A 57222-nucleotide genomic window follows, 5' to 3' on the forward strand; every position below is an offset into this window, starting at 1 on the left:
CCTGGGCCGCGTTCCAGACATCGGCGAACCGGTCGGGCGTGACCTGGAGATGGAGCTGGACCGAGGTGCAGGCGGCCTCGGGCGCGATGGACGACTGGCTCCCCGTGGCGCCCACGGGCAAGGCGGTCAAGCGGCACCTCGACCAGTTCTTCAAGCGTCGGGGGCAACTCGCTGTACATCGCCTACGCCCCCGGAGCCGCCGGGCCGCTGTACGCGTGCGGGGCGCTGGGCATGTTCCTGGGCGATCTGCTGGTGGGGCGGCTGATACCGCCCGGCCCCCGCCGCCGGCTGGTGATTCCGCTGCGGCTGCTGCTGGCGGCCCCGTACCTCTTCTTCTTCCTGGAGCCGGGGGTGCCGCTATCGGCCGTGGCGGTGACCGTCTCGTCGGCGGGCTTCGCCGCGGGGCTGATCCTTCAGGAGCGGCTGATGGCCCATACGCCCGACGGGCTCGCGGGGCAGGCCCTCGGGCTGCACTCGACCGGGATGGCCGCGTCGCAGGGACTCTGTGCCGTCGTCGCGGGCGGGGTGGCCCAACTGGTCGCCCCGGCGACGGCGATGACCGGGATGGCGGTGGCTTCGGTGGTCGTGACCCTGACCCTGGCGGCGCTGAGCAGGAACCTGACGCCGGGCCCGGCCTCGGAACCGGGGGCGGCGCCGGAACCGAAAACGGCCCCGGCCCCGGCGTCGACTTCGGCCCCGGTCTCGGACGCGCCCGCGCCGGACGGGGTGCCGCCCGCTCCCCCCGCTAGGACCTGAGCTGGGAGATCCGTACCAGGACATGGCCCGACGACAGCAGGGTGTCCTCGTCCCCGAGGTACCGCTGAAGGGTCTCCTCGGTCACCGGCTCGCCGGGCGCCGCCTCCGGCCAGGGGCGGGAGGCGATGATCAGATGGACATGGCCCCGGCCGTCGGCGGCGGTCAGCCACTCCGGCGGGACGGGGCACTGGGCGCTGAGATGCGGCATGTTGAGCACGGCCTGGCCGCCCTCGACGAGCAGCCGGATCGGCGAATTGACCGAGGTGGGGGTGGCGTCGGAGAGATCACCGATCCGCAGGCCGCATTCCTCGACCATTCCGACCAGGGCGGCCTCGCCCTCCTCGGCGCTGCCGGTGCCGTCCCCGAGGGAATAGACCAGCAGATAGGGCATGTCGTGTCCGGCTTCGGGGTCGCCGGTCCAGGCCAGTACGGAAAGCGTGCCCAAATGGGCGCGGACCACGGAATTCTTCGCGGGCGTGGGGATGTTGGCAGTCGTCATGGCTCGGCACCCTAGTGCCCCGACCGGCCCCGTCACCTTCGCGATTCACCTGCTCGGCGGAGCCTGAAGCCGCCACTCGACGGCCGATTTCCCGAGGTCACCATGGAATTCGGTGACATACGCGGACTCCGGCACATCGAACAGCAGCCAGCCCCGCTCGGCCTCACCCGCCGCAAGAATGTTCCATTCCACCGGGGAGCCGGTGGTGATTTCCCCACCGGTCACGGCGGGGTGGCGACCGCCTTTCGTATCGGTCACCCAGGTTTTGGTCCTGCGGGCGTCATAGCGATGTCCGCCGACATTGAGCAGGGCGACCGAGACACCGATCCGGCGCTTGCCGTCCGGGGGCCCGGCGACCGCCGCCGTTCCGTCCTTGCCGGGTACGGCGACGGCCGGATCGACATAGGCCCGGACCGACATCCGCAGATGCTCGCCGGAGGCCCGGCCGCCGAGATCGACGGCGTCACCGAGCGCGGCGACCGCCGCTCCGCCGCCCTTGGTGTCCTGGGCCGGGCGGGCGACGGCGGGTGGGTGGACGGGTTCACCGGCCGTACGGTCCGGCGCGAGCGCCTGGCAGCCCGCCAGCGCCGCGCCGCCCAGGGCGCAAACCGACAGCAGTACCAGCGGCCGTACATTCCGTCGCATCATCGGTCCCCTCGTCAAGCCCGTCGCGTTGTCCGTCAGCCCGTTGCCCGTTGCCCGTAAGGCCGCTTTCCGTATGATCACGCGCTTGCGCCCGGGATACCGCCGTACGGACCCTCCACGGGGGTCGTGTCGCGTCACGTGCACCCCAACGAGCCATCGCGCGCTCCCCCGGCGTGCGCGGTCAGCGCGCCGCCGGGGTGTGCGCCCCACCCCTCCTTCTCGCCCCGTTTCACGCGCTGTTCCGGCGCCGGTGCGCGGAGGCGGAGCCCCCGGGCACCGGCTCACAACGCGCGCCTCGAAAAACCGTTCCTGCGCTACTCCGCGTAGGTAGGCGCACAGTGACTTCGACGGGTGAGCCACCGTTTGCTGTCGTATGGCAAGGACATCCTCGACTCCCCGATGGCAGCGCGTCCCGACCATTCCGGCCCCTCACGCGTACCCGGAGCAGCCCGCCCACCCGGCGGCACCGACGACCGGCGCGACCCCCATCTACGAAGAACTGCTCCGCGAATGGTCCGCGGCCAACCGCACCCTCCCGGGCGGCCCGGACCTGGAGTGGGCCCGTACGACCCGATTCCCGCCCCCGCACCCGGACCCCCTGCGCTCCTCCTGGCTCCGGCCCACGTCCCACCGGGCGTGACGTTCCGCCGCCGCCCGGCGGGCTCCCGGCCGCGCCCGCGTACGGTCAGGGCCGGCCGGTGACCGCCCGGATCTCCCGTTCGATGAGTTCACGGAACGGCACGTCGTCGTGGTTGGCGAGGATGACACCGACCCAGCCGGAATCCGGATAGACGTTCCAGCTCGCGACGCTCCCCGGGTTGGCCCCGGCGCGCCCCTTCAGCCACGCGCCGCCGACCAGGCCGACCGGCATCGTGTAACTCCCGAACGCGGCGTCGGCGGGCACCGGGGCGGGTCCGGTCCGGGCGGCGAAGCCACCCCCCTGCGGCGGCTTCGGGCGCTGCGGCGCGGTGGCCAGCTCGGCGTACGGCCGGGACAGTACGGTCCCCTCCTCGGTCAGGGCGCGGGCGAACCGGACCAGGTCCGGCGCGGTCGCGAAGCCGCCGTCGCCCGGCTGGTCGACAAAGCTCCGGCCGGGGTTCTTGCCCGGGTGGAACGGGTCGGGGCTGCCCTTGTCCAGATTCCGTACGGCGTCCACCCGGGTGCCGTCCGCCTGCCGCATATAGGAGTGCGCGATGTGCTCGTCGGTCAGCCACTGCGGCCGGGTGTAGAACCCCGTACCGGTCATACCGCACCGCGCGAAGATGTTCTCCTGGACGTAGTCCCAGTACGTCATACCGGTCACGGCCTCGACGATCTGCGCGGGGACGACCACCTCGACACCGGCGTGATGGGTGGGCGTCCCGGGCGCGGCCACCGCCTTCGCCCGCCGGGCCCACTGCCCGTAGAACTCCCGTACCTCCTCCCGGCTCCCGAAGATCCGCGCCAGATCCTCGGGCGGGCTCTCCAGACCGGACGTACCGGTGAGCAGATGGTGGATGGTCACCTTGTCGGCGATCTCCGGGGGAAAACCCGTCAGATACCGGCCGACGGTCTCCCAGAGCCGTACCTCGCCCCGCTCCACCAGCTGTAACAGGGCGACCGGCCCGAACGGCTTCCCCGCCGACGACAGATTGAACGCGACGCCCTCGTGGTTGCGGATCCCCCGCTCTTGGTCGGCCATCCCGTAACTGCGCGACAGCACGGTCCGCCCCCGGTATGACAAAAGCACCACCCCGGAGAACTTGTCCTCCGCCGCGAGCCGAGCCACATACCGGTCGTACGCCCCACCGGGCCGGGCGCCGTCCGGAATCGCCTCACCCTCGGCCCGGGCGGCCCCGCCGCCACCCATGACGACCCCTACGGCCCCCACCCCACCCCACCCGAGCGCCCGCCGCCGCCCGACACCACGTACGGAATCCCTGTCCATGCCCATGCCTCTCACTTCGCCCAACCGGCCGCCGAAGTACGGCCGTCGATGCCTCCACTGAAGACGGTGGCCCGTGACATGGGCGTGAGCGACCGACCCCGACCGCACCGGCTCACTGCGGCAGCGGGCTGATTCCGGGCTCGAAGTGGGCCCTGACATAGATCCGGGTCAATCCCGGCGCGAAGGCGTAGGAGAAGAACTCCGCGCAGGTCTGTAGGTGTTCGGCCTCGACCGACTCGGGCGGATCGTCCCGGCAGCCGCCCGTCAGAGACCGCGAGCCTCGGATCGTCTCCGGGTCGAGGAGGCCGATCCGGTCGAAGGTGTCGGGGCGTGTGTAGGCATCGAGCGGGGCGTCGTTGTCGAGGATCCGATGCCCCGGGGGAACCAGCCGGGCCACGTACTTCCGGGCCTCGGCGTCCGGCAGGGAGAAGGCGAGAATCCCCTCGTCCCAACGCGTCCCGACGCGATATCCGGCTCGGAGATCGGTAGCCCCCTCGGGAATACGAACCACGATCTTGCTGCTCAGCCACTTCGGAGTAATGGCGCTCTGCCAACAGCACTCCTGCTCCTCGGCCGCCGCCTCGTCGAGGGCGTGATCCATCCACCAGAACAGGAGTCCGACCACGGCGGACGCCACCCCGAGACACCACGCGGAGACGATCAGCAGAGTCCGGGGTATCGCGGGGTCGATCGGGTTCGTGGGTTCGGTCGGCACGCGAAAGCCTCCGGTCGGGCGGCGGGTTCGGGGCTTCACCGCGGCAGTTACGGCGAGACCGCTTGTCGCGAGCAAGGACGCTTCCAGGTTCGCCGACACGGAGCGAACTCAGGCCATTCATGGCGGGAATTCATGCCCTGTCCCCCGGGCCGGATCGTGTCCGGACCCGGGGACGGGACCGGATCTCAGTTCTTCCTGGCCGGGGCGTGGTCCGTCGGGGCGGGGGTCGGGGCCTGGGACGGGGGTGGGATCTTGCCGTGGGTGGGGCGGAGGTGGTGGAGGACTCCGCGGGTCACCCGGTGGGCCGTGTACGTCGCGCCGTGGATGAAACGCATCGACGGGCCGAACGCCGGGGCGCTCAGCAGGCCCGTGAAGAAGAGGCCGGGGCAGGACGAGCCGAAGTGCGCGGTCAGGTCGGGGGATCCGCCGGTGCCGAGGGTCGTCAGGCGGGTGCGGAGGGCGGGGTCGAGGAGTGGGAGGCGGTCGAGTTCGGGGACGAAGCCGGTGGCCGCGATCACATGGTCGGCGGTGAGGGTGGCCGGGCCGGTGGCGGCGTCGAGGGTGAGGCGGACGCGGCCCTCGTGGAGGGTGGCGCCCCGGAGTCGGTGGGCGAGGAGCTGGGGGACCGTGTCCTCGTACCGTTCGCGCAGCCACCAGGCGCCCGCCGGGCCGAGGGCGGTCCGGATGATGTGTTCCCGGCGGGGGGCGGGCAGCCGCCGTACGGCCCAGGGCGCGTCGGCGTAGATCCGGCCGCGCCAGCCGGAGCCGAGGGCCGTGACGGGGGTGCGGAGCCGCTTGAGGAGGGGGCGGTCCAGGTCGAGGGGGACGGTGTTCCAGCGGATGCCGGGGGCACGGGCGACGAGGGTGGGGCGGGCGCCGGACTCCGCGAGCAGGGTCGCGGTCTCCAGGGCGGCCTGTCCGGCGCCGACGACGGTGACGTCGAGGTCGCGGAAGCGGCCGAGATCGTGGTGGGCGGTGCTGTGGGTGACGTACTCCTTCGGCAGCCGGGCCAGCGGGCCGGGGATCCGGGCGAACGGCAGTACTCCGACGGCGACGACGACGGTACGGGTCCGGACCGTGTCGCCGTCGAAGGTGGTGACGGTGAAGCCGTCGGCCGCGGCGGCGACCCGGGTGACGGTCCGTTCGTCGAGCTCCGGTACGGCGTGCCGGGCGAACCAGAGGCCGTAGTCGGCGAAGGAGCCGATGGGGATGGGGTGGCCGTGTTCGGTGCGGAAGCCCGCTTCGGCGCCGTAGCGGGCGAGGGTCCGGGCCGCCGCCGGGTCGGACAGGTTGGACGCCCACGGCTCCGACTTGAGGAACATTCCGCCGGGCATGTGGTCGCGCCAGGACTCCATGGCCCGGCCGAAGATCTTCGTCCGGGCGCCGGCCGCGCTGAGGTGCGCGGCGGCGGAGAGCCCGTAGGGCCCGGCACCGATGACTACCACGTCGTACATGTAGTTCCTTTACTTCCTTCGCGGAGGCGGGGAGATAGAGAGACGAGAGATCGGGGATGGGTCAGGGGAGGACGGCGCGGGCGCGGCGGGCCCCTTTGGCCAGGCCGCGGCCGAGCCAGGCGCCCGTCATGGCCAGGAACGGGCGGGGGTCGTCCCCGGCGAACCAGGCGGTCTCGAACCCGGCCGGGTCCGGGGCCCGCCGGATGCCCGGCCCGGCCCGGCGGCCCGGGCCCAGGGCGGCGGTCGCGGCGGCCGCCGCCGACAGCAGCGCGTAGTTCTCGGCGACGAACACCCGGCCCGGCCGTTCGGTCCGGGGCGCCAGCTGCTGGCCGGTCAGATCGCGGTAGAGGGCCCGGACCACATCGGTGCCGTCCGGGTCGGTGAAGAGCCGGAACTGCGCGCCGGGCCGGGGGTTGGCGTCCAGCAGGCGGTACGCCCCGTCGGCCCGGTCGCGCCGGAAGTCGAGGTCGATGACGCCCCGGTAGCCCACCGCGTCGACGAGTCGGCGGGCCGCCGCCGCCACCCGTTCGTTGGGCCACCAGCGGCCCTTCGCGGTCAGTCCGGCGCGCGGCGGCCAGGAGAGTTCCTTGCGGCCGGTGCCCCCGGCGAGCAGTCGGCCGTCCCCGGTGGCGAAGCAGCCGTGGAAGAACCAGTCCGCGTCGGGCGCGTCCGGCAGATACCGCTGGAGCAGCAGTCCCACGCCGCCGGGCGCGCCCCTCGCGTACCGCTCGCCCCTGGCGTACAGCTCGCGGACCGCCGCCGCCGAGCCGACCAGGGTCGTACTGCGCAGTCCCGACGCCGGGGGCAGCAGCCACGGCCGGCTCCATTTGGCGACCAGTGGCACGCCGAGGGTCCGTACGGCCGCCGCCGCTTCGGCCGCGCTCGCGGGGACGACGGTCGGCGGCTGCGGTACGCCCGCCTGTTCGCAGACCGCCGCCAGCGCCGATTTGTCGGCGAGCGATCCGGGCACCCCGGCGTCCTGCCGGGGGAAGAGATAGCGGTCGGCGAGCCGGTCGGCGTACCGGGCGGTGAGGATCGCGCCGAGGTCGTCCATCGGGACGAGCACGGCGGGGGCGCCGATCAGGTCCGAGACCCGGAGCAGGAGTTCGGTGAAGCCCGTGCCGTCCCGGCCGACCGCCCCGCGGCCGACGGGGTGCGCGCGGTGGAGGTGGCGGGAGCGGACCACCGGGCTGGCGGCCGACTCGACCACCGCGTGGACCTCGATCCCGGCCCGCCCCAGGGATCTGACGGCGCCGAGGGTGCCGTGGTGAAAGGGGTTGCGGTCGAGGCGCAGTACGAGTGCGGGGACCCCGGCGTCGAAGGGTGGCATGGACGTTACAACTTTCACCTGGATGGTCGTGCGTATCGCGGGTCTGTTCGCGAATGGCCTACCGGGGGTCGCCCGAGCCGCCCATTCGTAGGACTTTCTTCCTACGGCCGGGCAGGTCGGACACGGCCGGTTTATCCGACAGGGCGTCAGTCCGACGGGCCGCCAGTTCACGCCCCGCGCAAGGAGGAGCCATGGTCCGAAGGCACCGACTCACCGGGACCACCGTCGGAACGGTGGCCGCGAGTCTGCTGGTCTCCACCGGCGCCGCCGCGGCGGCGATGGGCGCGGCCCGCGCGGACGGGTCGGCGGGCGACGGGGAGCGGGCGGGCGGTTCCGTCGCCGTCGGCGCCTATGTCGACTACGGCCCGTCGGGTCCGGGCCGGATCGCCGAACTGTCGCGCTGGCTCGGCGGTACGGACCTGCGGGTCGGCCATACGTATCTCCCCGGCGACCGGTGGGCCGGGATCGAGGGGCAGGTCGATTTTCTGGCGGACTGGGCGCGCTGGCGGCTCGCCCGGAGCGACCGGATGTTCGTCCTCAATGTGCCGATGCTGGAGCGGAACGAGGCCCGGGTCCCCGACTACGAGGTACGGCGGCTGCTGCGGGCGGGCGCGCGCGGGCAGTACGACGAACACTTCAGGGCCCTGGCCCGGCGCCTGGTGGAGCTGGGCGTCCCGGACACGGTCCTGGTTCTCGGCTGGGAGATGAACGGCACCACCTACACCCACCGCTGCGGGCCGGACCCGGCAGCGTGGAAGGCGTACTGGAACCGGATCGTGGCGGCGATGCGCTCCGTCGACGGGCAGGCGTTCCGGTTCGACTTCGCGCCGAACCGGGGGAAGGACGCGGTGCCGTGGACCGCCTGCTACCCGGGGGACGACACGGTCGACATCATCGGCATGGACTCGTACGACCAGGCACCCGGCCGGACCTTCGAGGAGCAGGCGTCGGCGGAGTACGGGCTCCGGGCGCAGGTCGCGTTCGCGCGGGAGCACGGCAAGGAGATCTCTTACCCGGAGTGGGGGCTGTTCCGCAACGGGGACAACCCGGAGTACATGCGGGGCATGCTCGACTGGATCGACGAGCACCGGCCGCTCTATCAGACCATCACGGACTACTGTCCGCACGGCGTCTGGCAGTGTGATGACAACCCCAAATCGTCGAGTGTGTTCCGTGCCCGGCTGTCCGGCCAGGGGCCCGTGGTCCCGCCGGTGCCTTCCGTTCCTCCGGTGCCGTCCGTACCGCCCGTGCCACCTGTGCCGTCGGCCCCGCCGGAGCCGCCCGCTCCGCCGGTGCCCGCGGAGACCGCGACACCGGTACCGACCCCGGTACCGACGGCGACCCCGGCGCCGACCCCGGTACCCACACAGACCCCGCCGCCGGTAACACAACCCGAAGAACCGGCCCCGAAGCCGTCTCCGGTGCCGCAGATCGCCCCGCCCGTCCGGTTCAACATGGTCGAGTGGTGCGTCCCGGCACCGCTGAAGCAGTGGGCCGGGCCGTGGGCGCCGAACGGCAAGTTCTGTGTGAAGGTGCCGTGGCCCGTCGGCTGGGGCGCGCCCCGGCACACCGGCGGTGGCGGTACGGGGGCGGCGGAACGCCCCGCGCCCTAACCGGCATCGCCCCGGTCCACGGCCGCCGCCCGCCAGTCCTTCAGCCGGTCGCGCCATTCGCGCGCGGCCGGGAACCGTTCGGCGACCGTACGGGCGGTACGGTCCCGGAGCCCGGCCTGGGCCGTCCGGAGCCGTAGCAGCGGTTCCAGCGCGGCCGGGGCCATCAGCAGCCGCCGGTTGGTGACCGCCTCCGGGCGCCACTGGTTCTTGTACGGCTCCGCCCCGCGCAGCAGGCTGACCACCCGGCGGCCGGTCCCGGCGGCGAAACCGGTCTCGTGCCGCAGCAGCATCGTGGCGACGTCGACCCGGCGTTCCCGGAGCCCGGGGTCGGCCCCGTAGAGATAGCCGCCGGTCATCCGCTCGGACGCCAGGGTCAGGCTGACCGCGACGACCTCCCCGGCCAGCCGGTACTCCGTCAGGGCGGCGTCGCCGTCCCGGACCATCCGGCGGGCCGCGCGGACTAGGTGTTCCTCGAACCGGGGCCGGAGGTGTTCCACGGTCACACCCCGGCCGCGCCACTGGAGTTCATGGAGCCGCAGCAGCCGCCCGACCGCTTCCGGCACCTCGTCGGGCCCGGCGGGCACGGCCTCGATCCCCAGCGCGTCGATCTTCCGCAGCTTGGCCCGGACCCGCTGGGCGCGGGGCGTCGGCAGCCGTTCGACCAGGTCGGTGAGGGGGGCGGCGGGCAACTCCAGACAGACGGAGTCGGTGAGGGCGCCCCGGGCCCCGGTCCACCGCTCGTACAGCCGCTCGGCGGCGGCCCCGGGTCTGACCTCGCGCAGTTCGACCACGGCGTGCCGGGCGGCCCGGCGCAGCCCCCGCTCCAGCGCGTCGTACACGGCGTCGACACCCTCGGGGCCGGTGTCCGGGTCCCTGTCCGGGCCGGTGGCCGGGTCCGTGTCGGCCACGAGGACGTCGGTGTAGTCGGAGATCCCGCCGCCGAGCCCGACGAGCAGCGGCATCGGCCGGTGGACCAGCGTCAGCGGCGCGGCGGCCACCAGCCGTCCGGCGCGGCGGACGAGGACGATCCGCAGCGGCCCGCCGCCGTACGACCGCCACCAGGACTCCAGCCAGGCATGGCTCTGGAAGGGGGTGGCGGTGGAGCAGCGCCGCCGGAGGTCGTCCCACTCGTCCCGCAGCCCGGCGAACTCCCGCCCGTCCCGGCAGAGGGTGACGGTGAACCCCTCCGGAGTACCGGTACCGGCGGTACGCCCCGGACCGGCCGGGCCGGAGGCCGGGGTCCCGCTCTCCGGCCCGGTGCCTTCCGCGTCGCCCGCCCGGATCTGCCCGGCGGCCCCCCGGCGCGCCACGCCCGCCGGACCCGCCGGGCGAGCGGTCCGGCAGCATCCGGCCGCCGGTCCCGGGCCGGGCCCGGAGCGCGGCAGACAGCACTCGTCGGCGGGGCCGGACCCGGGGCCGTCCGACGGGGCGCGAAGGCCCGTCCAGTCCCCCGTCCCCCACCGGATACCGCTCGGGGCACGCCACGGCGGACCGGCCGGGCCCGGGGTCGTACGGGCCGGGCCGGGGCCGCCGGTGGCTTCGGGCATCAGACGCGCTCCAGCCCGGCGGCGGTCGCCGAGGGCGCCGCCGCGCCCTCGGTCGCGGGCCCGGGTACCGTCGCGGCGACCGGCGCCGGCACGATCACGGGAGCCGCGGTGTCGCCGGCGCCGGGGTCCGCGCGCCGGGCCCGGGGACGTACCAGCAGGACCAGACCGCCGAGCAGACCACCGGCGGCCCCGCCGACCGCGGCACCGACCCGGATCGACGGGGAGACCGTCTCGGCGGGCGGGATGGCCCGGGAGAAGCTCAGCAGCCGTACGCCGGTGTTCTCGGCGACCTGATTGCTGCTCACGAAGACGGCGTCGGAGACGGCGTTGGCGATGTCGGCGGCCTCGCCGCGCCGGTCGGACGTACCGGTGATCGCGATCATCGGCGAGTCCGGGGAGGTCTCCGTACGGACCCGGTCGCGCAGTTCGGCGGCGGGCATCCCGGCGGCCACCCGGGCGTAGGCGATCGTGGAGTCGCTGGTGGCGACCCGTCCGTACGCCTGGGCGAAGCCGATGGCCGCGCCCGGCTGGGCGTCCTTGCCCTCGGCGACCGCGACGATGTAGCTGGTGGCCGCGTACTGGGGGGTGGCCAGCGCGCCGTACGCGCCACCGGCCAGCGCGCCGGTGACGGCGAGGGCGGGCAGCGGCCACCAGACGGGGAGCCTTCGACCGGTCGGCTTCGTACGGGCCGCCGCGCGCCGCTCGCGCCGCGACGGGCGGGACGGCTTCTCCGGCCCGTCCCGACCCGGCTCGTCCCGATCCAGCTCGTTTCGACCGGGCTCGTCGGGCCGTTCGGACGTCCCGTCCTTCGCCGCCTTTCCGTCCTTCACCGGCTTTCCGGGCTCCTCGGCCTTCCCGGATCGCTCCGGCTTCCCGTCCCCCTTGTCCGGCTGCTCGGACCGGGGCTCCCGGGGCTCTTGGGACTTCCTCATCGCTGGACTCTCCCGATCGGATCGTGTTGGTGGGACTGCTGTCGCGGACGGTGCTCGTGCGAACGGCCTGAATCGGCACCGGCATCGGCACCGGCATCGGCACCGGTGTCGGCGCCGAGCAGACGGTCGTAGAGGGCGGCGACGCGTTCGGCGGTCCGCCGGATGTCGTAACGGCCGACGCCCGGCGCCGGTACGCGCCCCGGCGGCGGGCCCGCCTTCGCGTCCCGTACGGCCGCGATCAGTCCGGCGTCGTCCGTACCGACCCGGCGCGCGCCCGGCACCTCGGCGGGCGGCAGATCGGCGACGGCGGGACAGGCCCGGTACACCACCGGCAGCCCGGCGGCCAGCGCCTCCACCACCGCCAGCCCGAACGCCTCGTCCCGGGACGGAGAGACGAACAGATCGAGCGCCCCGAGCACCCCGGGCACGGTGAGCCCCGGCGCCTCGCCCGCGAAGACCCCGCAGTCGCCCGGCAGCCGGACCCGGTCCGCCACGCCCAGTCCGGCGGCGAGCCGTACCAGCCGGGCGCGTTCGGGCCCCTCGCCCGCGATCAGGGCGACCGTGCCGGGGACGGCGGCGACCGCCCGGATCAGCGAGTCGAAGCGCTTGCCGGGGACGAGCCGGCCGACGCCGCCGATCACGTACGCCTCCGGGGCGATCCCGAGCCGGGCCCGTACCGCCGCCCGGGCCGCCGGGTCGGACCGGAACAGCGCCGCGTCGATCCCGTTGGGGACCGTCTCGATCCGCGACGGCGGTACGCCCCACTCCGCGAGCCGGACCGCGACGGTCTCCGAGACCGCGACCGTGGCGCCGCCGAGGCGTTCCGCACCGAGGTAGAGCGCGCGGACGCCCCGGGTGAGGGCGCGGCCCTCGATCGCGTCGGCGCCCAGGGAGTGCTCGGTGGCGACGACCGCGCGGACCCCGGCCGCCCGGGCCGCGAGCCTGCCGTAGACACAGGCCCGGTAGAGATGGGTGTGGACGAGGTCGTAGCCGCCCCGGCGGATCAGCCGGACCAGCCGGGGCAGCGCGGCCACGTCGCGGTTGCCGCGCATCCGGAGGTCCGTGACGCGGACCCCGTCGGCCCGGAGACCGGCCGCGACCGGGCCCGGTTCGGTGAGGGTCACCACGTCGCAGGCGTACGGCAGATGGCGGAGCAGCAGCCGCAGCTGCTGCTCGGCGCCGCCGGTGCCGAGGCCCGTGATGATCTGGAGCACCCGGGGCCGCGCGGCGCTCACCGCAGCCCCGTCCGGTGGCCGATCCGCTTGGCCCAGAGCCGGGCCGAGCGGTCGGCCTGGCTGATGTGCGTACGGGCCAGGGCGTACGGGCCGCCGAGCCCGGCGGGCGGGCGGATGGCGCAGCCGTACGCGTACCCGGCGGCCCGGACCGCCGCCGCGACCCGGCCGTCGACCGTGCCGTACGGATAGCAGAAGCCCTCGGGGGCGCGGCCGGTCAGCTCGGACAGCCAGGCCCGGCTGCGGGTGGTCTCGTCGCGCAGCGCCTGACCGTCGAGCCGGGTCAGGTCGACGTGGTAGAGCCCGTGGGAGGCGATCTCGGTACCGGCGGCGGCGGCGGTACGGATATCGGCCTCGTCGACCAGGGGGCGGCGCGGGCCGTCCGGGTCCCAGGCGTTGTCGCCGCCGAGTCTGCCGGGCAGGACGAAGAGGGTCGCGGTGCAGCCGTGGCGGCGGAGCACGGGGAGCGCGGCGGCGGCGAAGTCGGCGTAGCCGTCGTCGAAGGTGAGACCGACGAGGCCCCGGCCGCGGCCCTCCGCGCGGGCCCGCAGCAGGGTCGCGACGGACACCCCGGTCAGGCCCCGGGCCGCCAGCCACCGGAGCTGGAGGTCGAGCCGGTCGGGTGCGACGGTGATGCCGTACGGGTCATGGGCCGGGTCGGCGACCGAGTGGTACATCAGGATCCACGGCGGCCCGGCGGCGGGCCGTTCGGGTCCGGCGTCCCGGCGCGGGGACTGCGTCCTGGTCCCGTCCGGGTGCGACGGCCGGGTGCCGTGCGCGCAGGCCCCCGCGCCCCTGAGGGCCCGCCCGTTGGGCCCCTTCGCAGGCGCGGACGGGGGGCACGGGGGTTCCGCCCGGAGCCGGAGGGACGCGGGGAGGAACCGTACGACCCGCCACGGGCGGCCCGCCGCCCGGTGGCGGGCCTGCTCGGCGGACGGGACCGGGCGGGCGGCGATCGTCTGGTGGCGCGACGGCGGCGCCGTGTCAGCTGACATGTCGGGCGATCCTCTGTCGGGTGAGAGCCAGCAGATGGACGACTTCGGGGGCTCGGACCGCGAGCCCGGTGACGGCGAAGACGGCGGGGACGAGCAGACAGCCCACGGCCAGGCTCGGCAGCGCCGAGTCGATCGTGCCCGCGGCGAGGCGTCCGGCGGCGGCGGCGCACCCGGCGGCGAGCGCGAGCCGCCCGAGTGCCGGAGTGATCGCCCGGACCCGGATGGCGACGACCCGGGAACCGAGGCCGCGCAGCAGGAGCAGGGCGGTGGTGCTGATACCGGCCGCGTTGGCCGCGGCGATGCCGTAGACACCCCACGGGCCGACGGCCGACGCGCCGACGGCCACGGTCACCGCCAGCCCGGCGGCCATCGCGGCGGCCGGATACCAGGTGGGCCGCCCGGCGGAGAAGAACGGGCGGCACAACGCGCCGACCAGGGTGTGGCCGAGGAGCCCGGCCGCGTACACCCGCATCACGGTCGCGGTCGCCTCGGTGTCCCCGGCGTCGAAGGCGCCCCGCTGGAAGAGGACCTCGATGATCTGGGGGGCGTAGCCGAGGATCAGGGCCGTACCGAGCAGGACGACGAGGCCCGCGAGCGCGAGATCGTTCTCCACCCGGCGGCGGGCCCGGTCCCGGTCGCCCTCGGCCATGGCCTGCGCGACGGCCGGAAAGGTGACGGTGCAGAACATCAGCGACAGCACCATCGGCATCTGGGCGACCTTCTGGGCGTAGTTGAGATGCGAGATGGCGCCGCTGGGGAGGGACGAGGCGAGAAAACGCTCCACCAGGACCTGGGACTGGCGGCTGACGGCGAACAGGACGACGGGCGCCAGCAGGGCCAGCCCGAGCCGGACGCGGTCGGGGGTCTCGGGGCGCGGCCGGTCGTCATGGGCGCCGGGCCCCGTGGGCTCGCCTTCCGGCCGCGGGTCGTCCGGGGCCGCTCGCGCGGTCACCCGCGCCCCCGGGGGCTCCGCCGGGACGCCCTTGCGGGGGTGGGGGAACGACGGGCGGGGGGACGCGGCGCGGCGGGGGGTGACGCGGCGGGCGAAGGACGGGAGCTGGACCAGGATCATCAGCGCGCCGCCGAGCGCGACCCCGGCCGCCGCCGCGCGGACCCCCCACAGCGAGTGCAGGGCGAGGGTGGCCGCGATGATCCCCGCGTTGTACGCGACGTAGACCCCGGCGGGCGGTACGAAGCTGCCGTGGGCCCGCAGCGCCGCGCTGAAGTACCCGGCGACGCCGAACGTCAGCACCGTCAGGGCCGTCAGCCGGGTGCAGTCGACCGCCAGCTGCGGATCGGCGAACCCGGGGGCGAGCGCGGCGACGAACTGCGGGGCGAAGGCCACCAGGAGCAGGGTCGCGGCGGCGAGTACGGCGAACAGCCGGGGGAAGGTGTGGCGGACGAGTTCGCGTACCGGATCCTCCGGGCCCGGTACGGGGAGCGCCCCCGCGCCCGGACCGGCGGCCGTACGCCGGGCCAGGGCATGGCTGAACGCGGGTACGAGCAGCAGCGCCATCGCGTCCTCGATCAGCAGGGTCGCCGCCATCTCGGGCACGGTCCAGGAGATGAGGAAGGCGTCGCTCTCGACGCTCGCGCCGTAGATCCGGGCGATCGTCTGGTCGCGGACCAGGCCCAGCAGCGCGCCCGCCAGGGTCAGTCCGGCGGTGACGGCGGCGGCCCTGGCGAGGGCGTTGCCGAGCCGGGAGGGCTCGGTCCGGGCGGTGGACGTACCGTCGCGGGTATCCACGCCCGTCATCCGGCCGTCCCGGCCGCGGACGCCCCGGCGGGCGACGGCGGTACGGAGCACGCCGCCCCGGACGCCGCCGTACGGTCGCCCCCGCCCGGCTGCGGCACCCGCGCGCCGCCAGGACCGGTGCCCGGACCCGCCGCTCCCCCGCCGCCACCCGTGACCGCCGGTTCCGGCTCGCCCAGCGGGGCCAGCGCCCACCGGGCCGCCAGGCCGAACACGATGCCGGTGAGGACCGTGGAGGGGCCGCCGATGTCCGCGTAGAGGAAGTCCACCGTCTGCCAGAGCGTCAGCGCCACCGCCGCCAGGCCGCAGTCCAGCGCGCCGCGCCGGGCCACCAGCCGGCGGACGCCGCCGACCAGCAGGGCGGCCCAGCTGCCTGCGAAGGCCGTCGCCCCGATCAGGCCCTGCTCGCTCAGGACGAGGAGGTACATGTTGTGCGGGGAGAGCAGCGGCTGGCGCAGGAACTCCCGGCCCGCGCCCGCCGTGTCGCTGCCCGACGAGAGACCGATCCCGGCGTGGGAGTCGCGGTGGTCGGGGAAGCCCTTGAGGCCGACGCCGGTGAGCGGGCGCTCCCGCCACATGCTCCCGGCCGCCGCCCACATGGTGTACCGGTCGGTGACCGAGCGGTCCGGGGTGTCCGTGACGCGGGTGATGCTGTCGAGCCGGTCGCCGATCATCGCGGAGCCGACCCCGAGGCCGCCGACCAGGACGACGGTCGCGGCGGCGGTGACCGCGAGCACGGTCAGGGCCCGCCGCACCCCGGCGAGCAGCAGCATCGCCAGCGCCGCGACGGCGGTGGCGATCCACGCGCCGCGGCTGAAGGAGAGCCCGAGGGGGACGACGAGGAGGACCGCGGCGCCCGCGGCGGCCGGGCGGAGCCGGACCGGGGCGCCCGGGGGCGTCCGCAGGGCGAGGGCGGCGGCGGCGAGGAGCCCGTAGGCGACCACCGTGGCCATGCCCATGACGTCGGTGGGGCCGAAGGTGCCGACGGCCCGGACGTCCTCGCCCATATAGGAGGCGCCGGTGCCGGTGGCGTACTGGTGGACCCCGATCGCGCCCTGGACCAGGGCCAGGACGACCAGCGCGCCGGTGACCGCGCGGAAGTCGCGGGCGTCGCGGACCAGCAGGACGACGGCGGCCGGGACGAGGACGAAGACCTGGAGGTAGCGGACGAAGCCGGGCAGCGCGGCGGTCGGGTCGACGGCGGTGACGGTGGCGACGGCGATCGCCGCGGCGGGCGCGCCGACGACGAACGCGGCGGTACGGCTCAGGGGCCTGGCCCTAGTCCGCAGCACCCGGGCCAGACAGCAGACGACCAGGACACCGGAGGCGATGTCGGCGGGTCCGACGCCCCCGCCGCCGGAGGCGCCCGAGGGCAGCGGAACGGCGAGCAGGAGGACCGTCACGATCAGTGGCAGCAGCTCCCACGGAATCGGCCTCGGGCCCGGGGTCGGTCCGTCGGCGCGGCGCGGTCGGGGCAGGGCCCACGGGGCGGCCATGATCAGCTGCCTCCGAGCCGGAACAGGGAGACGGCGGTCCGCGCCATGATGCAGAGGTCCTGCCAGGGCGACCAGGTCTCGATGTAGTGGTTGTCGAAGCGGGCCCGCTCCTCGATGGAGGTGTCGCCGCGCAGTCCGTGGATCTGGGCGAGGCCGGTGAGTCCGACGGGCATCCGGTGGCGGGCCGCGTAGCCGGGATACAGATGGCTGAACCGGCCGACGTAGTAGGGGCGCTCGGGCCGCGGCCCGACCAGGCTCATATCGCCGCGGACCACGTTCCACAGCTGCGGGAGTTCGTCGAGGGACGTCCGGCGGAGCAGACTGCCGGTGGCGTTCAGCCGGTGGTCGAAGGCGATGTTCCAGCAGGTGGCGGACTCGTGTTCGTCGGCGGGCGCGAGGGTACGGAACTTCAGCAGGGTGAAGGGCCGGCCGTCGAGGCCGATCCGCTCCTGACGGAAGATCACCCCGGGGCCGCCGGTGAGGCGTACGGCGAGGGCGCAGGCGGCGAGCACGGGCGCGGCGGCCAGCAGCGCCAGACCGGCGAGGACGGTGTCGATGACGCGTTTCACGGCCCGGGCCACGGGCCGGTGGAGCCCGCCGCGCAGGGGCTGGACGGCGAAGCCCCACAGATGGTCGGGTCCGGCGGCGCGGCGCCACAGGTTGCCCCCGGCGGCGCCGCCGTCGATCAGCCACTGCCGGACGCCGTGGGCGGCGAGCAGGGCGACGAGGGCGGAGGATTCGTGGTCGGCGCCGGGCTGCTCGGTGAAGACGGCGTCGCGGACGGCGTTCTGGACGACGGCCCGGCGGACGTCCTCGGCGGTGGTCAGCAGCGGCAGGGCGGGGCCGCCGGTCCGTTCGGGGTGGTCGCCGCCGAACGCCGGGACGGGCACTCCGCCGGGCGCCGGGACGGGCGCGAGGGGCTGCCCGGCGGGCTGCGCGGCGCCGACCAGGCCGACCGGCCGCATCCCGTAGCCGGGGTGTTCGGCGAGGGCGGCGGTGACCCGGGGGGCGAACGGGCCGGTGCCGACGACGAGTACGGAGCGGGGGCGGCGTGCCCCGGCCCGGCGGCGGGCCTCGTACAGCAGGGCGCGGGCGGTACAGCACAGCACGGCCTGGACGGCGGCGGCGAGCAGCAGCGCGCCCCAGCCGAGGGCGCGTTCGGGGGCGTAGGAGGCGGCGGTCTCGTTGAGGACCAGCCACTGGAGGAGGGCGAGCAGGGCCAGGTTCGGGAGTTCGGCGAGGGCGGACGGGGAGAGCCGGGGCCGGTACAGGCCGCGGCAGGCGTGGACGGCGGGCTGGAGCAGTACGGCCGCGGCGACCCCGGCCGCGGGCCACGGCGGCGACGGCGCCAGCAGCGGGGTCAGGGCGAGGGCGGCGGCGTCGGCGGCGAACAGGCCCGCCCCGGGGCCGAGTCCGGTTCCGGTACGCCGCCGGACGGCCCGGCTCGCCGCGCGGTGCCGGTGCCGGGCGGCGCGGCGCGGCGGGCGCAGGGCCGCGGTGACCGCCGTGGGCACCGCGGGCGCCGGGACGGCCCGGTGGTGGTGGGGTGCGGGGGCGCTCTCCGTCGTCATCGCCTGGTGCGCTTCCTCGTCGAAGTGGGGGGCGAGTTGAGCAGGTCCTGGTAGAGGCCGGTGACGGCGGCGGCCGTCCGGCGGACGTCGCCGGTCGCCCGGGTGTGGTCCCGGGCCTCCCGGCCGAGGCGGTCCCGCAGCCCCGGATCCGCCAGCAGGGCGCCGAGCGCGGCGGCGAGGGCCCGGGGATCCTCCGGCGGTACGAGGGCGTGGGCGTCGTGGCCGGGCGGCAGGCTCTCCCGGGCGCCGCTGACATCGGTCACCACCACGGGCCGGCCGCAGGCCATGGCCTCCAGCGGGGCGAGGGCCATGCCCTCCCAGCGGGACGGGAGGACGACGACGTCGGCGGCGCGCAGCCAGGGCCGGATGTCGCGGATGGCGCCCGCGAAGCGGACCCCGGGCGGGGCGAGCCGGGTGAGCGCGGCCCGGTCGGGGCCGTCGCCGACGAGGACGAGCCGGGCCTCGGGGGCGGCGGCCCTGACCTCGGGCCAGGCGGCCAGCAGGACGTCCTGGCCCTTCTGGCGGCAGAGCCGGCCGACGCAGAGGACGACGGGCGCGCCGTCGGGGACGCCGGTGAGTTCGGGCAGTCCGGCACGCTGCCGCCGCCGGTCCCGGCCCGCCGTACCGCCGTTCGTACCGTCGCCGTGGCCGGTGTTCCTACTGTCGTCGTGGCCGGTGTCCGTACCGTCGCCGTGGCCGGTGTTCCTACTGTCGCCGTGGCCGGTGGGCGGCTCGCCCGGGCCGAAGTGGCCGAGGTCGACGCCGTTGCGGATGACGGCCCAGCGGGCGGCGATCCCGGCGTTCTCCCCGGCCCGCCGCTCGGTCTCGCTGACACAGAGCGTCCGGGTCGACCAGCGGGTGCCGTACCGCTCCCAGACCCGGGACAGTTCGGCGGCCCTGCCCTCGACGGCGTCGAACGACCAGGCGTGCGGCTGGAAGACGGTCGGCACCCGGCCGCGGACCGCGAGCCGGGCGACGAGCCCCGCCTTGGCGCTGTGGGCGTGGACGAGGTCGGGGCGGCTGCGGCGGATCAGCCGGGCGGCGGTCCACAGCTCCCGGGGCAGACCGGGCCCGGGGGCCCGGGCGGCGGGCCAGTCGTGGACCCGGGCCCCGGCCTCGGCGGCGCGCTCGGCGAGTTCGCCGCCCGGCGGGCAGGCGACCTCGGCCCGCAGCCCGTCGGCGATCTGCGCCCGGACGAGGTCGGTGACCACGCGGGCGACTCCCCCTTCCACCGGCTGCACCAGATGGAGGACGGTCAGTGGGCTCGGCTCGGTCCGGGTTCTGTACGGCACGTGCGGCTCTCTTGGTACGAGGGGTGGATCAGGCTCGGGGCGAGCAGCACCGCGGGGGACGTCAGCGGCGGGTGTCTGCCTGTACGAAGAGAACGCCGAGGGAGTATCCGAGGTTTTCGGTCTCGAAGCGGAAACTCAAACTGGTGACCCCGGACACCAGTGCGGCACCGATGTCGAAGACATCGGAGTCGTAGCCGAGGGTGTTCTTATGGGCGGGTTGTCTGACGATCGCGGTTCCGGGCCCCGTGATGGTGGAGTTCATCAGGTCCCCGGCCGGGTTGTCGGTGTTTTCGAGTTCGAAGGTCTTTCCGGTATTCGTACGAATGCGGGCCCGGTCGCCGGTCACCCCGCGGTCCCCGTCGTATCCCGCGATACCCGCGATTCCCTTCGCCCCGGCCGGTACCCGGAGCCCGTCGAGGGTGATCTCGTACGAGGGGTGTTCGGCGTTCAGGGTCTGGAAGCCGTCCCAGAGGGAGAGGTGGCGGAGCGGCTCCGCCGGGTCCTCGTAGGCGACGGCGAGGGTCCAGCCGCCCCAGGCGCCGGTCTTCGAGTGGCCCATGGCGACATTGATCTGGGCCACGGTCCACAGTCCGGCCCCGGACTGCCGGACCAGCGGGGTGATGTCGGCGGACGCCTGGAAGGCGTCGGCGCCGTCGGCGTCCCGGTGCGCGATGGTGGTGTCGGCGAGGACCTCTTTGTAGCGCCCGCCGGGTTCGGCGACGAGCACCCGGCCGTTGTCCTCCGGCGGCTTCTGCTCGCCGACCCGCAGGTTGCCGCCCCAGTACAGCCGGGCGTAGCTGACCTCGGCACCGGCCGGGAGCGCCAGCCGGGCCCGGCTGGAGTTGTACGTGTTGGGGTCGTCGTCCTCGTCCGTGTAGAACATCTCGTAGTCGCCGTTGACCCCCCGGCCGCCGCCCTGGGCGGTGGCGCAGGGCGCCGCCCCGGTGGTCTCGGGGGTCCGGCAGGTGATGGCCGCGTTGGCGGTCCGGACGATCCCCCCGTGCTGGACGGCGTGGTAGCGCTGGACGAAGGGGATCCGGGGCGACTCGGGCTGGTCCGAGACCCCGGCGGCGCCCACCCCCTGGGCGGCGAGCCCGAGCAGGGCCGCGGCCGTCAGCAGGAGTACGGCCCCGCGGGCGCCACGGCCCGCGACAACCGGCGCGTTCGACATGGGGTGCCTCTCCCACTCGGTCAACCCGACAAAAACAGGAATTGGCACTTTGGCAGATGAACCGTCGGTAATCACGCCGGACGCGCCTGTATTACCGGCTCGGCAACGTACGGACCACCCGAAAGAGACTTTCGAGTGATCAGGCGCATCCTTTTCCGGGGCCGCTCGTTATGACGCTTTCGGTTTCCCGGCCGGGAACGGGCGATAACCCCCGGGCCCGGGTCTCGTTGTCCAGGGCGGAGGCGGCGAACTCCGCCGCCGGAGAAAGGGATGCGAAAAGATGAAGTATGCGAGGGTGGCCGCGCTCGTCGTCGGTTCGGTGGCCGCGGTCGGCGCGGCGGGGCCCGCGATGGCCGCGACCGCGACTCCGTCGGCCATGCCCCCGATGAGCCTCAACGGCGGTCTCAACCAGATCGTGAGCGAGACGCCGCTGCTCAACGGCGGCAGCGGGAACGCGGTCAGGGACGTCGCGGACACGGCGATGCAGCTCAACAGCTTTAAGGGCCAGGCGCCCGAGAAGGTGCTGCAGACGGCGGCCGGGGCCACGCCGATGCTGGGCGGGATCAGCCTCGGCAACTGACGGCCGACCGCTCGCCGGGGCGCTGTCCCGGGGCCGTACGGGCGGCTCCGGGGCGGCGCCCCGGTCCGTCCCGGCCCGGTGGTACGGGGCGAACGGAAAAGTAAAAAAGGGTGGTGCCCCCGGCGGGAAGCCGGGGGCACCACCCGTATCGCCGACGCGGTACGTCAGCCGTTGATGCAGGTGTTGCCGAAGGCCGGGTTGAGCAGCCCGATGACGTTGATCGAGTTGCCGCAGACGTTGACCGGCACGTGGACCGGGACCTGCACCACGTTCCCGGACAGGACGCCCGGGGAGTTCGCGGCGGCGCCGTTCGCGTTGCTGCTGGCGAACGCGCTACCAGCGGCGGCACCGGCGGCGAGACCGGCGGTGGCGAGCACCACGGCGGCCTTCTTGGCAGTCTTCATGGGATATAGGTCCTTCTGTTCGAATTTCTGCGTTATGCCCCGCGTGAAGGGCTCACACAGATCGAAACGGCCGATGCCCGGCGGAGACACGGGCGACACCTCGGGGGACCCCCGTTCGGCCCAACGGAGCCGGGGACCGGCGGAGTTCCGCGTCAGCGCCCCGGCACCGGGTGAGCCGTTGGGGTGAACCGGGAGAACCAAACTTCGGGGGGCCCTGTTGTCAGAGCGCTCCGGTAGTGGGCATCCACGACACAGAAGGACGGAACATGCTCAAGAAGGTTATGGCGACTGCGGCGGTCTCCCTCTCCGTGGTCGGCGCGGGCGCCACGCAGGCTATGGCCATCGGCGATCACGAGGGCACCACCTCGGTCAGCGGCAACAACGCGTCGCAGAGCTACGGCAACTCCGAGACCTACGGCGACATGAGCCCCCAGCTCGGCCTGGTCCAGGGTTCCCTCAACAAGCCCTGTGTCGGTCTGCCGCTCAAGGCCAACGCCGGTTCTCTCGTGGGCATTCTGGTGCCGGTCGCCGTCCAGGACATCCCGATCCTGTCGGCCCCGCAGAACCAGCAGTGCACCGAGAACTCGACGCAGGCCAAGGGCGACGAGCCGCTGTCGCACATCCTCAGCAACATCCCGGTCCTCTCGGGCAACGGCGTGGCCAACAGCTGACGCCCGCCCCCGACGCGGCACGGAAACCCCCGGCATCCTCGCGGTGCCGGGGGTTTCCCCCTTTTTCCCCACCCACCGACCCCGACCGCCCATGGGTGCACGGATGCTTTCCGCAAGCCGGATTCCCGGACTCCGGCCCGAAATCCCATCCGGAATCCGGTCGCGGTCGCCCGGATTCCGGACGTATGCCCTCCGGCCGCTCCACCCCGATTCCGCCCCCTTCCGCCTCCGCGCCTTCCGGGGCGTACGGGATCCCGGCGACCGGACCCCCGAGCCGCGCGGAATCGATTCATCGAAAACTCTCCGCCGAATGCCTCATCCTTTCGACGGAAATCACTCGGCGGAGCTTCACCCGGCAAACGGGTGAAACGATGGCCGCCCGCCCCCGTCGCGGTGCTTGAATATCCGCGCGGACCGTGGAATCGGATCCGTGCCGGATGTCTGTCTCCAGCCGGCGGCGCATTGCGTCGTGGGGCAGTCGTGCTTCCAGTTGGCCTGGCACATCCGGAGAAGCGCCACGCTCCGCCGCCGTCGGAGGAGGGCCGCCCCGGCGATCCTCCTCCGATTAATCCGGGCGTCGACCATTCGGCCGCCCTCAGGCTTTCGGGTGAAGGCGCGGAACCAAACGGATCGAGGGCAGTTGATCAGTCTGCTCCACGATCGATCGTCATAGCGAAAAGGGAACATCAAGTGATCAAGAAGATTCTGGCTACCGCTGCGGTCACCGCTTCGATGGTGGGCGCCGGCGCCACGATGGCCGCTCCGGCCATGGCCATCGGCAACGACTCGGGCACCACGTCCTTCAGCGGCAACGGCGCCTCGCAGACCTACGGCAACTCCGCCACCCACGGTGACATGAGCCCGCAGATGGCGCTCGTCCAGGGGTCGCTGAACAAGCCCTGCATCGGCCTGCCGGCGAAGGTCAACGCCGGTTCCCTGATCGGTGTCATCCCGATCGCCGTCCAGGACGTCCCGATCCTGTCGGCCCCGCAGAACCAGCAGTGCACCGAGAACTCGACGCAGGCCAAGGGCGACGAGCCGCTGTCGCACATCCTCAGCAACATCCCGGTCCTCTCGGGCAACGGCGCCGGCAACAACTGAGCCGACCGACCCGCGAGTGGTGCCCCCGAGCGCTCGGCGCCCGGGGGCATCCCCCTTTTCCGGGTCCGGACCCTCGCATACGAGTGACTTTTCCCCCGGCCGCTATAGCCGAGGTTTCCGGACGGGAACGCAATCGTTACAAGATCTGCGGGGGCGCCATGGAACAGGGAACTGTCGGCGCGGCGCACGAGAGTCGTGCCCGCGTTCGGCACCACCGCTGAAAGGATCGACACAATGAAGCACAAGAAGGCTGCCGCCGCCGTCGCCGGTATTCTGCTGGCGCTCAGCTCCGCGGCTCCGGCCATGGCCGACTCGAACGCCAATGGCGCTGCCGCCAACTCCCCCGGCGTCCTGTCCGGCAATGTGATCCAGGTTCCGGTACACGTTCCCATCAATGTCTGCGGTAACACCGTGAACATCATCGCGCTGCTGAACCCGACCGCGGGCAACATCTGCGCCAACGGCTGACACCCGCGCCGGCCGATCGCCGTACCGCCTTCTCCGGGGTTACCCGGGTGGCGTGCGGTGTCGCTCAGTGTCGTTCGGTGTGTATGCCACAGGAAGGGCTCCCGGGCTTCCCGCCCGGGAGCCCTTCCTGGCGCCGGGGAGACGGTCGCGACGTGGGCTAAAACACTCGGCGATCTTCGACCGGCCACCGTAAGCTCCGCTCATGCAGGTGATCCAGTCGACGAAGCTCGCCAATGTCTGTTACGAGATCCGCGGTCCGGTGCTGGAGGAGGCGATGCGGCTGGAGGCAGCCGGTCATCGCATCCTCAAGCTCAACACCGGCAACCCCGCGGCATTCGGTTTCGATTGCCCGCCGGAGATTCTGGAGGACATCCTCCGCAATCTCGGTGACGCACACGGGTACGGCGACGCGAAGGGTCTGCTCTCGGCGCGGCGCGCGGTGATGCAGCACTACCAGACCAAGGGCGTCCCGCTCGATGTCGAAGACATCTATCTGGGCAACGGGGTCTCCGAGCTGATCCAGATGTCGATGCAGGCCCTGCTCGACGACGGCGACGAGGTCCTGGTCCCGGCGCCGGACTATCCCCTCTGGACCGCCTCGGTCTCGCTGGCCGGGGGCACCGCGGTGCACTACCGCTGTGACGAGCAGTCCGACTGGATGCCCGACCTGGCGGATCTGGAGCGGAAGATCACCGACCGCACCAAGGCCATCGTGATCATCAACCCGAACAATCCGACCGGCGCGGTCTACGACGACGAGATGCTCCGGTCGCTGACCGAGATCGCCCGCCGCCACCGGCTGGTCGTCTGCTCCGACGAGATCTACGACAAGATCCTCTACGACGGCGCTACCCACACCCCGACCGCCGCGATCGCCCCGGACCTGATGGTCCTCACCTTCAACGGGCTCTCCAAGAACTACCGGGTCGCCGGATACCGCTCCGGCTGGCTGGCGGTCTGCGGCCCGAAGACACACGCGTCCTCGTATATCGAGGGTCTGACGATCCTGGCCAATATGCGGCTCTGCGCGAATATGCCGTCACAGCACGCGGTGGCCACGGCGCTCGGCGGCCGGCAGTCGATCGAGGACCTCGTCCTGCCCGGCGGCCGGATCCTGGAGCAGCGAGACGCCGCCTACGAGGCGCTGACCCGGATCCCCGGAGTGAGCTGTGTCAAGCCGAAGGGGGCGCTCTATCTCTTCCCCCGGCTCGACCCGGACGTCTACAAGATCAAGGACGACCGGCAGATGGTGCTCGATCTGCTGCGGGCCGAGAAGATCATGGTGGTGCACGGGACCGGCTTCAACTGGCCGGAACCCGACCACTTCCGGATCGTGACGCTGCCCGCCGTCAACGACCTCACCGACGCGGTGACCAGGATCGGCTCCTTCCTGGACGGCTATGGGCAGCACTGACCCCGTTCCGGCAGCTCGGAGCCCTTTTTCCGACTTCGGCGAACTTTAGACTGAATCCAAGGTAGGATGGTCTCCTGACAGTGAGCAGGAGGCCATCTTCATGTACGAGCCGATCCGCACCAGGTCTGTCCACTCGATGGCCGAAAATCCCGCGTACCCTCATCGATCGCGCGAGGAGGAGCTGGACATCCAGCTCGCCGGCCATCTCTCCGCACTGCTGGCCGTCACCGACGAGCTGGCCCTGGACTCCGCCGCCGACCGGATCGCGACCGAGGTCGCCCGGCTGCGCGGGGCACCGCCCGCCCGGCACACCGCCCTGAGCGGTACCGACCCGGCGGCGCTGCACCGCAGGGCGCACACCCTGGCGGGGCGCGCCCTGGTCGTGGCCGCGTCCCGGGCGGACACCACGGTGGCGATCCTGGCCGCCGAGCGGATGGACGCGCATGCCGCGGCCATCGACGAACTGCGCCTGGCCGTCGCCTGAGGCGTACGGCCCGGAATCCCGGGAACCGCAGGGAACCGAGACCCCGTCCCCCGTCGTGGGGGCGGGGTCCCGGCAATTGTCCACAGGCACCGGCGCGGCCCCCGGACGGCCGGTAGGGTCGGGGAAATTCTGCGGGTGTACGTGTCAGGAAGGCTGCGGCCGGGGGAGCACGCATGGCATGGGACGAGTGGGAGCAGATCAAGGCGGACGTGGCGGGGCGGAACGCGCCCGGGATGCAGCTGAACGGGGTGCCGCCGGACGACAGCGGCCCGGCGACGAGCCTGGTCACGGGCGGGGTGCAGTCCAGTCGGCAGGCATGGCTGGCGGCCGGGGAGGGCATCGGCTCCTTACGGAAGAACATCGGCACCGCGTCCGGCAAGGCGGAGACCGGGCAGACCGGTCTCGGTGACACCACCGGCTGTTTGACGGCCGCGGCCCAGCAGGAGGTCCATGCCTCCTGGAAGAAGTACACCGAGGAGGTCGGCCGCCGCTGCGGCAGCCTCCAGGGGATTCTGGAGCAGGTCGGCCGGGATCTGCTGCTGACCGATGAAGCCGTGAAGGCCGAAGTCGACAGGGTGCGGGCGGAGTTCGCGGACCGCGACGACGCCGGCGCACCGACGGGCCGGTGACGGCACCATGGACCTGAAGACCCTGAGGGCCCTGAAGCCCGCCGCGTTCGAGGGCGCCGCCGACGGCTACCGCGCCCTCGCGGATATGGCCCAGTCGGCGAAGGACCAGATCGAGAGCGGCGTGATCGCCGGAATGCGCAAGGCCGGCCTGAAGGGCGAGGCCCTGGACGCGGCGCTCGGCGAGATCCGGGAGCTGGGCAAGAACTTCCAGTACACCCAGGTCGAATGCGGTGTGATCAGTACGGCCCTCCATGGCTTCGCCTTCGACCTGGCCGCCGCCAAACAGAAGCTGGACGCGGCGCTCGCGGACGCCGAGGCCCGGAAGTTCTCGGTGAACGACGACGGGACGGTCACCTATCCGGCGGGCCCGGACAAGGTCGACGGCAAGATCCCCGAAGCGGGCTCGGTCCGGGGTCCCGAGGTCGACCACCCGGTGTCCTACGGAATCGGCCGCCAGGCCGCCTATATCGACCCCAATCCTTACGCGGGCCCCGCCTATGACATCGCGGTGCAGATCAGCAGGGCGCTGGCGGAGGCCACCGCCGCCGACGGGAAGTGGGCCCCGAAGCTGCGGGCGCTGAAGGCGGACGACGATCTGACCGTCTCGGCCCGGGACTGGACGGACACCACGGCCGACACCGGCGGGGTCCGGGAGGCGGCCGGGACGTATCTGGCGACGATCGAGGGCGCGCCGAAGGACGCCTCTCCGGCCCGGAACGCGGAGTGGTGGCGCGGTCTGACGGACGAGGAGCGGAACGCGCTGATCTCGATGAACCCGGCGGGTATCGGCGCGCTGGACGGCCTTCCGTCCGATGTCCGGGACGAGGCGAACCGTACGGTGCTGGCCCAGAAGCAGGGCGAGTACCGGTTGTCGCTGAGCCAGATCCCGCCCGCGCCGGAGAACAAGTACACCTGGATCAACGGGGGCCGCCTCCCGGTGAAGGTGCGGACGGACGAATACCAGGACTGGTACAAGAAATACGGTGAGGATCACGAGCGGCTGACCAAGGCCCTCAAGGGGATGGACCGGATCGGCGAGCGCTTCGACGACACGGGGACGCAGGGGCTGCCGCAGGCGTATCTGCTGGGCTTCAGCGCCGAAGGCGACGGGCGGGCGATCATCGCCAATGGAAATCCCGATACGGCCGACCATACGGCGGTCTACGTCCCCGGTACCGGGGCGAGCCTGGAGAAGGCCGGGGGCGACATCAGCCGGATGACGACCCTGTGGGAGGCCGCGAACACCGCGGCCAAGGGTCAGTCCGTCGCCACCATCACCTGGATCGGCTACGACGCGCCCGACCACCCCGTGAAGGACGCCCCCTTCAGTCATTACGCCAATGACGCGGCACCGGCCCTCAACCGGTTCCTCGACGGGGTCGAATCCTCCAGAACCGCCGAAGGGCCGGGGCACACCACGGTCATCGGCCACTCCTACGGCTCGACGGTGATCGGTTCCGCCGCCCGGCAGGGCGATCTCAACGCCGATGACGTGGTGGTCGCGGGCAGCCCGGGAATGCAGGTGGGCAAGGCCGAGGAGCTGGACGTGCCGAAGGGCCGGGTCTGGAATCAGGAGGCACCCGGGGACATCGTGCCCGATATCGGCGGCTTCTCCCACGGCGGCGTCCAGATCATCGGCAATCACGTGGCTTCCGGGATCGTCCCCAGCGACGGCCTGTTCGGGGCGAACCAGATGACCACGGACACCAAGGACCACAGCAACTACTGGAAGGCCGGGACCCAGTCACTGCAGAACCAGGCGGAGGTCGTCGTCGGCAACTACGGAAACGTGAAGCTTGAAGACTAGGAAACCGGTCGCGGCGCTCTCGCTGGGACTGGCACTCGCTTTGATCACGGGATGCGGTATGGGCGAATCTGACAATCCTCTGCCCTCGTCGGGTATCAGCGGCCTCGACGACGCCAGGGAGGAAACGGAACTGGTGGCCGCGGAGCTGCTCGGCCTGATCAAGATCAAGGGCGAGCAGTCCCCCGGCGGCGTCAGGATCACCGAGTGCGACAACGGAGAGGACCCCGAGAAGTACTTCCGGACGTTCCACCCGGTGAACTTCTTCCCCGAGTCCCCCGAGCAGCTGGCCGGTGTCATGGAGCGACTCAGGACAGAGCTGCCCGCTCATGGCTGGAAGGTCGTCGAGTACGGGCCCGACAGCAGCCGGAACAAGAACCTCAATCTGACGGCGGATCACGACAAGAGGAAGTTCGGCGTCAATATCGTCCACAAGGCCAAGGACGAGCGGCCGAGCATCAGCCTGTACGTGGTCTCCGGCTGCTACGAGGTGCCCGAGGGCGAGAAGGTCGAGGGCTACTGAGCCGGGACACACCTCGGCCCCCGGTGCCTGGTCGGTAGGCGCCGGGGGCCGGGGGCGGCGGACCGGGAGGACAACTCCACAGGTCAGGGCGGTGTGGTCGGCAGGACCGCCGCTCGGGGACGGACGCGTTCGTGCGCGCCCGTCCCCGGTCTCGGGGTGGGTCAGGCCAGGCGGGCCACCAGGGCGCGGTACTCGTCCCACAGCTCCTTGGGCGTGTGGTCGCCGAAGGTGTTGAGGTGCTCGGGGACCAGGGCCGCCTCCTCGCGCCAGATCTCCGGGTCGACCGTCAGCAGGAAGTCCAGGTCCTCCTCGGACAGCTCCAGCCCATCGGTGTCCAGGGCGTCGGCGGTGGGCAGTACGCCGATCGGGGTCTTCACGCCCTCGGCGCGGCCGTCGAGGCGCTCGACGATCCACTTCAGGACCCGGCTGTTCTCGCCGAAGCCGGGCCAGACGAACTCGCCCCGGTCGTTCTTGCGGAACCAGTTGACGTAGTAGATCTTCGGCAGCTTGGCCGCGTCGGCGCTCTGGCCGACCTTGATCCAGTGGGCCATGTAGTCGCCCATGTTGTAGCCGCAGAACGGCAGCATGGCGAAGGGGTCGCGGCGCAGCTCGCCGACCTTGCCCTCGGCGGCGGCGGTCTTCTCGGAGGCCACATTGGCGCCGAGGAAGACGCCGTGCTGCCAGCTGAATGACTCGGTGACCAGCGGTACGGCGGAGGCGCGGCGTCCGCCGAAGAGGATCGCCGAGATCGGTACGCCCTTGGGGTCCTCCCACTCGGGGGCGACGGTCGGGCACTGCTCGGCGGGGACGGTGAACCGGGCGTTGGGGTGCGCGGCCGGGGTGCCGGTCGCGGGCGTCCAGTCGTTGCCCTTCCAGTCGGTGAGGTGGGCCGGGGTGTGCTCGGTCATCCCCTCCCACCAGATGTCGTTGTCGTCGGTGAGGGCGACATTGGTGAAGACGGCGTTGCCCCAGAGGGTCTTCATGGCGTTGGCGTTGGTGTGCTCGCCGGTGCCGGGGGCGACGCCGAAGAAGCCCGCCTCGGGGTTGATGGCGTACAGCTGGCCGTCCTCGCCGAACCGCATCCAGGCGATGTCGTCGCCGATGGTCTCCACGGTCCAGCCGGGGATCGTCGGCTCCAGCATGGCGAGGTTCGTCTTGCCGCAGGCGGACGGGAAGGCGGCGGCGACGTACTTGGGGGCGCCCTGCGGCGGGGTGAGCTTGAGGATCAGCATGTGCTCGGCGAGCCAGCCCTCGTCCCGGGCCATCACTGAGGCGATCCGCAGGGCGTAGCACTTCTTGCCCAGCAGGGCGTTGCCGCCGTAGCCGGAGCCGTAGGACCAGATCTCCCGGGTCTCGGGGAAGTGCGAGATGTACTTGGTGCTGTTGCACGGCCACGGGACATCGGCCCGGCCTTCGGCGAGCGGGGCGCCGAGGGTGTGGACGGCCTTGACGAAGAAGCCGTCGGAGCCGAGTTCGTCGAGGACGGGCCGGCCCATCCGGGTCATGGTCCGCATGGAGACCGCGACGTAGGCGGAGTCGGTGATCTCGACGCCGATCGCGGAGAGCGGGGAGCCCAGCGGGCCCATGCAGAACGGGACGACGTACATGGTCCGGCCGCGCATCGAGCCGTGGAAGATGCCGTCGGCGCCGGTGAAGATCTCCTTCATCTCCGCCGGGGCCTTCCAGTGGTTGGTCGGTCCGGCGTCCTCCTCCTTCTCGGAGCAGATGAAGGTGCGGTCCTCGACCCGGGCGACGTCGGTGGGGTCGGATGCGGCGTAGTACGAGTTGGGGCGCTTGACGGGGTCGAGCTTGGTGAAGGTGCCCTTGGCCACCAGCTCCTCGCACAGGCGCTCGTACTCCGACTCGGAGCCGTCGCACCAGACGATCCGGTCGGGCCGGGTGATCGACGCGATCTCGTCGACCCAGGCGATGAGCTCCTGGTGATTGGTGGGGAGGGTGCCGAGGGCCCCGGGGCTGTGGGGGGCGTTCCCGGAGAGCACAGCGTCGCGCGCCACGATCGCTCCTTGTCGAGGGTTCTTGGTGAACTGTCTGCCCCGTGGGGGCTGCGACCCGGATGCCGTACCGCGCTCATCCGGTGCCGACCGCACTCATCTGATCATCGGGTGGCGAGTGCCCATCTGTCCAGGGGTCCTCTCACGTGAGCATCGCCACGTGTGACGATGCCCTCGCACGGGGCCCTTCCGATACCGCCATCCGGGCGGGCGTACCGGACGGAGCGGGCGCTGGCTACCATCGACTTATGACGCTTGCCGCGCCCGACGCGCCCGACGCGACCCCGGCGACCGCGATACCGTCGCCACTTCCGGTGAAGCCGAAACTGCGCGGCTGGCTGCACGCCGGAATGTTCCCGGCCGTTCTGGTCGCCGGACTCGCCCTGACCGCCTTCGCGGGCTCGCCGCGTGCCCGGCTGGCCTGCGCGATCTACACGCTGACCGCCTGCCTCCTGTTCGGCATCAGCGCCCTCTACCACCGGGGGAACTGGTCGGCGCGCGGACAGGCCGTACTGCGCCGGCTGGACCACGCCAATATCTTCCTGATCATCGCGGGCACCTATACCCCGCTGACGATGCTGCTGCTCCCGGATTCCACCGCCCGGCCCCTCCTGTGGGCGGTCTGGGCGGCGGCGGTGGCGGGGATAGCGTTCCGGGTGTTCTGGGTGGGAGCGCCCCGCTGGCTCTACACGCCCTGCTACATCGCGATGGGCTGGGTCGCGGTCTTCTTCCTCCCCGACTTCCTGCGGGCGGGCGGGATAGCGGTCCTGATCTGCGTGATCGTCGGCGGGCTCCTCTACAGCGCCGGAGGGGTGGTGTACGGGATCAAGCGGCCCAACCCGTCACCCCGCTGGTTCGGCTTCCACGAGGTCTTCCACTCCTTCACCCTGGCGGCTTTCGTCGTCCACTACGTGGGCATCTCCCTCGTCGCCTACCAGGCATAGACAGCCGGGCCCGGCGAGCCGGCCGGGAGACCGGCGCCGGGCCGCCCGTACGCGCCGGACATCCGCGCGAACCGTGACAGGGCTTCGCCCCACCGCGTGGCGGTGGGGCGAAGGGCCGACCGGCCGGGTCCCGGTGGCGGTCGGCCCGCGCGCCGACGGACGCTACGCGACCGCCGGGACCCGGGAGTCGTCCGACGCGGCCGGGTAGTCGGTGTAGCCCTCCGCCCCACCCCCGTAGACGTTCTCCGTCGGCGGCCCCGCGAGCGGGGTGCCCTGGGCGAGGCGGGCGGGCAGGTCCGGGTTCGTCATAAACAGGCGGCCGAGGGCGATCACATCCGCGTGGCCGTCCCGCACCAGCCGCGCCCCCGCGCCGGGGCTGCTCGGCACCGGACCGTTCGTATTGGCGACCAGCGTGCCCGACCAGCGCGTCCGCAGGTCCGCGACAGCTCCGTATGCACCGTTCTCCAGCACGTGCAGATAGGCCAGGCCCAGCGGGTCCAGCGCGTCGACCAGCGTGCGGTACGTGGTAGGGGCGTCGGTCTCGGCGAGCTGGTTCTCCGCGTTGTCCGGCGAGACGCGCAGCCCCACCCGGTCGGCGCCGACCGCCGCGACGACCGCCTCGACGACCTCCGTCACGAATCGCAGCCGGCCGGTGACGGAGCCGCCGTACCGGTCCGTGCGCAGGTTGGTGTTGTCCGCGATGAACTGCTGGATCAGGTAGCCGTTCGCGCCGTGGATCTCCACACCGTCGAAGCCGGCCTCGATCGCGCGACGGGCGGCGGACGCGAAGTCCCGTACGGTCTGGACGATCTCGCCGACCATCAGCTCACGCGGGGTCACATGATCGAGCAGCCCGTCCCGGGTGAAGATCCGCTGCCCTTCGATGGCGACGGCCGACGGAGCCACCGGCAGCTCGCCGGGCGGCAGCGTCAGCGGATGGGTCATCCGCCCGACGTGCCACAGCTGGGCGAAGATCGTGCCGCCCTCGGCGTGCACCGCGGCCGTCACATCCCGCCAGCGGCGCACCTGTGCGTCGCTCACCAGGCCCGGGATACCGGGACCGCCCTTGGCGAGCGCGTTGACGTACACGCCCTCCGTGATCAGCAGCCCGGCTCCGGCCCGCTGCCGGTAGTACGTCGCCGCGTGCGGGCTCGGCACCCCCGTCGCGTCGTCGGCCCGGCCGCGCGTCATCGGTGCCATCGCGATCCGGTTCGCCAAGTCGAGGCGACCCGCGCGGTACGGCTTCAGCAACTCCCGCATGTCCACTCCCTCTGCCGGTATCTCCGTGCCCCGCACCCGCCCCGCCCCGCCCCCGGCGCTCATGCGGCGCTCCGGTCGAGGGCGATGACCTCGACCTCGATCTGCCAGTCGGGCCGGGCCAGCGAGACGACCTCGACGAGGGTGTCGGCGGGGTAGGGCTCGGCCAGGAACTCGCCGCGCAGTGCGATCACATGGGGGAGGTTCGCCGCCATGTCCCGGACGAAGATGCCGACCTTGATCACATCCGCGAACGTCAGGCCGGCCGCGTCCAGTACCCGTTCGACATTCCTGAACGCCTGCCGTCCCTGCTCCAGGAATCCGCCGCCGACGGTCGCCCCCTCCTCCTCGAAGCCCGCCTGCCCGGATACGTACACCAGGCCGCCGGCCCGAACGGCCTGCGATATCCGGTACGGCGCGTACCAGTCCGGTCGGGTCGCGATCTTCTCGACGCGCCCGATGGTGGCCACGCTCTCTTCGACGCGCATATCTCTCCCCTGTGTTCCTCCGGGCAGGCAGCCCGAAAACGGACCCCACCCGACTCACGTTACGGAACGTTCCGTAACGTCAACGGACGCTAGATCACCCGGGGGCCTTTGTCAAAACGAAACGTAACGTCACGCGGGCGCTAAGGTGAGACCCATGACCCCCGACCCGAAAAGTGAACGGCGCAGCGAGCGTGCCCGCCTGGCGATCCTCGGCGCGGCCTTCGACCTGGTGAGCCGCAAGGGCTTCGCGAAGGTGACCATCGAGGCCATCGCCGCCCAAGCCGGCGTGGGCAAGCCCACGATCTACCGCTGGTGGCCCTCCAAGGGCGCGGTGGTACTGGAGGCGATGAACGAGGAACTCGGCGACGACTTCGGCTTCCCCGACACCGGTGACATCACGGCCGACCTCACGACCCAGATCACCGCGGTGAGCCAGCGGCTGATCACCGGCAGGATGAGCGAGGCGTTCAAGGGCGTCCTGGGCGAGGCCCAGAACGACCCAGCGCTGATGAAGGCGTTCCGCGAGACGATCCTGGAACCCAGCATCGCGGAGTGCCGGGCCCGGCTGGATTCCGCCGTCGCGGCCGGGGAGCTCCGCTCCGACGTGCCCACCGACGTCATGATCGACCTCCTCTACGCGCCGATCCACTACCGGCACTTCCTGGGCTTCGGCGACGACGCCGTCAGGCGCAGTGCCGAACTCGTCCAGCACGTCATGCTCGGCCTGCGGCCCCGGCCCGGCGCGGAGTGAACGGGCGGGCCCGACAGCCCGGATCACCCTCACCGCCGGACGGCCGTGGCGCACAGCGCGCCACGGCCGTCCGGCGTTTCCGCCCCGGGCGCCTTGACCTCCAAGGGATTCTGAGAGTTACTGTCATTTAACAGTGACTTTCAGATCTTCTGCGGAGGTGGCCGTCGTGGACCGGCGCTGGTGGGCCCTGGGCGCGCTCGTGACGAGCATGCTGGTACTCGGATTCGATCTGACGATCCTCAATGTCGCCCTGCCGGCGATCACCGACGATCTGGGCGCCTCCACCGGTGAGGCGCAGTGGACCGCCGACGCGTATGTCGTCGCCTTCGCCGCCCTGATGCTCCCGGCCGGGCTCGCCGGTGACCGGTTCGGCCGCCGCCGTACCCTGCTGGCCGGGCTCGGGATCTTCCTCGCGGGCTCGGTGCTCGGCGCGTTCGCGGACGATGTCGCCACCGTCATCGCGGCCCGGGCGGTGATGGGAGTCGGCGGCGCCTTCGTGATGCCGCTGGCGCTCTCCGTACTGCCCACCCTCTTCACCGAGCCCGCCGAGCGGACCAAGGCCGTCGGCGCCGTCTCGGCCGCCTCCGCGCTGGGGATGCCGCTCGGGCCGATCCTCGGCGGCTGGCTGCTGGACCACTACTGGTGGGGCTCGATCTTCCTGCTCAACGTGCCGATGGTGGCGCTCGGGATCGCCGCGTGCCTGCTGCTGCTCCCCGAGTCCCGGGACCCGGCCGCGCCCCGGGTCGACCCGGTGGCGACCGCCGCGACGGTCCTGGGGCTCGGCGCGCTGGTCTTCGGGGTGATCGAGGCGCCGGTCCGCGGCTGGGGCGATCCGCTGGTGGTCGGCGCGTTCGCGCTCGGGGCGGCGGCCGTCGCCGGACTCGTCGGCCGGGAGCGGCGTTCCGTACGGCCCATGCTGGATCTGGCGCTCCTCACCGACCGGGCCTTCCTGCTTCCGGCGCTCACCGCGACCCTGGTCACCCTGGTCGCCTCCGGGCTGCTGTTCACCCTGCCGCTCCAGTTGCAGACCGTGCTCGGGTACGACGCGCTGGGGACCGGGGTCCGGATGCTGCCGCTGATGCTCGGGCCGGTCGCGGCGGCGAAGACCGTACCGCCGCTGGCCGCGCGGTTCGGACCGTACGCCGTGATGTCGGCCGGTCTGGTGGTGCTCGCCTTCGCCGCGTTCCTCGGCAGCCGGGGCGGCCCGGACGACGGCTACGGATTCGTCGCGCTCTGGCTCTCGGTGCTCTCGCTGGGCTTCGGCTTCGCCATCGTGCCCGCCATGGACACCGCCCTCGGTTCGCTTCCCACCGATCGCGCGGGCAGCGGCTCCGGCCTGCTGCTGACGCTCCGCCAGGCGGGGGCGGCGGTCGGGGTCGCGGTCTTCGGATCGTTGCTGGCCGCCGTCTTCGCGGCCCGGCTGGACACCTCCCGGCTGCCGGAAGCGGTCGCGGGACGGGCCGAGGAGTCGGTGGTCGGGGCCCACCGGGTGGCCGCCGAACTGGGCGATCCGGGACTGGCCCGGGCCGCCGACGGAGCCTTCTCCCGGGGCATGTCCCTGACCCTGCTGGTCTGCGGGATCGCCGCACTGGCCACGGCGCTGGCGGTGGCGGCGCTCGCCCCGGCACGGAAGGGCACGGCGTCGAAGGGCACGGCCCGGGAGGACACGGCGTGGAAGGGCACGGCCCGGGAGGCGGGCCGGGAAGCGGCGTACCGGACGGCCCCGGACCCGGGCCCCGACTCGGGCCCGGACCGGAGCCCGGCGGGAGCCGATCCGGCGGGCAGGCCGGGCCTGGAGGGTCGTACGGCCGTGGATACGCCGGGGACAGATGCCCCACAATGACCCCATGACCGTCATCGCACCCGGATCCGCAGGCCGATCGTCGTCCCCCGGCGCGCGGGGGCCGTCGGCCGGGGAGCCGGACGCCCCGCCGCGGATGGGTCTGCGCGAGCGGAAGAAGCTGAAGACCCGGACCGCGATCCGTGAGGCGACGTACCGGCTGATCGCCGAACAGGGGTACGAGGCGACCACGGTCGAGCAGATCGCCCGCGCGGCCGAGGTCTCCCCCTCGACGGTCTTCCGCTACTTCCCCACCAAGGAGGACATCGTCCTCACCGACGAGTTCGATCCGGTGCTGGAGCGGCTGCTGCGGGCCAGGCCCGCCGACGAGGACCCGCTGGAGTCGCTGATGATCGTCTTCCGGGAGGGGTTCGCCGTGTTCGCCGCCGCCGACGGGGACGCGGTCGTCGAACGCACCCGGCTGATCCTGGAGGTTCCGGCGGTACGGGCCCGGATGACCGAGACCATGGCGGAGACCTCCCAGGTACTGATCAGGGCGCTCGCCGACCGCGACGGGATCGACCGGGACGATCTGCGCCCCCGGGTCTTCGCCGCCGCGGTGACGGGCGTACTGCGCGAGGCGTTGCTGGTGTGGGCCGAGCGAGGCCACGGCGGCGATCTGATGGCCGTGGTGGACGAGGCCCTCGGGCAGCTCCGCGGTGGTCTGCGGCTGCGTCCCGAGGGCCCCTCCCCCGCTCGCTAGTTCCTGTCGCGGTCAGTGCCCGCCGTGCCCCGGCGGGCTCTCCTCCTGCTGCCGGGGCTCGGGCTTCGGCTTCGACTTCGGTACGGTCCGCAGGTCGCCCTTTCCGCAGGCCCGGCCGTCCTTGTTCCGGTCCAGACCCAGCGGATCCGCCCGGCCGTTGACCTTCAACGCCCCGAAGTCCCGTTGCGCCAGCCATGCGCAGCGGGCCTCGGGGGTCGCCGCCACCGACTTCGGGAACGTCACGGGAACGCAGACACCCGGGGTCCCGTACGCCGGTTCACAGCCCGCGATCTTCGGGCTGACCGGTGCCGAGTCCCGCTTCCTCAGCTTCGGCTTGGCGGGCTTCTCCAGCGCGTCCGCGAACTCGTGGACATTCGGCGCGGGCGCGTGGCCGTGGTGCCCGCTCGCCTTCGCCGCCGCGGCGGCACCGCCGAGCTGGACCCACTTGGCGACCGACGGCACCCCGTTGGCGTCCACCGCGAAGAGCATGTACCAGCCGGGGGGCGCCAGATTGGGGTTGCTGGTGACATTGAGGTCGATCTGGTTGCCCCCGTGCACGGTCAGCGGCAGATCCACGAACCGCTGGTTGGGGTCGGAGGAGTGGGTGACCGCCGCGGGCCGGATCAGCTCCGCCTTGGCGATCGGCCGGTTGACGGTGATCCGCTGGGTGTCGCCGTAGTTCCAGCGGTTGTCCGGGACGGCGGTGATCTCCGGCCTGGCGCCCTTGAAGAGATACGGCGGGCTGTAGACGGACACGTTGTGGTTCCAGCTGTTGTTCCCCGGGTTGTCGCCCACCGACATCACCCGGCCGTCGGGCAGCAGGAACGACGACGAGTGGTAGCCGCGCGGGATCGGGTCCCTCGCCATGTTCGCCCGGTACGTATTGGTCACCGGGTCGAACATGGACGCCTCGAACACCGGGTCGGCCCGGTCGTGGAGTCCGCCGCCGGTCTCGAAGACCTTCCCGTCCGGCAGCAGTACGGCGGAGACGTACATCTTGCCCTCGGCGCCCCGTTGCGGGCGGCGGCCCTGCCCCTGGTCGACCTCGCCCTGCGGCAGCAGCGGGCCCGCCCGGTAGCGGGGGCTGGGCTCCTTGAGGTCGATGATGTCGGTGAGCCGGTTGGCGACCGGGTTGCGCTCGTTGTTGCCGCCGCCGATGGTCAGTACCCGCTGATCCTGCGCGGGCGGCAGCAGCACACTGGCCGACTGGTCGCGTTCGTCCTTGTTCTGGAGCCCCGGGACGTCGGTGATGGTGTTGCGGTCGTAGTCGTAGATCGAGGCGCCGGTGCCCGGGGTACCGTTGCCGAAGACATGGCTGCCGGAGTAGAAGAGCCGGCCGTCCTGCATGAGGATCATCGACGGGTACAGGCCCCAGTACGACCAGGTCTGGTTGACCTGGTTGATCGGCAGCCAGCGGTTCTGCGCGGCGGAGAACTTCTCCGCCGTCACATTGCCGGTGGAGTCCTCCTTCAGCCCGCCGAAGGAGATCACGTCACCGTTGCCGAGCACGGTCGCCGACGGATACCAGTGGCCGTCGTGCATGTCGTTGGTGCGGATGTACCGCTCGGTGTCCGGATCGAAGAGGTACGAGTCCTTCAGGCCCTGGTAGCCGAGCCTGCCGTCGGCCGTCGGATAGCCCTTGTTCCCGCTCATGATCAGGATCTTGCCGTCGGCGAGCTGCGCGTGACCGGCGCAGAACAGATCGGCCGGGGTGGGGATCTGCCGCCAGGAACCGTTGGCCGGGTCGTACACGGCCGAGGTGAACGTCCCCGCCGCGAAGGCCAGCGGGTCGTTGCCGGAGCCCGCGATCACCAGCACCTTGCCGTTCTTCAGCACCACCGAGTGCATCGAACGGACCGGGTTCTGGGTCGGCAGTACGTCCCAGCGGCCCCGGGCGCACTCCTCGGCCGTACCGGTACAGCCCGGTTGCGGTACCGGGACCCCGACCTCCTCCATCACATAGTCGTCGGTGGTCACGGAGCCGATCCCGTACACCGACACGCCCCAGGCGATCCGGTCGGTGCCCGGCGGGATCGCCGGGGTGCGCACCTCGGCCCGCGCGTAGGCGGTCGGGCTGGCGGGCGGGGACATCAGATCCGTCCAGTACTGCCAGCCGTTGACGGTGTCACGCCGGAAGAGGGTAACGGCGGTGTCGGGTGTGGTGCTCTTGTACCAGAGGGACAGATCGTATTGACGGCCCGGGACGACGGCCGGGGCGCAGACCGGGCTTTCGGAGATCAGCGCCTTGCGGTCGCCGGACACCCGGCGGGTCAGCGAGACCTTCATGGCGGCGGATCCGGTCCGGGCGTCGGCGACGGTCTGGTACGTGACGTCGTTGTCGCCCCAGCCCGCCTTGTGCCAGCACTCGGGCAGGCCGTCGCTACCCGGTCCCCCGGGGGTCTCGAAGCCGGGGTTGCGGATCAGATTGGGCCCGGCGGTCGCGGGCGTGGGCGAGGTGACGAGGAGCGCGGCGCTCATCGCCGCGACGGCCAGCAGCGCGGAGGCTCTGCGGCGGCGTATCGCAGGTGGCATGCGGTCCTCCTTCCCTGTTGCGTTCGGTGCTCTCGCACATCGGTGCCGTCCCGGAGGCGGCTCTCACGGGACGGGGCGGCGGCCGGGGCTCACCGGCCGCCGGGTCTGGGCGGGCCGCCGGGATCGGGAGACGGGCCGGGCGGCGGGCGGGGCGGGTTCGAAGTCGTAGGGATCTCGGGTCGCGGATCTCGGAGGTCGAGCGGATGGGTGGGCGGTACGGCGCCGGGTCCGGGGCCGTACGCCGGGCTTCGCGCCTCGGGCTCGGGGCTCGGGGCTCGGGGCTCGGGGCTCCGAAGGCGTACGGCAAATCGGTTCGGGTCGGCGCACGGCACACGGCTCAGGCGGTACGGCGGAACGCCCGGCCCTCCCCCGCCGCGTACGGCGAACCGGCGGCCGGGGCTCCGGCGGCGGAGCACCGCAGCCCGATCAGATGCCGCAGAAAGCGGATGCCTTCCTTCGGGGTGGACTTGGATTCGCCCGCGTACCGCTCCCGGAAGACGAACGGCACCTCGGCGACGGCCCGGGGCCGCAGCCGTACCGCCAGCTCCAGCAGGATCTTGTAGCCCAGCGGGCGCAGCGACCCGGTGTCGACGGCCGCGGTGACGGCGGTCCGGCGGATCGCGAAGAAGCCGCTCATCGGGTCGCTGATGCCGCGCAGGGCGCGCGGGAAGAGGGCCTTGGTGAGCAGGGTGGCGGTCCGGGAGACCGCGACGCGGTAGCCACCGGCCAGTCCCGCCCGGCTGCCGCCGGGCAGGGCGCGGCTGGCGACGACGAGATCGGCGCCCGTGGTCTCGCCGGTGGCGACCAGTTCGGGAACGAGGTCCGGCGGATGCTGGAGATCGGCGTCCATGACGACGATCCACTCGGATTCGGCGGCCCGCAGGCCCTCGACGACGGCGCCGCCGAGCCCGCCGTGGGGCGTGTCGCGGTGGATCAGGGTGACGGGGAAGGGCCGGTCACCGGCGGCGCCCCGGATCACCTCGGGGGTGTCGTCGGTGGAGTCGTCGACGAAGACCACCGCACAGGGCCGCCGGGCGGGCAGTGCTTCGCCGAGCCGGTGGAGGAGTTCACGGATGTTCCCGGACTCGTTGAAGGTGGGGACGACGACGGTGACGGCGGCGGGCACGGGTGCGGCCGGGTCCCCCGGTCCGCGTTCCGTACGCTCACCGCCGCCCGGGGCGGATTGCGGGTACGTTCCGGCGCCCGGGCCGGGTTCCGTGTGTTCGCCGGTGGTCGTACGGGGGTGGCCGGTCACAGGGCGCCTCCGGCGGTCGGCGGCCTGCCCGTACCGGGGGCGGTACCGGTGGTGCCCGCCCGGTCGTCCACCCGGCGGATCTCGATCCGGTCGTCCCCGGTGCCGTAGACCTCGACGACGGTGGAGTTGGCCAGGGCCGCCTCGACGGTGGGGAGGGTCGGCGCGTCCCGGCGGACCGTCTGGGACGAGACGACGTAGTCGATATCGCGCCAGCCGCGCGGCATGGCCTCGATCACCGCGGGGTCGAGATCGGCCTTGTAGAACCAGATGACCCCGGTGCCCGGCTCGTAGCCGTCGTGGACGAGGTCGAGCCAGAGCGCGTCGTCCACCAGGACCCGGGTGGCCGCCGGGTCGTCGATCTCGGTCTCGAACCAGGCGGCGGCGGCCCGGTAGTGCCGGTTGGCGTCCTGGGTGAGGGCGTCGTGGTTGCCCGCCGCCCAGGCGGGGACGACGGCGACGGCGACCGTCAGGGCCAGGGCGGCGACCAGGGTGCGGCGCGGATCGGGCCGGAACCGGCGCGCCGTCGTCGTACCGGCCCCGGAATCCCCGGCCTTCGTCCCGTCCACGGCGTCGGCGTCGGCGTCGGCCTCGGTGTCGGTGCTGCTGCCGGTGGTCGGCTCCGGGGACGCGGCGGCGGCCCGGCCCCGGTACAGGATCGCGTGGACGGCGCTGGCCGCCGCGCCCGCCAGGACCAGCGCCAGGAACGGCAGCGCCTGGATCACGTACATGGCGGGCAGATAGCCGTCGGGCCGGAACGCCACCAGGGTCAGGATCGCCACGGCGAGCGCCGGTCCCGCGACCGCGCGGGCGGTGACCGAACGGCGGCGTACCACCAGCAGCAGTACGGCCGCCGCGACCCCGGCGAGCGGCAGGATCGGGTCGTAGTAGAGCCACGACTCGTACGTCTTGTGGGAGCCGGAGCCCGCGTCGAGGATGAATCCGGAGCCGGGGCGGCTGAGCTGGTAATGGATGCCGTCGAAGAGGGAGACGTGGTTCCCGCTGGCGTACAGCTCGTTGTTGAGGAGCGCGTACAGCGGATAGGAGAGACCGACCAGCGCGCAGGACGTGATGGCCCCGGTCACCACGAACTTACGGGTCTGGCGGTGACTGTGGGTCCAGAGCGTCACCAGCAGGGCGGGCAGGACGAGCAGCATCGTCTCCTTGGAGAGTACGGAGACGGCGCCCGCGAGCCCGGCGGCGAACTGGTGCCACAGATGGCGGCTCGGGGACGCCGCGAGGCAGAACGCCAGCAGCATCCACAGCACGGCGATGTTGTCGAGGAACAGCTCCCGCTGGAAGTGGACCGACAGCGGGGAGAGGCCGAAGGCGGCCATGGCGACCCCGGCGGCCCAGCGGGGCAGGAAGAGACGCCGGGCGAGGACATAGACCAGTACGGCGCTGATGGCGCTGATCAGCAGCATCGTGTACCGCATGGTCGCCACGTTCATCGACTCGGGCGAGAACAGGGCCGGGAGATAGGTGAGTCCGGCGATCTGGAGCCAGCCGAGGGGCGGATGGTCGTACCAGTAGGTGTAGTGGGCCAGGCCCTCGCCTTGCTGGACGGCCCATGCCTGGGAGAGATAGGTGCCCTCGTCGTCGGAGAGGGCGGGAAAGCCGGTGATGTTCCAGCCCTGGACGAGGACGATCACCACCAGCAGACCGAGGCAGACGGCGAGGTCGGGGCGGGAGGAGCGGAAGCGTATGACGGGTCTGGGCTCGGTCCGTAACCGGGCGGTACGGGTGGTCCGGGCGGCGGGCGCGACAGGCACCACAGGCGGCACGGACTCGGCCGCGATCGCGGTCTTGGCCTCGGCCGTAGTCGCAGTTTTGGCACCGGCCTTGGTCCCGGTCCCGGCCTCGGTCTTGGCCCCGGGGGCGGTCGTGGTCGCCGTCGCCGTCGCGGTCCGGGTGGTGGCCCGCGCGGTCCGCCGGGCCGTCCGGCCGGGGCCGGACTGGTCCGGTGCCGTGTCGTCCGGAGTCGTCTCGTCGGGGCTGGGGAGGGTCGTGGTCACCGGCGGGCGTCCTCTCGGGTCTCGGCACCGGCGGCCGTCACAGCGGCAGCGGCGGGCGCGGGGTGCGCGGTGGGCGCGGTGGGCGCGGCTTCGGTGAGATGGGCGCCGATATGGCTGGTCAGCTCCCATTCGTTACGGCCCCGCTGCTCCCGCCAGACGGCCCGCAGCGCCGCACCGGCCAGCAGGATCTGGTAGAAGGGGCCGCCGACGACGAGCTTGAGGTAGTGCACGAACCGGACCCGGAGCCCGTACTGCCTGCCGAAGTCATGGAGTCCGACCACCTCGAAGATGAAGGTCATCACGGCGGTGACGGCGGGCAGGAAGGAGACCATCGCGGCACCGACGGAGACGTCGAAGAAGAGCGCGATGGCGACGTTCAGTGGAATGATCACGCCGGTGAACGCCTGTAGGAAGGGCGTCATCAGGGTGTAGCGGGCGAGGGCCCGCTGTCTGCGGCCCGGGAGCTGCTTCCAGTCCTTCTTCCGGTAGACCTGGAGGAATCCCTGGTTCCAGCGGGTGCGCTGCTTGAGCAGGCTCATCAGGGTGTCGGGGGTCTCCTCGCGGGTGACCATGTCGCTGTCGTAGGCGACGACGACCTTCTTGCCCACGGAGGAGAGGCGTACGCCCAGGTCGCAGTCCTCGGCCAGGCAGTCGGGATCCCAGCCGTCGGCCTCCCGCAGGACCTCGGTCCGGACGAAGACGGTATTGCCGCCGAGCGGGATGAAGCCCTTCTCGGCATGGAGATGGAGCCTGCTGCGGAACCAGAAGAAGTACTCCAGGCAGTTGCGCAGGCTGTACCAGCTGGAGTGGAAGTTGATCAGCTGGACGCCGCCCTGGACGACATCGGCGCCGGTGGTGGTGAAGGCGTGGTCGACATGGGCGAGGAGTTCGGGGTGGACCTGGTCCTCCGCGTCGAAGACGCCCACGATGTCGCCCCGGCAGTGCGGCAGGGCGGTGTTCAGCGCCTTCGGCTTGTTCTTCTTCTCATGGGTGTCGGTGATCACCCGGACTCGCAGCGGATCGCGTTCGGCGGCGCGTACCGCGACGGCGGTGGTCTCCGGATCGTCGTGGCCGACGATCACGATGATCTCGTAGTTGCTGTGGGTCGACTCCAGCAGCCGTTCGATGGTGTGCTGGAGAACCGCCTGTTCGTGCCGGGCGGGCAGCAGGAGGGAGAAGGAGAGCCCGACCTCGCCTTCCGGCCGGTCGAAGCTGGTGGAGGCCAGTATCTCCGGGGTACGCCAGGCGTGCATCTGCCACCAGAGCGTGAAGACCGCCATCCCGAACAGGGCCAGTGATACGGCCACGACGAACACCGATAAGAGCACGAAGTCCCCCCTTGGAACCCCCTGCGCGCACGGCGTACAGGACCCCCCTGCCAGCGAACGCGCCGATGACACCGGGGGAGTCCGCACACTCCCCTATGTACGCCCCCGGCTACCCATGGTTGTTGCTAAGCGGACCCTAATGGCGGAATGTGAAAGTCCGGTGCCGATTCGACACTTGCTCTCGAAACGGAAACCTCCGACACCTTCCAGTCATGGCATGTCCACTACCGATCACAGAGTGGCGGGAGATTCGACTCCGTGTCAGTAGTTGCCGAAAGTCTGTCCGGTTTCCGTCCTGGCCGAGGTGGCGAGGGGTGTGACGATCGGGCACGGCGATAGACGCCTGAGGCTGATGTGACAGGCGAGGTGCGATGTCACCCTGTTGTTACCGGCGGTACGAAGGAATGCGGACAGTGTTCGACCGAAAGGCCCGGCCGCACAAAGGCGGCCGGGCCCACACCAGCCGTTCACCAACCCCACACAGGCGCGCGCCCCGCGACCCGTCCGGGCCCCGCTACGCCTCCGCCGGGCCCCGGTACGCCGCGCCCGGACCGCCTACGCCTCGGTCGCGGCCCCGCCCACCTGCTCGGCCAGGGCGGCCGGATCCGTGACCGGCATCCGACAGGTGAAACCCCGGCAGACGTACGCCGCCGCCGCGCCGTCCACCAGTGGCCGGTTCCGCAGCAGCGGGAACTCCTCCCCGTCCGGCTCGCCCGCCGCGACCACCGCGCCGGGGGCGGTCGCCAGCAGGGCCGTACGGTGCAGGGCGCGGGCGGCCGGATCACCGGCGAGGCCGACCACGGCGATCTCCCGGGGCCCGTCGAGCAGCGCCTCGGCCGCGGCCAGACCCCAGCCGATGAACCGGGGGGCCCGCGGGCCGAGCGCCTTCACCACGCCCAGCGCCCGCTCGGCGGCGGTCCGATGGAGCTCGGAGCCGGTATGCGCGGCGTACGAGAGCAGGGCACCGGCGGCGGCCGTCCAGCCGGAGGGGGTGGCGTTGTCCGTGGGGTCCTGCGGGCGGCGGATCAGCGGCTCGGCGTCGTGCGCGGTATCGAACAGGGTGCCGTTCTCGCCGGTGAACCGGTCGATGACCAGATCGAGCAGCACGCCCGCGAAGTCGAGCCAGACGCCCTCGCCGGTGACGCCCGCGAGGGTCACGAAGCCCTCGGCGACATCCGCGTAGTCCTCCAGGACCCCGGCGTTGGCGCTCGCCACCCCGTCCTTGGAGGTACGGGTGAGCCGGGCGCCGTCGTCCAGATGCACCCGGACCAGCAGATCGGCCGCCTCGGTGGCCCGCTCCACCAGATCGGGCCGGTCGAAGAAGGCACCGGTCTCGGCCAGGGCGGCGATCGCCAGCCCGTTCCAGGCGGCGACGACCTTGTCGTCCCGCTCCGGCCGGTGCCGCTCCGCCCGCGCGGCCAACAGCCGGGCCCGGAGCCCCGGGTCGTCCTCGCCGGGCAGCCGCAGGACGGAGGAGCCCTCCTCGAAGGTGCCGTCCTCGGTGACCCCGAACAGCTCGGCGGCCCGCCGCCCGTCCTCCTCGCCCAGGGCCTCGACGAGCTGGTCGGGGGTCCATACGTAGAACGCGCCCTCGGCATGCCGCCCGGCCGGGTCATGACTGTCGGCGTCCAGCGCCGAGGCGAAACCGCCCTCGGCGGTCCGCAGCTCACGCACCAGGAAGTCGGCGGTCTCCAGCGCCACCCGCCGGGCGATCGGGGAACCGGTGGCCCGCCACCAGTGCGCGTACACCCGGCACAGCAGCGCATTGTCGTACAGCATCTTCTCGAAGTGCGGCACGATCCACTCACGGTCCACGGAGTACCGGGCGAAACCCCCGCCGAGCTGGTCGTACAGCCCGCCCCTGGCCATCGCCTCACACGTCCCGTCGACCATGTCGAGCGCCCCGCGCGCCCCGGTCCTCGCGTGATGCCGCAGCAGAAACTCCAGCACCATGGCCGGCGGAAACTTGGGCGCGCCCCCGAACCCGCCGTACCGCTCGTCGTACTCCCGGGTCAGCCCCAGCAGCGCCGCCGCCAGCTCGTCCTCCCCCGGCACACCCTCGCCGCCGTGCGCCAGCGCCCGCCCGGCCAGATCCCGGGTGATCCTCCCGGCCACCTCCCCGACCTCCTCCCGCCGCTCCGCCCAGGCCCCGGCGACCCCCTCCAGCACCTGCCGGAACGACGGCATCCCGTGCCGCGCCTCGGGCGGAAAGTAGGTCCCGAAGTAGAACGGCTCCCCGTCGGCGGTCAGAAACACGGTCATCGGCCACCCACCCTGCCCGGTGGCGGCCTGCACGGCCTCCATATACACGGCATCCACATCGGGCCGCTCTTCCCGGTCGACCTTCACGGCCACGAAGCGCTCATTGAGATACTCCGCGACGGCCTCGTCCTCGAAGGACTCATGGGCCATGACGTGACACCAGTGACACGAGGAATACCCGACGGACAGCAACACGGGCACATCCCGCCGCCGCGCCTCCTCGAACGCCTCCGGCGACCAGGGCCACCAGTCGACGGGGTTGTCGGCGTGCTGGAGGAGGTACGGGGAGGTCTCGTTCGCGAGGCGGTTCGGCATGCCGCCATCCTCGCGCACCGAGCCCGGCCGGGCGGTAGCGGCACGGTGCGCAGCCGGGTCGGCCCCGTGGCCGCCGGAGCCTCAGGCGATGGCCGCGATGTCTCCGTCACCCGATGACGGAATCGCGTCCGGATGCCGCGCCACCAGCACCAGCCACCGCCGCCGCCGTTGCTCGTGGAATGCCGACGCAGGAGGGACCGGTATTCGGCGGCGCTGTATTACATGATGTCGTACTCTGAGTCCATGAAGCCGACCCGAGCCGGGACCACGGAGAACATCTCCGTCTCCATGCCCTCCGACATCGTCGAGGAACTACGCGCCCGAGCCGGGCGCCGCGGGGTGTCCGGTTACATCACCGAGGCGGTACGGCATCAGCTGGCCATGGACGGGCTGGCGGAGATCGTCGCATCGCACGAGGAACGGCACGGCGCCCTGAGCGATCAGGAGGTCGAGGCGGCCCACCGTGCCCTCTTCGGCGAGCCCGAAGAGGGCGATGCCGGGAACACGGCGAAGAGCGCAGCGTGAAGGGACCGACCGCGCGATCGCTCGTACTCGATTCCGAGGCCCTGTCCCTGCTGTTGCGTGACGATCGCGGCATGACCGCTCGCATCGAGGCGTCCCGGCGGGCCGGGGTTCCCGTCCTGGTTTCCGCGTTGACCGTGGTCGAAGCGGCACAAGCCAAAACGGCGTCCGCCCGGCTGCGCTGGATCCTGTCGCGGCTCCGGGTCGAGCCGGTCAGCACCGAAGACGCTCTGACAGCGGTCGGCCTGCTCAGGGAGGCGGGCGGACTCCACGGCCACAAGTACGCCATCGACGCACTCGTCGGCGCCTTGGCGCTCCGCTCACCGGCCCCCGTCGTCGTCCTCACCTCCGACCGCGACGACTGGTCGAAGCTCTGCGGCGATCGTGTCGTCATCAGAGACGTCTGACAACGAAGTCGGCCCTTCCCGCCGGGTCACCCCTCGCGCCGATCGCGGAGCGGCGAGACGCCGATCGGCCGTCTCGGCGAGCAGTTCCTCCTTGGCCGCGCGTACGGCCTCCTCGCCCCCGGCTCGGGCGATGTGCTCGGCACGGATGTCCTGCCAGCGCCTGTAGCCGCTCATGACTGTCCTCCGTATATCCGGGATCTTCACGTCAAGGTGTCAACGAGCGGGTGGTCGAATCCGGGACCACCACCGTTCGTGATCTTCGTCTTGCTTAGGCGTGGGCATGACGTCATTGGGTAGGGCGGGTACGAGGTCCGGGCTCCGGGGTGTGTTCCGGTGTTCGCGTGTGGTGGCGATGGTGCCCGGGCGCGGCCGGGAGGTCCGGTTCGGGACGGGGCCGGACCGCCAGGTGATCGGAAACGTGAAAAGGGGGCGGCCATGCGGGAGAACCACCGGGCCGAGGCCGAGCGGTTGTTGGTGCGTGCGGTGGAGGAGGAGGCGCGGCGGGGGGACGGGGCGGCCGATGGGCGGATACTGCTGGCCCGGGCGCGGGCCTCGCTCGACTCGATGGCCGCAACCGTGGCGGAGGAGTATGCCGCGTACGAGCAGGCGCTGAGCGCGGCCGAGGCGGCGAGGCCGCCGTTGTCGGACCGGTTGGCGTGGCGGAATCTGTCGACTCCGGTGCTGGTCACGGCGGTTGCGGCGGTGTCCGCCGTAGGGGCCGATCTGGTCATGAACACCTCTACGGGTACGGCGCTCGGCGCCGGGGCCGTGGTGGCGGTGGCGGGTGCGGCGACGACCGTGCTGAAGGTGACCGCGTCCCACTGGCCCGCCGCCCATCGCACGGCGGGTGCGCTGGGGCAGCCGGGCGGTGCCGAGCAGTTGCGGTTGCAGTGGCTGACGGCGCTGGAGGTACGGGGCATCCGCCCGTATCTGGAGCAGCAGCGGATGCTGACCGCGTCCCGGGCCCGGCCGGCCAAGGCGGCGGCCGGGGCCGTGGACCGGCTGCGCGGGGCCGATCGCAGTGCCGCCGCGCGCCGTCGGGCCGTACTGGACCAGTCGTTCCGGCATCTGCCGGTGTCGCGGGGCCCGTTCGCGGGCCGCCGGGACGCCGTGGAGCGGATCGCGCAGTGGGTCCGTACCGCCCGGGCCGCGACGGAGACCAAGCCGACGATCGTGGTGCTGTACGGGCGGCAGGGCGCGGGCCGGACGACGCTCGCGCTGCGGGCCGCGGACCATCTGAAGGATCAGTTCCGGGGCGCGTGCGTGGTCGATCTGCGCGGTAACAGCGGTCGTCCGCTGACGACCCGGGACGCGCTGCTGCATCTGCTGAACCGGCTGGGCGCGCCCCGTGAGCAGCTGCTCTTCCGGGAGCGGTCCTCCGCCGAGCAGCAGGTGCGGCGGCTGGCCGAGCTGTACCACCAGCATCTGACGGGGCTGGCGGTGACGGTGGTGCTGGACGACGCCAGCGATCCGGATCAGGTGCGGACCCTGGTGCCGGAGCGGTCGGACAGTCTGGTGCTGGTGACCGCGCGGGAGCGGCTGGAGCTGCCGGAGGGGCCGGACGCCCCGGCCTGGGTGCATCAGCTCGCGGTGGACGGTCTCGACGACGCGGGCGCCGAGGAGTTGCTGCGCGAACTGGCCTCCGGGGACGGGGACGGGGAGCGGGACGGCGAGGAGGCCGGAGAGGGTTCGGCCGCGCCGTACGACGCCCAGGGCACCGAGCGGATCCGCGAACTGTGCGGCGGGCTGCCGCTGGCGCTGCGGGTCGCCGGTTCGTCGCTGGGTACGCGTTCCGCCGGGCGGCTCGCCGACGATCTGGCCGCCCTGGACCGGGACGATCCGCTGGAGCGGGCCCTGTGGCTGCGCTACTCCGACCAGTCCGAGGAGGCCCGGCGGCTGCTGCGGCGGCTCGCCCTGGCGGGCCGGGCGTCCCTGGGAGCCGCCGCCGCGTCGGCCCTGCTGGCGACGGACCGGACGGCCGCCCAGGAGCTGCTGCGGGAGCTGGCGGGCGCCGGGCTGATCGACCGGGTGCGGTCGTCCCGGTACCGGCTGCACGAGTCGGTAAGGACCTTCGCCCGGGAGCGGCTCTTCGCCGAGGAGGAGGCGGCCGAGCGGACCGCCGCGCAGGAGCGGCTGATCCAGAGTTACGCGGATCTCGCCGGTGCGGTGATCCGGATGGTCGACGGCAAGCTCTCCACCCGGGCCGGGAAGTTCGACGCGCACGGTTTCTCGTCGCTGGAGTCGGCGCTGCGCTGGCTGGACGACGAGTCCAGCTTCATCACGTCGGCGCTGCGGTACGCGGAGGGCGTGGACCAGCAGACCGTACTCAATCTGCTGGGCGCCCTCGCCGACTACTGTCTGCTCCGCGGCGACCTCTACCGGCTCGGCGAGATCTCCGAGCTGACCCAGGCCGTCGACCAGGGGCTGCTGGACCGGGCCGTACGGCTGCGGACGGGTATCGCGGCGCGTCAGCTCGGCGAGCTGGACAAGGCGCGGACGACCCTGTCGTCGGTGGTCGGGCTCTACCGCGACGCCCGGAACGAGGCGGGGGCGGCGCTGGCGCTCTGCTCCCTCGGGATCACCCTCCACCATCAGGGCAATCTCATCGAGGCCGCGGCCAAGCTGAACGAGGCGATCGCCCTCCAGGGCTCCCCCGAGCAGGCCGAGGACCGGGCCTGGTCGCTGCACGCGCTGGCGGCCGTCCGCCGGGACCAGGCGCATCTCGCGGAGGCGCTGACCCTGCTGGACACGGCCCTGCGCCTGCACCGGGAGGGCGAGTCGCTGCACGGCGAGGCGTGGACCCACTTCCAGCTCGGCCAGGTGTGTCTGCGGATCGGCGACGTACCGCGCGCCGACGAGGAGCTGCGGACGGCGCTGGACCAGTACGGGCGGACCCGCGACGCGCGCGGCGAGGCATGGGCGCTGACCCAGCTCGCCCGGGCCCGGCTGGTGGACGGCGACCCGGTGGTGGCCGTCGACGAGCTGCGGACGGCGCTGGCCAGGCACCGGGAGAACGAGGACGCCCGCGGCGAGGCGTGGACCCTGTACTACCTGGGGCAGGCGCTGGAGGAGGGCGGCGAGCGGGACGAGGCGCTGCGGGAGCTGGAGCGGGCCAGGACGATGTTCTCGCGGATGCGGGACGTCTACGGGCTGGCCTGCGCCCGGCACCACTCGGGGCGGCTGACCCGGGACATCCGGGCCGCCAGGACCGGCAATCTCCGCAACTCCGGCTTCGCCCGGCAGCTGCTGGTGGACGGGCGGGCCGACTTCAAGCGGATCGGGGTCGCCCACGGGGAGGCGTGGACCTGTCTCGAACTGGCGCTGATCGACGCGGGCAACAGCCGTGAGACGCAGGCGCTGGCGCTCTGCGACGAGGCGATCGCGCTCTTCGACTCGTACCGCGACGCCCGGGGCGCCGACTGGGCCCGGCTGCTGCGCTGCACCCTGCTGCCGTACGCCTCACCGGGCGGTACGGAGGTCGGTACGGTCGTCGCCCAGGAGGAGCTGGCCCGGATGCGGGCCGCCGCCCACCCGGCCCGCGACGGCAAGCTGGAGGACTGCGCCCAGGCGCTGGCGGTGATGCTGGAGCGGGGCGTACGGCTGGAGGACGGCTGGCAGGCGTGGCATCTGGGCCTGATCCCGAACCGTCACGCGCGCGAGGTGATGGGCGTCCCGGTGCCGTCCGCCGACACGGCGCGGGAGGGCTGAGCGGGGCGGGAGCGCTGGACCGGCTCCTCCGGCCCGGCCCGGGCGGCGGGGCTCTACGGCTCCGGAAGCGGGCGTACGCGTACGTCCGCTACGGGCTCCGGGAGCCCGCGTCGCCCGTACGCCTGCCGCCTCCGGGACGCGAGGCGCGTGGGGTGCCCCGGAAAGACGGCTTCACGGGTCCGCCCGCGCCCCTGGGGGGTGCGGGCGGACCGGTGCGACCCTGGCGGTGCGCCGACTCCGCTACGCCTTCTTCGCGGCTGACCCGCCGCTGACGGCGCCGCCGGTACCGGACTCGGCGGTCGCGGACGTCTTGGCCTTCGCCTCCGACGGAGCGCCGGCCGCGGCTTCGGCGGCACCGGCACCGGCACCGGCACCGGCACCGGCCGAGGTCTGGTCGAAGTCGATCCGGTTCATGTGCCGGGTCATGGACTTCATCAGGAACCACACGCCCACGGCGAGTCCCGCGAACACCAGGAAGCCGAGAACGCCGGGGGTGACCTTGTTCTTGTCCAGCTCCTTGGCGAGGTCCGCCGCGTGCATCATTGCCAGATTTGCGCTTGGGGTCATATCAGGCATTGTCGCGGATGCCCGCGAAGAGGTCGTCCTCGGGGAGGGAAGTAGCGACGAGCGTCTTCGCCAGCTCGTACTCCTCCGTCGGCCAGACCTCCTTCTGGAGGTCCAGCGGCACCCGGAACCAGCCGCCGTCGGGGTCGATCTGGGTGGCGTGCGCGATCAGCGCCTTGTCCCGGATCTCGAAGAACTCCGCGCACGGAACGTGCGTGGTCAGGGTCCGCTCGGCGCGCTCGAACTCCTCCCAGCGCTCCAGCCACTCCCCGTACGGCGACTCCAGGCCGCGGGCGAGCAGCGCCTCGTGCAGGGCGACCGTACGGGGGCGGTTGAAGCCCTGGTTGTAGTAGAGCTTCAGCGGCTGGTAGACCGGGCCGAACTCGTCCTCGGGGAAGCGCTCGGCGTCCGCCGCGCCCTCGAAGGCGACCATGGTGATCTTGTGGGTCATGATGTGGTCGGGGTGCGGATAGCCGCCGTTCTCGTCATAGGTGGTGATCACCTGCGGCCGGAACGAGCGGATGGAACGGACCAGCCGCCCGGCCGCCTCCTCGACGTCCTCCAGGGCGAAGCAGCCCTCGGGGAGCGGGGGCAGCGGATCGCCCTCCGGCAGTCCGGAGTCGACGAATCCGAGCCATTCCTGCTGGACGCCGAGGATCTCCCGGGCCTCGTCCATCTCCCGGCGGCGGACCTCGTGGATATTGGCCTCGATATAGGCGTCGCCCTGGAGCTTGGGGTTGAGGATGGAGCCGCGCTCACCGCCCGTGCAGGTCACGACCAGCACGTCCACCCCCTCGGACACATACTTGGCCATCGTCGCCGCGCCCTTGCTCGACTCGTCGTCGGGGTGGGCGTGCACGGCCATCAGTCGCAGCTGCTCAGTCAAGACGGGATCCTCAGTGATTGGTCGGTCGGCACGGCTTCTATAGTGACCGAATCGGGCGGCGGAAAATTCCGCTCCGCCCGATTCGGACTGTGCGGGAGGAATCACCATGAGCGGGGTGCGCGAGCAGCTTCCCGAGGGCCGTTACGGGCACTCGGCGGACCAGCGCTCCGACCGCCGTCTCAAGATCCTGGGCGCCGTGCTGGGCGCGGGGTTCCTGGCCATGGTGGGCTGGTTCGGCTACGACTACATCGCCGGTCAGAAGATCAGCGCCGAGATGATCAAGTTCGATGTGACCTCGGACTCGGAGGTCCAGGTCCATCTGGAGATCCGCAAGGACGCGGACGCGACCGGTACCTGTACGGTCCGCTCCCGTTCGGCGGACGGCGCCGAGGTCGGGCGGCTCGACGTCCGGATCGACCAGCGGGGCGAGTCCCGGATCGATCAGGTGTACAAGATCCGTACGCTCTCCCGCGGCACGACCGCGGAGCTGGTCCAGTGCGACACGGCATGACGGCTTCCGTACGGCTCCAGGAGAACGACCCGGCCCGTCGGCGTACCGCCGGGCCCGTCCGAAGGCGGGTGACCGGTGCCGTGGGCCACCGCTCGGCCCGCCCGGGGCCGCGCCGGGTGACCGGCTGACATCGTCGCGGCGCGCGACGGAACGGCTTGGCAGTGGTCCAGTGGCCGACCATCCGAAAAAACCATTGCGCGTTCGACCGCAGATCATTCTCTGACCTGCGTTGATGTGATTCTGATGGCTTTTGTTCTCCCCCTTTCAGCACGAAATTGTTAGGGTCGTGGTTTCGCCCTCCCGTAGAGGCACATGCTTCTGGGTAGGGCGAAGCTTTGTATCCCAGTACCGACGAGGAGCACCTGTGACCCAGACCAGTGAGAACGTCACCTGGCTGACCCAGGAGGCGTACAACCAGCTCAGGGCCGAGCTGGAGTATCTGTCTGGTCCCGCGCGCACCGAGATCGCCAAGAAGATCGAGGCGGCTCGCGAGGAGGGCGACCTGCGGGAGAACGGCGGGTACCACGCGGCCAAGGAGGAACAGGGCAAGCAGGAGCTCCGGGTACGGCAGCTGACGCAGCTCCTGGAGACCGCGAAGGTCGGCGAGGCGCCGCCGGACGACGGCGTCGTCGAGCCCGGCATGGTCGTGACGATCGCCTTCGACGGCGACGAGGACGACACCCTGACCTTCCTGATGGCGTCGCGGGAGTACGCCAGCTCGGACATCGAGACGTACTCCCCGCAGTCGCCGCTCGGCACCGGCGTCAACGGCAAGAAGGTCGGCGACACGGCGGAGTACGAACTCCCCAACGGCAAGACGGCCTCCGTGACGATCCTCGCCGCCAAGCCCTACACCGGCTGACGGCGCCCACCGCCCACAGACATGACGATGCCCCCGGGAACCCCGGGGGCATCGTCGTATCCGGGGCTCGGCGGCCCCGCGACGCACGGCGTCGGATTCAGCTGATTCAGAGGGTCGCGGAGCGGTATTTGCGGACCGCGAGGGTGCGGAAGACGACGATGATCAGGATCGACCAGAGCAGGGACGCCAGGACCGGGTTCTGCATCGGCCAGGCGTCGGGGACCGGGTAGCCGGGCGGGAGGTTGCCGAAGAGTTCGCGGCAGGCCTGGACCGTGGCGCTGAAGGGGTTCCAGTTCGCGATGGTCTGGAGGAACGTGGGCATGTTCTCCGGGGGGACGAACGCGTTGGAGATGAACGTCAGGGGGAAGAGCCAGATCAGTCCGCCGGACGTGGCGGCCTCGGGGGTGCGGACCGAGAGGCCGATCAGGGCGCCGATCCAGGTGAAGGCGTAGCCCAGCAGGAGCAGCAGGCCGAAGGCCGCGGCCGCCTTGGGGATGCCCTCGTGGGCGCGCCAGCCGACGAGGAGGGCGACGATCATCAGGACGACCAGGGTGAGCGCCGTCTGGACGAGGTCCGCGAGGGTGCGGCCGGTGAGGACGGCGCCGCGGGCCATCGGGAGCGAGCGGAAGCGGTCGATCAGGCCGCGGTGCATGTCGTCGGCGATCCCGGCGCCCGCGCCCGCGGTGGCGAAGGTGACCGTCTGGGCGAAGATGCCCGCCATCAGGAACTCGCGGTAGCCGGAGGAGCTGAGGCCGGCGCCCGGGACGCTGATCGAGCCGCCGAAGACGTAGCTGAACAGGACGACGAACATCACCGGCTGGATCAGGCCGAAGAGGACGACCTCGGGGATCCGGACCATCCGGATCAGGTTCCGCTGGGCGATGACCAGGGAGTCGGTGATCGACTGGACGATGCCGCCGCGCGGCTGGGGTGCGTAGGTGCCGGTGATCCCGGGGGCGGTGGTCACTTGGCGGCCTCCTGACGGCCGTGGCGGGTGCCGGTCCCCGCGGCGGGGTCCGGTGTCTCGTCGTCCGCTTCGGCCTTGTGGCCGGTGAGGGAGATGAAGACGTCGTCGAGGGTGGGGCGGCGGAGGCCGATGTCGTCGATCTCCACGCCCCGGGCGTCGAGTTCGCGGATGGCGTCGGCGAGCAGTTTGGCGCCGCCCGCCACCGGGACGGTCAGTTTGCGGGTGTGTTTGACCACGGCGACCTCGTCCTTGCCGATGGCGGCCAGCACCACATGGGCGGCGGCTATGTCCTCCTCGCGGTGGACGACGACCTCGACGCGTTCGCCGCCGGTCCGGGCCTTCAGCTCGTCGGCGGTGCCGCGGGCGATCACCCGGCCGTGGTCGACCACACAGATCTCGTCGGCCAGATGGTCGGCCTCCTCCAGATACTGGGTGGTCAGCAGCAGGGTCGTACCTCCGGCGACCAGTTCTTCGATGACGGTCCACAACTGCTGGCGGTTGCGGGGGTCGAGTCCGGTGGTGGGCTCGTCCATGAACATCACGGGCGGCGATACGACGAGCGCCGCGGCCAGGTCGAGCCTGCGCCGCATGCCGCCGGAGTAGGTCTTGGCGGGGCGGTCGGCCGCGTCCGCCAGATTGAAGCGTTCCAGCAGCTCGCCCGCCCGGGCCTTCGCCGCGCGGGAGCTCATCTGGTAGAGCCTGCCGACCATCCGGAGGTTCTCCCGGCCGGTCAGATATTCGTCCACCGCGGCGAACTGGCCGGAGAGCCCGATCGCGCGACGGACCTCGTTGGGGTGTTCGAGTACGTCGATTCCGGCGACGACGGCCCGGCCCCGGTCGGGCCTGAGCAGGGTGGTCAGGACGCGCACGGTGGTGGTCTTCCCGGCGCCGTTCGGGCCGAGCAGTCCGAGGACCGTGCCTTCGGGGACGTCGAGATCGACGCCGTCCAGAGCCTTGACCTCACCGAAGGTCTTCACCAGCCCCTCGGCGTAGATGGCGCCTGGCATATGGGTCTCCCCGTAGTGAGCGGACGATGGATCGCGCACCAGCTGAGATGTTCAGGTTTGCAGTACTTTGCGGCTTTTTCCACTGCGCGACGGACGGCACGAGCGGCACCGGCGGAACCCGAAGCGGCGCGACAGGGCCACACGATATTGCGATGTATCGCGTTTCTCAAGTTTGTAAACGCGATACATCGCGGCGGGTAGGGCCAACCGCCCCCGCGCCGCCGTACGCCGACTCGGCTCGGCGGAGGGGCTGTTCGCGGAGTGCTCGAAGAAGGACGGGGTCCGCGTGACGGGGCACGACGATCGCGATATCCCCTCGGACCGCCGCGACACGGGCGGGGGCGTACGGATCACACCGCTCGGCGCCCGCCGCCCTGTGCGCGTCCCCACCGGGTGGAAACGCCCCACGCCCCGGGGGAACCGCCCGTCGCCCCGGTTCACCGGACCAACGCCCCTGTCGAGCGGGGCGGGTGGTACGGCGACCGGATCTCTCAGACCTCGTCGGCGTGGGTACCCGCTTCGGCGGAGGGCAGGCTGGCGGCCAGCCAGGAGCGGACGGGGCCCGCCGGTGTCGCCGTGTCCACGGTCAGGTGGAGGCGGGTGTCGCCGTCGAGGCCGGGATAGCTGCGCTGTTCCGCTCCGGCGAAACAGCGCCGAAGCGTCTCCGCGACCGCTCGGGCGGCTTCGGGCGTATGGGCGATGATCCGCACCTCGGCGTGCCCGAGGGAGGACGGTGTCTGTGTCTCGATGTACTTCACGTGGGTGTGTTCCTTTCAGGACGGGCCGAAGGCCGGCGGGTGGGGGCGCCGTGGCGCCCCGGCCGCAGTCCCTCGGCCGGAAGAAGGTCTGTCCTCACCGGTGGACATCCGTGCGGTAGGTATCCGTGCGAACGGGTATCCGTGCGGCGGGTTCGAGGGCCGGTGTCGTTCGGCGGACCGGGGGATCAGGCGGTCGGCACGCAGGTGCCGCCCTCGCCCTCCCAGGTGTCCTCCCGGCGACGGGCGTCGCGGATACCGCGCCCGATGACGGTTTCGTCGGCCATCAGCGAGGTCGCGGTGAGGACACCGCCCGGGACGGCCGCGG

Annotated in this window: 48 protein-coding genes and 3 pseudogenes (1 of these 51 only partly in view); 21 read left to right on the forward strand and 30 right to left on the reverse strand. The window is 72.3% G+C overall.

Going from position 1 to position 57222, the window contains the following annotated elements; translation table 11 throughout:
* Window positions 1-156 precede the first annotated feature (156 nt).
* A pseudogene (locus AB0G74_RS13180) lies at window positions 157-756 on the forward strand (hypothetical protein); the annotation flags it as partial.
* Here the strand turns inward: AB0G74_RS13180 and AB0G74_RS13185 are convergent.
* Both AB0G74_RS13185 and AB0G74_RS13190 read right to left on the reverse strand, forming a co-directional pair.
* Window positions 746-1255, reverse strand: a complete 510-nt coding sequence (locus AB0G74_RS13185; RefSeq protein ID WP_361144516.1) for a DUF5949 family protein — start codon at window positions 1253-1255, stop codon at window positions 746-748. The pseudogene AB0G74_RS13180 and the gene AB0G74_RS13185 overlap by 11 nt on opposite strands.
* Window positions 1256-1300: 45 nt before the next feature.
* A complete protein-coding gene (locus tag AB0G74_RS13190) occupies window positions 1301-1903 on the reverse strand; it encodes a hypothetical protein (protein WP_361144518.1) in 603 nt (200 codons plus the stop codon).
* Window positions 1904-2273: 370 nt separating this feature from the next.
* Between AB0G74_RS13190 and AB0G74_RS13195 the strand changes: the two genes are divergently transcribed.
* Window positions 2274-2540 (forward strand): hypothetical protein, encoded by a 267-nt coding sequence (locus AB0G74_RS13195; RefSeq protein WP_361144520.1) that lies wholly within the window; start codon window positions 2274-2276, stop codon window positions 2538-2540.
* 45 nt (window positions 2541-2585) lie between these two features.
* Here AB0G74_RS13195 and AB0G74_RS13200 read toward each other — a convergent pair whose 3' ends face one another.
* The 4 genes from AB0G74_RS13200 to AB0G74_RS13215 all read right to left on the reverse strand — a co-directional run bounded on the left by AB0G74_RS13200 (window position 2586) and on the right by AB0G74_RS13215 (window position 7326).
* Window positions 2586-3749 (reverse strand): serine hydrolase domain-containing protein, encoded by a 1164-nt coding sequence (locus AB0G74_RS13200; protein WP_361144523.1) that lies wholly within the window; start codon window positions 3747-3749, stop codon window positions 2586-2588.
* 190 nt (window positions 3750-3939) lie between these two features.
* Window positions 3940-4542, reverse strand: a complete 603-nt coding sequence (locus AB0G74_RS13205) for a hypothetical protein (RefSeq protein WP_361144525.1) — start codon at window positions 4540-4542, stop codon at window positions 3940-3942.
* A 185-nt stretch (window positions 4543-4727) separates the two neighbouring features.
* On the reverse strand, window positions 4728-5996 hold the full coding sequence (locus tag AB0G74_RS13210; protein WP_361144528.1) for an FAD-dependent oxidoreductase: 1269 nt from the start codon (window positions 5994-5996) through the stop codon (window positions 4728-4730).
* 61 nt (window positions 5997-6057) lie between these two features.
* Complete coding sequence (locus tag AB0G74_RS13215; RefSeq protein ID WP_361144531.1) at window positions 6058-7326, reverse strand: ATP-grasp domain-containing protein; 1269 nt, start codon at window positions 7324-7326, stop codon at window positions 6058-6060.
* A 191-nt stretch (window positions 7327-7517) separates the two neighbouring features.
* Between AB0G74_RS13215 and AB0G74_RS13220 the strand changes: the two genes are divergently transcribed.
* Window positions 7518-8939: a glycosyl hydrolase gene (locus AB0G74_RS13220; RefSeq protein ID WP_361144534.1), complete on the forward strand. Its 1422-nt coding sequence runs from the start codon at window positions 7518-7520 to the stop codon at window positions 8937-8939.
* Here AB0G74_RS13220 and AB0G74_RS13225 read toward each other — a convergent pair.
* The 9 genes and pseudogenes from AB0G74_RS13225 to AB0G74_RS13265 form a co-directional block, all read right to left on the reverse strand.
* Window positions 8936-10249, reverse strand: a complete 1314-nt coding sequence (locus AB0G74_RS13225) for a GNAT family N-acetyltransferase (RefSeq protein WP_361144537.1) — start codon at window positions 10247-10249, stop codon at window positions 8936-8938. The genes AB0G74_RS13220 and AB0G74_RS13225 overlap by 4 nt on opposite strands.
* 236 nt (window positions 10250-10485) lie before the next feature.
* Window positions 10486-11151, reverse strand: a pseudogene (locus tag AB0G74_RS13230) (lipopolysaccharide biosynthesis protein); the annotation flags it as partial.
* A 263-nt stretch (window positions 11152-11414) separates the two neighbouring features.
* Complete coding sequence (locus AB0G74_RS13235) at window positions 11415-12653, reverse strand: glycosyltransferase (protein ID WP_361144540.1); 1239 nt, start codon at window positions 12651-12653, stop codon at window positions 11415-11417.
* On the reverse strand, window positions 12650-13327 hold the full coding sequence (locus AB0G74_RS13240; protein WP_361144735.1) for a polysaccharide deacetylase family protein: 678 nt from the start codon (window positions 13325-13327) through the stop codon (window positions 12650-12652). The genes AB0G74_RS13235 and AB0G74_RS13240 overlap by 4 nt, the downstream gene beginning before the upstream one ends.
* A 307-nt stretch (window positions 13328-13634) precedes the next feature.
* A complete protein-coding gene (locus AB0G74_RS13245; protein ID WP_361144542.1) occupies window positions 13635-15401 on the reverse strand; it encodes a lipid II flippase MurJ in 1767 nt (588 codons plus the stop codon).
* Window positions 15398-16894, reverse strand: a complete 1497-nt coding sequence (locus AB0G74_RS13250) for an O-antigen ligase family protein (protein ID WP_361144545.1) — start codon at window positions 16892-16894, stop codon at window positions 15398-15400. The genes AB0G74_RS13245 and AB0G74_RS13250 overlap by 4 nt, the downstream gene beginning before the upstream one ends.
* Before the next feature lie 2 nt (window positions 16895-16896).
* Entirely contained in the window at window positions 16897-18465 is a 1569-nt protein-coding gene (locus tag AB0G74_RS13255; protein ID WP_361144548.1) for an exopolysaccharide biosynthesis polyprenyl glycosylphosphotransferase, read from the reverse strand.
* Window positions 18462-19757, reverse strand: coding sequence for a glycosyltransferase family 4 protein (locus AB0G74_RS13260; RefSeq protein ID WP_361144550.1), 1296 nt, complete (start codon window positions 19755-19757; stop codon window positions 18462-18464). Before AB0G74_RS13260 ends, AB0G74_RS13255 begins: the two co-directional genes overlap by 4 nt.
* A gap of 61 nt (window positions 19758-19818) precedes the next feature.
* Entirely contained in the window at window positions 19819-20928 is a 1110-nt protein-coding gene (locus AB0G74_RS13265) for a DUF3344 domain-containing protein (protein ID WP_361144553.1), read from the reverse strand.
* 280 nt (window positions 20929-21208) lie between these two features.
* On the opposite strand from AB0G74_RS13265, the gene AB0G74_RS13270 reads away from it, so the two are divergent.
* Window positions 21209-21508: a hypothetical protein gene (locus AB0G74_RS13270; RefSeq protein ID WP_361144556.1), complete on the forward strand. Its 300-nt coding sequence runs from the start codon at window positions 21209-21211 to the stop codon at window positions 21506-21508.
* Window positions 21509-21672: 164 nt separating this feature from the next.
* On the opposite strand, the gene AB0G74_RS13275 is transcribed toward AB0G74_RS13270, so the two are convergent.
* Entirely contained in the window at window positions 21673-21912 is a 240-nt protein-coding gene (locus AB0G74_RS13275; protein WP_361144559.1) for a chaplin, read from the reverse strand.
* A 266-nt stretch (window positions 21913-22178) separates the two neighbouring features.
* Between AB0G74_RS13275 and AB0G74_RS13280 the strand changes: the two genes are divergently transcribed.
* The 8 genes from AB0G74_RS13280 to AB0G74_RS13315 all read left to right on the forward strand — a co-directional run bounded on the left by AB0G74_RS13280 (window position 22179) and on the right by AB0G74_RS13315 (window position 29006).
* On the forward strand, window positions 22179-22583 hold the full coding sequence (locus tag AB0G74_RS13280) for a rodlin (protein ID WP_358827113.1): 405 nt from the start codon (window positions 22179-22181) through the stop codon (window positions 22581-22583).
* Between the two features lie 690 nt (window positions 22584-23273).
* Window positions 23274-23684, forward strand: a complete 411-nt coding sequence (locus tag AB0G74_RS13285; protein ID WP_358827112.1) for a rodlin — start codon at window positions 23274-23276, stop codon at window positions 23682-23684.
* 234 nt (window positions 23685-23918) lie between these two features.
* Window positions 23919-24152 (forward strand): chaplin, encoded by a 234-nt coding sequence (locus tag AB0G74_RS13290; protein ID WP_361144562.1) that lies wholly within the window; start codon window positions 23919-23921, stop codon window positions 24150-24152.
* A gap of 202 nt (window positions 24153-24354) precedes the next feature.
* On the forward strand, window positions 24355-25566 hold the full coding sequence (locus AB0G74_RS13295) for a pyridoxal phosphate-dependent aminotransferase (RefSeq protein ID WP_361144565.1): 1212 nt from the start codon (window positions 24355-24357) through the stop codon (window positions 25564-25566).
* 100 nt (window positions 25567-25666) lie between these two features.
* The gene (locus AB0G74_RS13300; protein WP_361144568.1) at window positions 25667-26050 is read left to right on the forward strand and encodes a hypothetical protein; all 384 of its coding nucleotides are present in this window, start codon (window positions 25667-25669) and stop codon (window positions 26048-26050) included.
* A gap of 173 nt (window positions 26051-26223) precedes the next feature.
* A complete protein-coding gene (locus AB0G74_RS13305) occupies window positions 26224-26679 on the forward strand; it encodes a hypothetical protein (RefSeq protein ID WP_361144570.1) in 456 nt (151 codons plus the stop codon).
* Between the two features lie 7 nt (window positions 26680-26686).
* Window positions 26687-28486, forward strand: coding sequence for an alpha/beta hydrolase (locus tag AB0G74_RS13310; RefSeq protein ID WP_361144573.1), 1800 nt, complete (start codon window positions 26687-26689; stop codon window positions 28484-28486).
* A gap of 58 nt (window positions 28487-28544) precedes the next feature.
* Window positions 28545-29006, forward strand: coding sequence for a hypothetical protein (locus AB0G74_RS13315; RefSeq protein ID WP_361144576.1), 462 nt, complete (start codon window positions 28545-28547; stop codon window positions 29004-29006).
* A gap of 161 nt (window positions 29007-29167) precedes the next feature.
* Here AB0G74_RS13315 and AB0G74_RS13320 read toward each other — a convergent pair whose 3' ends face one another.
* Entirely contained in the window at window positions 29168-31006 is a 1839-nt protein-coding gene (locus AB0G74_RS13320; protein ID WP_361144738.1) for a phosphoenolpyruvate carboxykinase (GTP), read from the reverse strand.
* Window positions 31007-31266: 260 nt separating this feature from the next.
* On the opposite strand from AB0G74_RS13320, the gene AB0G74_RS13325 reads away from it, so the two are divergent.
* On the forward strand, window positions 31267-31962 hold the full coding sequence (locus AB0G74_RS13325; protein ID WP_361144578.1) for a hemolysin III family protein: 696 nt from the start codon (window positions 31267-31269) through the stop codon (window positions 31960-31962).
* Between the two features lie 162 nt (window positions 31963-32124).
* On the opposite strand, the gene AB0G74_RS13330 is transcribed toward AB0G74_RS13325, so the two are convergent.
* Window positions 32125-33222 carry an alkene reductase gene (locus AB0G74_RS13330; protein WP_361144581.1) on the reverse strand — a complete coding sequence of 366 codons (1098 nt, stop codon included), beginning with the start codon at window positions 33220-33222 and terminating at the stop codon, window positions 32125-32127.
* Window positions 33223-33281: 59 nt separating this feature from the next.
* Complete coding sequence (locus tag AB0G74_RS13335) at window positions 33282-33707, reverse strand: RidA family protein (protein ID WP_361144584.1); 426 nt, start codon at window positions 33705-33707, stop codon at window positions 33282-33284.
* A 154-nt stretch (window positions 33708-33861) separates the two neighbouring features.
* Here AB0G74_RS13335 and AB0G74_RS13340 point away from each other — a divergent pair, with 154 nt between their 5' ends.
* From AB0G74_RS13340 to AB0G74_RS13350, 3 genes are all read left to right on the forward strand, one after another.
* A complete protein-coding gene (locus AB0G74_RS13340; protein ID WP_361144587.1) occupies window positions 33862-34458 on the forward strand; it encodes a TetR/AcrR family transcriptional regulator in 597 nt (198 codons plus the stop codon).
* 133 nt (window positions 34459-34591) lie between these two features.
* Window positions 34592-36301 (forward strand): MFS transporter, encoded by a 1710-nt coding sequence (locus tag AB0G74_RS13345; RefSeq protein ID WP_361144590.1) that lies wholly within the window; start codon window positions 34592-34594, stop codon window positions 36299-36301.
* 94 nt (window positions 36302-36395) lie between these two features.
* Window positions 36396-37001 carry a TetR family transcriptional regulator gene (locus AB0G74_RS13350; protein ID WP_361144741.1) on the forward strand — a complete coding sequence of 202 codons (606 nt, stop codon included), beginning with the start codon at window positions 36396-36398 and terminating at the stop codon, window positions 36999-37001.
* 12 nt (window positions 37002-37013) lie between these two features.
* Here AB0G74_RS13350 and AB0G74_RS13355 read toward each other — a convergent pair whose 3' ends face one another.
* The 5 genes and pseudogenes from AB0G74_RS13355 to AB0G74_RS13375 form a co-directional block, all read right to left on the reverse strand.
* Window positions 37014-39533 carry a galactose oxidase early set domain-containing protein gene (locus AB0G74_RS13355; RefSeq protein ID WP_361144593.1) on the reverse strand — a complete coding sequence of 840 codons (2520 nt, stop codon included), beginning with the start codon at window positions 39531-39533 and terminating at the stop codon, window positions 37014-37016.
* Window positions 39534-39939: 406 nt separating this feature from the next.
* Window positions 39940-40659: pseudogene (locus AB0G74_RS13360) on the reverse strand (polyprenol monophosphomannose synthase); the annotation flags it as partial.
* A gap of 125 nt (window positions 40660-40784) precedes the next feature.
* The gene (locus tag AB0G74_RS13365; protein WP_361144596.1) at window positions 40785-42800 is read right to left on the reverse strand and encodes a glycosyltransferase family 39 protein; all 2016 of its coding nucleotides are present in this window, start codon (window positions 42798-42800) and stop codon (window positions 40785-40787) included.
* The gene (locus AB0G74_RS13370) at window positions 42797-44080 is read right to left on the reverse strand and encodes a glycosyltransferase (RefSeq protein ID WP_361144744.1); all 1284 of its coding nucleotides are present in this window, start codon (window positions 44078-44080) and stop codon (window positions 42797-42799) included. The genes AB0G74_RS13365 and AB0G74_RS13370 overlap by 4 nt, the downstream gene beginning before the upstream one ends.
* Window positions 44081-44683: 603 nt before the next feature.
* Window positions 44684-46705 carry a thioredoxin domain-containing protein gene (locus AB0G74_RS13375; protein ID WP_361144599.1) on the reverse strand — a complete coding sequence of 674 codons (2022 nt, stop codon included), beginning with the start codon at window positions 46703-46705 and terminating at the stop codon, window positions 44684-44686.
* 243 nt (window positions 46706-46948) lie between these two features.
* Here AB0G74_RS13375 and AB0G74_RS13380 point away from each other — a divergent pair, with 243 nt between their 5' ends.
* The 3 genes from AB0G74_RS13380 to AB0G74_RS13390 all read left to right on the forward strand — a co-directional run bounded on the left by AB0G74_RS13380 (window position 46949) and on the right by AB0G74_RS13390 (window position 51342).
* On the forward strand, window positions 46949-47230 hold the full coding sequence (locus AB0G74_RS13380; protein WP_361144602.1) for a hypothetical protein: 282 nt from the start codon (window positions 46949-46951) through the stop codon (window positions 47228-47230).
* Window positions 47227-47634: a PIN domain-containing protein gene (locus tag AB0G74_RS13385; RefSeq protein WP_361144605.1), complete on the forward strand. Its 408-nt coding sequence runs from the start codon at window positions 47227-47229 to the stop codon at window positions 47632-47634. Before AB0G74_RS13380 ends, AB0G74_RS13385 begins: the two co-directional genes overlap by 4 nt.
* A gap of 435 nt (window positions 47635-48069) precedes the next feature.
* Window positions 48070-51342: a tetratricopeptide repeat protein gene (locus AB0G74_RS13390; protein ID WP_361144608.1), complete on the forward strand. Its 3273-nt coding sequence runs from the start codon at window positions 48070-48072 to the stop codon at window positions 51340-51342.
* Window positions 51343-51582: 240 nt separating this feature from the next.
* Here the strand turns inward: AB0G74_RS13390 and AB0G74_RS13395 are convergent, their stop codons facing one another.
* Both AB0G74_RS13395 and mca read right to left on the reverse strand, forming a co-directional pair.
* Complete coding sequence (locus tag AB0G74_RS13395; protein ID WP_361144612.1) at window positions 51583-51909, reverse strand: hypothetical protein; 327 nt, start codon at window positions 51907-51909, stop codon at window positions 51583-51585.
* 1 nt (window position 51910) lies between these two features.
* On the reverse strand, window positions 51911-52792 hold the full coding sequence (mca, locus tag AB0G74_RS13400) for a mycothiol conjugate amidase Mca (protein WP_361144615.1): 882 nt from the start codon (window positions 52790-52792) through the stop codon (window positions 51911-51913).
* Between the two features lie 106 nt (window positions 52793-52898).
* Here mca and AB0G74_RS13405 point away from each other — a divergent pair, with 106 nt between their 5' ends.
* Together AB0G74_RS13405 and greA are read left to right on the forward strand one after the other, a co-directional pair.
* Window positions 52899-53303 carry a DUF4307 domain-containing protein gene (locus tag AB0G74_RS13405; protein WP_361144618.1) on the forward strand — a complete coding sequence of 135 codons (405 nt, stop codon included), beginning with the start codon at window positions 52899-52901 and terminating at the stop codon, window positions 53301-53303.
* A 364-nt stretch (window positions 53304-53667) separates the two neighbouring features.
* Entirely contained in the window at window positions 53668-54165 is a 498-nt protein-coding gene (gene greA / locus AB0G74_RS13410; protein WP_361144621.1) for a transcription elongation factor GreA, read from the forward strand.
* Between the two features lie 106 nt (window positions 54166-54271).
* On the opposite strand, the gene AB0G74_RS13415 is transcribed toward greA, so the two are convergent.
* From AB0G74_RS13415 to AB0G74_RS13430, 4 genes are all read right to left on the reverse strand, one after another.
* Complete coding sequence (locus AB0G74_RS13415) at window positions 54272-55132, reverse strand: ABC transporter permease (protein ID WP_361144624.1); 861 nt, start codon at window positions 55130-55132, stop codon at window positions 54272-54274.
* Entirely contained in the window at window positions 55129-56139 is a 1011-nt protein-coding gene (locus AB0G74_RS13420; protein WP_361144627.1) for an ATP-binding cassette domain-containing protein, read from the reverse strand. The genes AB0G74_RS13415 and AB0G74_RS13420 overlap by 4 nt, the downstream gene beginning before the upstream one ends.
* Window positions 56140-56630: 491 nt before the next feature.
* Entirely contained in the window at window positions 56631-56897 is a 267-nt protein-coding gene (locus AB0G74_RS13425; protein WP_361144630.1) for a hypothetical protein, read from the reverse strand.
* Window positions 56898-57082: 185 nt separating this feature from the next.
* A protein-coding gene (locus AB0G74_RS13430; RefSeq protein WP_361144633.1) for a DUF5994 family protein crosses the window boundary here: on the reverse strand, window positions 57083-57222 show its 3' portion. 382 nt of this gene lie beyond the right edge of the window; 140 of the gene's 522 nt are visible here — the last part of the coding sequence; its start codon lies beyond the right edge, outside the window — the gene reads right to left on this strand; the stop codon is at window positions 57083-57085.

Origin of the sequence: Streptomyces sp. NPDC020875, assembly GCF_040641415.1 — a bacterium.
GTDB lineage: Bacteria > Actinomycetota > Actinomycetes > Streptomycetales > Streptomycetaceae > Streptomyces.

What these genes read in the sequence shown, in the direction of transcription:
- AB0G74_RS13185 (WP_361144516.1), bottom strand. Translation starts at nt 1,255, where the DNA reads ATGACGACTGCCAACATCCCCACGCCCGCGAAGAATTCCGTGGTCCGC.
- AB0G74_RS13190 (WP_361144518.1), bottom strand. Translation starts at nt 1,903, where the DNA reads ATGATGCGACGGAATGTACGGCCGCTGGTACTGCTGTCGGTTTGCGCC.
- AB0G74_RS13195 (WP_361144520.1), top strand. Translation starts at nt 2,274, where the DNA reads ATGGCAAGGACATCCTCGACTCCCCGATGGCAGCGCGTCCCGACCATT.
- AB0G74_RS13200 (WP_361144523.1), bottom strand. Translation starts at nt 3,749, where the DNA reads ATGGGTGGCGGCGGGGCCGCCCGGGCCGAGGGTGAGGCGATTCCGGAC.
- AB0G74_RS13210 (WP_361144528.1), bottom strand. Translation starts at nt 5,996, where the DNA reads ATGTACGACGTGGTAGTCATCGGTGCCGGGCCCTACGGGCTCTCCGCC.
- AB0G74_RS13215 (WP_361144531.1), bottom strand. Translation starts at nt 7,326, where the DNA reads ATGCCACCCTTCGACGCCGGGGTCCCCGCACTCGTACTGCGCCTCGAC.
- AB0G74_RS13220 (WP_361144534.1), top strand. Translation starts at nt 7,518, where the DNA reads ATGGTCCGAAGGCACCGACTCACCGGGACCACCGTCGGAACGGTGGCC.
- AB0G74_RS13240 (WP_361144735.1), bottom strand. Translation starts at nt 13,327, where the DNA reads ATGTACCACTCGGTCGCCGACCCGGCCCATGACCCGTACGGCATCACC.
- AB0G74_RS13245 (WP_361144542.1), bottom strand. Translation starts at nt 15,401, where the DNA reads ATGACGGGCGTGGATACCCGCGACGGTACGTCCACCGCCCGGACCGAG.
- AB0G74_RS13250 (WP_361144545.1), bottom strand. Translation starts at nt 16,894, where the DNA reads ATGGCCGCCCCGTGGGCCCTGCCCCGACCGCGCCGCGCCGACGGACCG.
- AB0G74_RS13255 (WP_361144548.1), bottom strand. Translation starts at nt 18,465, where the DNA reads ATGACGACGGAGAGCGCCCCCGCACCCCACCACCACCGGGCCGTCCCG.
- AB0G74_RS13265 (WP_361144553.1), bottom strand. Translation starts at nt 20,928, where the DNA reads ATGTCGAACGCGCCGGTTGTCGCGGGCCGTGGCGCCCGCGGGGCCGTA.
- AB0G74_RS13270 (WP_361144556.1), top strand. Translation starts at nt 21,209, where the DNA reads ATGAAGTATGCGAGGGTGGCCGCGCTCGTCGTCGGTTCGGTGGCCGCG.
- AB0G74_RS13275 (WP_361144559.1), bottom strand. Translation starts at nt 21,912, where the DNA reads ATGAAGACTGCCAAGAAGGCCGCCGTGGTGCTCGCCACCGCCGGTCTC.
- AB0G74_RS13280 (WP_358827113.1), top strand. Translation starts at nt 22,179, where the DNA reads ATGCTCAAGAAGGTTATGGCGACTGCGGCGGTCTCCCTCTCCGTGGTC.
- AB0G74_RS13290 (WP_361144562.1), top strand. Translation starts at nt 23,919, where the DNA reads ATGAAGCACAAGAAGGCTGCCGCCGCCGTCGCCGGTATTCTGCTGGCG.
- AB0G74_RS13295 (WP_361144565.1), top strand. Translation starts at nt 24,355, where the DNA reads ATGCAGGTGATCCAGTCGACGAAGCTCGCCAATGTCTGTTACGAGATC.
- AB0G74_RS13300 (WP_361144568.1), top strand. Translation starts at nt 25,667, where the DNA reads ATGTACGAGCCGATCCGCACCAGGTCTGTCCACTCGATGGCCGAAAAT.
- AB0G74_RS13305 (WP_361144570.1), top strand. Translation starts at nt 26,224, where the DNA reads ATGGCATGGGACGAGTGGGAGCAGATCAAGGCGGACGTGGCGGGGCGG.
- AB0G74_RS13310 (WP_361144573.1), top strand. Translation starts at nt 26,687, where the DNA reads ATGGACCTGAAGACCCTGAGGGCCCTGAAGCCCGCCGCGTTCGAGGGC.
- AB0G74_RS13315 (WP_361144576.1), top strand. Translation starts at nt 28,545, where the DNA reads ATGGGCGAATCTGACAATCCTCTGCCCTCGTCGGGTATCAGCGGCCTC.
- AB0G74_RS13325 (WP_361144578.1), top strand. Translation starts at nt 31,267, where the DNA reads ATGACGCTTGCCGCGCCCGACGCGCCCGACGCGACCCCGGCGACCGCG.
- AB0G74_RS13330 (WP_361144581.1), bottom strand. Translation starts at nt 33,222, where the DNA reads ATGCGGGAGTTGCTGAAGCCGTACCGCGCGGGTCGCCTCGACTTGGCG.
- AB0G74_RS13335 (WP_361144584.1), bottom strand. Translation starts at nt 33,707, where the DNA reads ATGCGCGTCGAAGAGAGCGTGGCCACCATCGGGCGCGTCGAGAAGATC.
- AB0G74_RS13340 (WP_361144587.1), top strand. Translation starts at nt 33,862, where the DNA reads ATGACCCCCGACCCGAAAAGTGAACGGCGCAGCGAGCGTGCCCGCCTG.
- AB0G74_RS13350 (WP_361144741.1), top strand. Translation starts at nt 36,396, where the DNA reads ATGGGTCTGCGCGAGCGGAAGAAGCTGAAGACCCGGACCGCGATCCGT.
- AB0G74_RS13355 (WP_361144593.1), bottom strand. Translation starts at nt 39,533, where the DNA reads ATGCCACCTGCGATACGCCGCCGCAGAGCCTCCGCGCTGCTGGCCGTC.
- AB0G74_RS13370 (WP_361144744.1), bottom strand. Translation starts at nt 44,080, where the DNA reads ATGGCGGTCTTCACGCTCTGGTGGCAGATGCACGCCTGGCGTACCCCG.
- AB0G74_RS13375 (WP_361144599.1), bottom strand. Translation starts at nt 46,705, where the DNA reads ATGCCGAACCGCCTCGCGAACGAGACCTCCCCGTACCTCCTCCAGCAC.
- AB0G74_RS13380 (WP_361144602.1), top strand. Translation starts at nt 46,949, where the DNA reads ATGAAGCCGACCCGAGCCGGGACCACGGAGAACATCTCCGTCTCCATG.
- AB0G74_RS13390 (WP_361144608.1), top strand. Translation starts at nt 48,070, where the DNA reads ATGCGGGAGAACCACCGGGCCGAGGCCGAGCGGTTGTTGGTGCGTGCG.
- AB0G74_RS13395 (WP_361144612.1), bottom strand. Translation starts at nt 51,909, where the DNA reads ATGACCCCAAGCGCAAATCTGGCAATGATGCACGCGGCGGACCTCGCC.
- AB0G74_RS13405 (WP_361144618.1), top strand. Translation starts at nt 52,899, where the DNA reads ATGAGCGGGGTGCGCGAGCAGCTTCCCGAGGGCCGTTACGGGCACTCG.
- AB0G74_RS13420 (WP_361144627.1), bottom strand. Translation starts at nt 56,139, where the DNA reads ATGCCAGGCGCCATCTACGCCGAGGGGCTGGTGAAGACCTTCGGTGAG.